The organism is Oceanobacillus indicireducens (assembly GCF_014647195.1).
Lineage (GTDB): Bacteria > Bacillota > Bacilli > Bacillales > Amphibacillaceae > Oceanobacillus > Oceanobacillus indicireducens.
In genome coordinates this window covers 81,057-128,401 of the sequence record NZ_BMOS01000003.1, presented here as the reverse complement: position 1 = coordinate 128,401, position 47,345 = coordinate 81,057, and the positions used below count along the sequence as shown (strand labels likewise).

At 41.5% G+C, this 47,345-nt stretch carries 42 protein-coding genes and 1 pseudogene; 39 read left to right on the top strand and 4 right to left on the bottom strand.

Annotated elements, in window-relative coordinates:
* The 29 genes and pseudogenes from IEX94_RS19605 to IEX94_RS03195 form a co-directional block, all read left to right on the top strand.
* Positions 1-325 (top strand): annotated as a pseudogene (locus IEX94_RS19605) (hypothetical protein); the annotation flags it as partial.
* An 11-nt stretch (positions 326-336) separates the two neighbouring features.
* Positions 337-1,131, top strand: a complete 795-nt coding sequence (gene trpC, locus IEX94_RS03325; protein WP_188856013.1) for an indole-3-glycerol phosphate synthase TrpC — start codon at positions 337-339, stop codon at positions 1,129-1,131.
* The gene (locus IEX94_RS03320; protein ID WP_188856012.1) at positions 1,121-1,735 is read left to right on the top strand and encodes a phosphoribosylanthranilate isomerase; all 615 of its coding nucleotides are present in this window, start codon (positions 1,121-1,123) and stop codon (positions 1,733-1,735) included. Before trpC ends, IEX94_RS03320 begins: the two co-directional genes overlap by 11 nt.
* Positions 1,732-2,904: a tryptophan synthase subunit beta gene (gene trpB, locus IEX94_RS03315; RefSeq protein ID WP_188856011.1), complete on the top strand. Its 1,173-nt coding sequence runs from the start codon at positions 1,732-1,734 to the stop codon at positions 2,902-2,904. The genes IEX94_RS03320 and trpB overlap by 4 nt, the downstream gene beginning before the upstream one ends.
* A gap of 30 nt (positions 2,905-2,934) precedes the next feature.
* Positions 2,935-3,720, top strand: a complete 786-nt coding sequence (gene trpA, locus IEX94_RS03310) for a tryptophan synthase subunit alpha (RefSeq protein WP_188856010.1) — start codon at positions 2,935-2,937, stop codon at positions 3,718-3,720.
* 70 nt (positions 3,721-3,790) lie between these two features.
* The gene (locus IEX94_RS03305) at positions 3,791-4,768 is read left to right on the top strand and encodes a D-2-hydroxyacid dehydrogenase (protein WP_188856009.1); all 978 of its coding nucleotides are present in this window, start codon (positions 3,791-3,793) and stop codon (positions 4,766-4,768) included.
* Between the two features lie 353 nt (positions 4,769-5,121).
* Complete coding sequence (locus IEX94_RS03300; RefSeq protein ID WP_188856008.1) at positions 5,122-6,339, top strand: M20 metallopeptidase family protein; 1,218 nt, start codon at positions 5,122-5,124, stop codon at positions 6,337-6,339.
* A 339-nt stretch (positions 6,340-6,678) separates the two neighbouring features.
* Entirely contained in the window at positions 6,679-6,951 is a 273-nt protein-coding gene (locus IEX94_RS03295; RefSeq protein ID WP_188856007.1) for a YbyB family protein, read from the top strand.
* Between the two features lie 333 nt (positions 6,952-7,284).
* Complete coding sequence (locus IEX94_RS03290) at positions 7,285-8,856, top strand: ABC transporter substrate-binding protein (protein ID WP_188856006.1); 1,572 nt, start codon at positions 7,285-7,287, stop codon at positions 8,854-8,856.
* A gap of 78 nt (positions 8,857-8,934) precedes the next feature.
* The gene (locus tag IEX94_RS03285; protein WP_188856005.1) at positions 8,935-9,849 is read left to right on the top strand and encodes an ABC transporter permease; all 915 of its coding nucleotides are present in this window, start codon (positions 8,935-8,937) and stop codon (positions 9,847-9,849) included.
* A 12-nt stretch (positions 9,850-9,861) separates the two neighbouring features.
* The gene (locus IEX94_RS03280) at positions 9,862-10,758 is read left to right on the top strand and encodes an ABC transporter permease (RefSeq protein ID WP_188856004.1); all 897 of its coding nucleotides are present in this window, start codon (positions 9,862-9,864) and stop codon (positions 10,756-10,758) included.
* Between the two features lie 13 nt (positions 10,759-10,771).
* Complete coding sequence (locus tag IEX94_RS03275) at positions 10,772-11,776, top strand: ABC transporter ATP-binding protein (protein ID WP_188856003.1); 1,005 nt, start codon at positions 10,772-10,774, stop codon at positions 11,774-11,776.
* Positions 11,754-12,758: an ABC transporter ATP-binding protein gene (locus IEX94_RS03270; RefSeq protein WP_188856002.1), complete on the top strand. Its 1,005-nt coding sequence runs from the start codon at positions 11,754-11,756 to the stop codon at positions 12,756-12,758. Before IEX94_RS03275 ends, IEX94_RS03270 begins: the two co-directional genes overlap by 23 nt.
* 9 nt (positions 12,759-12,767) lie before the next feature.
* Positions 12,768-13,943: a M20 family metallopeptidase gene (locus IEX94_RS03265; protein ID WP_229782540.1), complete on the top strand. Its 1,176-nt coding sequence runs from the start codon at positions 12,768-12,770 to the stop codon at positions 13,941-13,943.
* Between the two features lie 139 nt (positions 13,944-14,082).
* Positions 14,083-14,718, top strand: coding sequence for a DUF1232 domain-containing protein (locus tag IEX94_RS03260; RefSeq protein ID WP_194461786.1), 636 nt, complete (start codon positions 14,083-14,085; stop codon positions 14,716-14,718).
* A 25-nt stretch (positions 14,719-14,743) separates the two neighbouring features.
* Entirely contained in the window at positions 14,744-15,895 is a 1,152-nt protein-coding gene (rodA, locus tag IEX94_RS03255) for a rod shape-determining protein RodA (protein ID WP_188856000.1), read from the top strand.
* A gap of 8 nt (positions 15,896-15,903) precedes the next feature.
* Positions 15,904-17,031, top strand: a complete 1,128-nt coding sequence (ftsW, locus tag IEX94_RS03250) for a putative lipid II flippase FtsW (protein WP_188855999.1) — start codon at positions 15,904-15,906, stop codon at positions 17,029-17,031.
* A gap of 484 nt (positions 17,032-17,515) precedes the next feature.
* The gene (locus IEX94_RS03245) at positions 17,516-17,866 is read left to right on the top strand and encodes an SCP2 sterol-binding domain-containing protein (protein ID WP_188855998.1); all 351 of its coding nucleotides are present in this window, start codon (positions 17,516-17,518) and stop codon (positions 17,864-17,866) included.
* Between the two features lie 565 nt (positions 17,867-18,431).
* Positions 18,432-19,301 carry an ATP-binding protein gene (locus tag IEX94_RS03240; protein WP_188855997.1) on the top strand — a complete coding sequence of 290 codons (870 nt, stop codon included), beginning with the start codon at positions 18,432-18,434 and terminating at the stop codon, positions 19,299-19,301.
* Positions 19,302-19,316: 15 nt separating this feature from the next.
* Positions 19,317-21,233 carry a vWA domain-containing protein gene (locus tag IEX94_RS03235; protein WP_188855996.1) on the top strand — a complete coding sequence of 639 codons (1,917 nt, stop codon included), beginning with the start codon at positions 19,317-19,319 and terminating at the stop codon, positions 21,231-21,233.
* Between the two features lie 164 nt (positions 21,234-21,397).
* Positions 21,398-22,612 carry an MFS transporter gene (locus IEX94_RS03230; RefSeq protein WP_188856082.1) on the top strand — a complete coding sequence of 405 codons (1,215 nt, stop codon included), beginning with the start codon at positions 21,398-21,400 and terminating at the stop codon, positions 22,610-22,612.
* Positions 22,599-23,252 carry a YdcF family protein gene (locus tag IEX94_RS03225; RefSeq protein ID WP_229782539.1) on the top strand — a complete coding sequence of 218 codons (654 nt, stop codon included), beginning with the start codon at positions 22,599-22,601 and terminating at the stop codon, positions 23,250-23,252. The genes IEX94_RS03230 and IEX94_RS03225 overlap by 14 nt, the downstream gene beginning before the upstream one ends.
* Before the next feature lie 259 nt (positions 23,253-23,511).
* On the top strand, positions 23,512-23,931 hold the full coding sequence (locus IEX94_RS03220) for a hypothetical protein (protein ID WP_156855023.1): 420 nt from the start codon (positions 23,512-23,514) through the stop codon (positions 23,929-23,931).
* The gene (locus tag IEX94_RS03215) at positions 23,931-25,286 is read left to right on the top strand and encodes a tripartite tricarboxylate transporter permease (protein ID WP_156854884.1); all 1,356 of its coding nucleotides are present in this window, start codon (positions 23,931-23,933) and stop codon (positions 25,284-25,286) included. The genes IEX94_RS03220 and IEX94_RS03215 overlap by 1 nt, the downstream gene beginning before the upstream one ends.
* Before the next feature lie 276 nt (positions 25,287-25,562).
* Positions 25,563-27,806: a formate C-acetyltransferase gene (gene pflB / locus IEX94_RS03210; RefSeq protein ID WP_373290787.1), complete on the top strand. Its 2,244-nt coding sequence runs from the start codon at positions 25,563-25,565 to the stop codon at positions 27,804-27,806.
* Positions 27,807-27,848: 42 nt separating this feature from the next.
* Positions 27,849-28,574 carry a pyruvate formate-lyase-activating protein gene (gene pflA / locus IEX94_RS03205; RefSeq protein WP_188855994.1) on the top strand — a complete coding sequence of 242 codons (726 nt, stop codon included), beginning with the start codon at positions 27,849-27,851 and terminating at the stop codon, positions 28,572-28,574.
* 128 nt (positions 28,575-28,702) lie between these two features.
* Positions 28,703-30,145, top strand: coding sequence for an SLC13 family permease (locus IEX94_RS03200; RefSeq protein ID WP_188855993.1), 1,443 nt, complete (start codon positions 28,703-28,705; stop codon positions 30,143-30,145).
* A 583-nt stretch (positions 30,146-30,728) separates the two neighbouring features.
* Positions 30,729-30,857, top strand: coding sequence for a hypothetical protein (locus tag IEX94_RS19965; protein ID WP_268239573.1), 129 nt, complete (start codon positions 30,729-30,731; stop codon positions 30,855-30,857).
* A gap of 135 nt (positions 30,858-30,992) precedes the next feature.
* Positions 30,993-32,033 carry an SEC-C domain-containing protein gene (locus IEX94_RS03195; protein WP_188855992.1) on the top strand — a complete coding sequence of 347 codons (1,041 nt, stop codon included), beginning with the start codon at positions 30,993-30,995 and terminating at the stop codon, positions 32,031-32,033.
* A gap of 66 nt (positions 32,034-32,099) precedes the next feature.
* Here IEX94_RS03195 and IEX94_RS03190 read toward each other — a convergent pair whose 3' ends face one another.
* Positions 32,100-33,317 carry a dicarboxylate/amino acid:cation symporter gene (locus IEX94_RS03190; protein ID WP_188855991.1) on the bottom strand — a complete coding sequence of 406 codons (1,218 nt, stop codon included), beginning with the start codon at positions 33,315-33,317 and terminating at the stop codon, positions 32,100-32,102.
* A 537-nt stretch (positions 33,318-33,854) separates the two neighbouring features.
* Here IEX94_RS03190 and moaA point away from each other — a divergent pair.
* The 8 genes from moaA (at position 33,855) to IEX94_RS03150 (ending at position 41,746) form a co-directional block, all read left to right on the top strand.
* The gene (moaA, locus tag IEX94_RS03185) at positions 33,855-34,865 is read left to right on the top strand and encodes a GTP 3',8-cyclase MoaA (RefSeq protein WP_188855990.1); all 1,011 of its coding nucleotides are present in this window, start codon (positions 33,855-33,857) and stop codon (positions 34,863-34,865) included.
* A gap of 33 nt (positions 34,866-34,898) precedes the next feature.
* Positions 34,899-35,909: a MoeB/ThiF family adenylyltransferase gene (locus tag IEX94_RS03180; RefSeq protein ID WP_188856080.1), complete on the top strand. Its 1,011-nt coding sequence runs from the start codon at positions 34,899-34,901 to the stop codon at positions 35,907-35,909.
* Positions 35,910-35,920: 11 nt separating this feature from the next.
* On the top strand, positions 35,921-37,198 hold the full coding sequence (locus IEX94_RS03175) for a molybdopterin molybdotransferase MoeA (RefSeq protein ID WP_188855989.1): 1,278 nt from the start codon (positions 35,921-35,923) through the stop codon (positions 37,196-37,198).
* An 8-nt stretch (positions 37,199-37,206) separates the two neighbouring features.
* Complete coding sequence (locus tag IEX94_RS03170; RefSeq protein ID WP_373290791.1) at positions 37,207-37,665, top strand: molybdenum cofactor biosynthesis protein MoaE; 459 nt, start codon at positions 37,207-37,209, stop codon at positions 37,663-37,665.
* Between the two features lie 74 nt (positions 37,666-37,739).
* Positions 37,740-39,134 carry an NAD-dependent succinate-semialdehyde dehydrogenase gene (locus IEX94_RS03165; protein WP_188855987.1) on the top strand — a complete coding sequence of 465 codons (1,395 nt, stop codon included), beginning with the start codon at positions 37,740-37,742 and terminating at the stop codon, positions 39,132-39,134.
* Between the two features lie 93 nt (positions 39,135-39,227).
* The gene (locus tag IEX94_RS03160; RefSeq protein WP_156854864.1) at positions 39,228-39,428 is read left to right on the top strand and encodes a hypothetical protein; all 201 of its coding nucleotides are present in this window, start codon (positions 39,228-39,230) and stop codon (positions 39,426-39,428) included.
* Between the two features lie 116 nt (positions 39,429-39,544).
* A complete protein-coding gene (locus tag IEX94_RS03155; RefSeq protein ID WP_188855986.1) occupies positions 39,545-40,753 on the top strand; it encodes a DUF4317 domain-containing protein in 1,209 nt (402 codons plus the stop codon).
* 36 nt (positions 40,754-40,789) lie between these two features.
* The gene (locus tag IEX94_RS03150; RefSeq protein ID WP_188855985.1) at positions 40,790-41,746 is read left to right on the top strand and encodes an acetamidase/formamidase family protein; all 957 of its coding nucleotides are present in this window, start codon (positions 40,790-40,792) and stop codon (positions 41,744-41,746) included.
* A 135-nt stretch (positions 41,747-41,881) separates the two neighbouring features.
* On the opposite strand, the gene IEX94_RS03145 is transcribed toward IEX94_RS03150, so the two are convergent.
* A complete protein-coding gene (locus IEX94_RS03145) occupies positions 41,882-43,351 on the bottom strand; it encodes a glycine betaine uptake BCCT transporter (protein WP_188855984.1) in 1,470 nt (489 codons plus the stop codon).
* Between the two features lie 168 nt (positions 43,352-43,519).
* Between IEX94_RS03145 and IEX94_RS03140 the strand changes: the two genes are divergently transcribed.
* Positions 43,520-44,251, top strand: a complete 732-nt coding sequence (locus tag IEX94_RS03140; protein ID WP_188856079.1) for an MBL fold metallo-hydrolase — start codon at positions 43,520-43,522, stop codon at positions 44,249-44,251.
* Between the two features lie 365 nt (positions 44,252-44,616).
* Here the strand turns inward: IEX94_RS03140 and IEX94_RS03135 are convergent, their stop codons facing one another.
* Both IEX94_RS03135 and IEX94_RS03130 read right to left on the bottom strand, forming a co-directional pair.
* A complete protein-coding gene (locus IEX94_RS03135) occupies positions 44,617-45,555 on the bottom strand; it encodes a DMT family transporter (RefSeq protein WP_156854856.1) in 939 nt (312 codons plus the stop codon).
* A gap of 62 nt (positions 45,556-45,617) precedes the next feature.
* The gene (locus tag IEX94_RS03130) at positions 45,618-46,142 is read right to left on the bottom strand and encodes a Gmad2 immunoglobulin-like domain-containing protein (protein ID WP_188855983.1); all 525 of its coding nucleotides are present in this window, start codon (positions 46,140-46,142) and stop codon (positions 45,618-45,620) included.
* Positions 46,143-46,338: 196 nt separating this feature from the next.
* Between IEX94_RS03130 and metA the strand changes: the two genes are divergently transcribed.
* Entirely contained in the window at positions 46,339-47,247 is a 909-nt protein-coding gene (metA, locus tag IEX94_RS03125) for a homoserine O-acetyltransferase MetA (RefSeq protein ID WP_188855982.1), read from the top strand.
* Positions 47,248-47,345: the final 98 nt, after the last annotated feature.

The following is a 47,345-nucleotide window of genomic DNA, read 5'->3' as shown; positions in this document are numbered from 1 at the left end:
GTTCACTTGATGAGGCATCCTTAGCTGGTTTGAACAACTTGATTGTTGTTTTTTAGAAGAGGTCGACTTACCAGTCTATTCAAATGAAGCGATTCGTGGAGGCGACTCCAAGCGTAATGCAGAAATTCTTTTGTCCGTTCTAAAGGGTGAGCCTGGTGCTTACTTCGACACAGTGCTTCTCAATGCAGGGATTGGCATTTATACAAGTAGAAAAACGGATTCAATCCAAGCTGGGATTGAATTAGCCCGAGAGAGCATTTTATCCGGGTCAGCATTAGAACGACTGGAACGATTAGTTAGCTTTAGTGAAAAAATTCCTGTGTGAGGTGTATTGAAATGACTATTTTAGATAACATTTTAAAGCAGAAAAGGATTGAACTGACAGAACTGATTCACAAGAAATTAATGGAGCCGGTAGGTAAAGCAAACCCGTCTTTTAAAGAGCGTGCTGCTGCCTCGGAAAGTATGAATATTATTGCAGAAATTAAGCGTGCTTCTCCTTCCAAAGGAGCAATTGACCTTGAAGTGGATCCAATCGAGCAAGCGAAAATGTATGAAAAAAATGGTGCGGCGGCTATCTCCGTGCTGACCGATGAGAAATTCTTTAATGGCTCATTAGAAGACTTACGGGCAGTTCGTGAAGCAGTCGACGTCCCTGTTTTATGTAAGGATTTTATGATCGATACGTTACAGATCGATCACGCGAGAGCTGCCGGAGCAACAATCATTCTATTAATTGTTGCAGCTCTCTCGGATGAGGATTTAAAGAAATTATACGATTATGCAACATCCCTTGAATTGGAAGTGCTCGTCGAAGTACATGACGAGGAAGAAATGAAACGGGCATTAAACTTAAAACCTGAAATAATCGGAATAAACAACCGAAACTTGAAAACTTTTAAAGTCGATTTAGCAACAACGGAAAAACTTGCATCCCTTGTTACGGATCGTGACACATTGCTTATTAGCGAAAGTGGTATGCGGGAAAAAGAAGATGTGCAGCGGGTGAGAGACGTTGGGGCGGAAGCAATTTTAGTCGGAGAAACACTTATGCTAGCAGAAGAGTTACAAAGAACATTTACGGATCTACAAGTTCCACTGAAAGAGGGGAAGAGGCTGCATGTTCGTTAAAATTTGTGGTATCACAACGGAGAAAGCGGCACAAGCAGCGGCCGAGGCGGGAGCCGATTTAATCGGATTTGTTTTTACGAAAAGTAAGCGGGAAATCACGCCAGTTGCAGCAGCAGCGATTGCAAGCCGGCTTCCGGCATCTGTCCAAACAGTCGGTGTCTTTGTTAATGAAGAACCGGCTGTGATGGAGCAAATTGCCAGTAAAGTTGGGCTTGATTTCCATCAACTGCACGGGGAAGAACCGCCAGATGTGGCAAAATCTCTTTCTGCAAAGGTTATTAAAGCATTCCCCGCTGAAAAAACAAGGTTAGAAAATGTCCACACGTACCCATGTGATTATTTTCTAATTGATACACCGAGCATCAATCGTGGTGGGAGCGGCAAGACGTTTGACTGGAGCTTGCTGCAAGAATCAGGCATCGACCGGGAAAGGTTGCTTCTCGCAGGGGGTCTTCATCCAGAAAACGTGCGGGAAGCAGTGGAAGCAGTGAATCCATTCGCAGTTGACGTCTCAAGCGGTGTCGAGACGGCAGGAAAGAAGGATCCAGAAAAAATGAAAGCATTTATCGAACAGGCAAAACATAGGGAGGTTTATAAAAAATGAGTGTATATACCGTACCAGATCAAAGTGGAAAGTATGGCAATTTTGGCGGGAGATTCGTCCCGGAATTATTAATGCCGGCAGTTCTTGAACTTGAAAAAGCGTATGAAGCGGCAAAGCAAGATAAGAGCTTCCTTGGGGAATTGAACTACTATTTAAAGCAATATGTTGGAAGAGAGACCCCATTATATTTCGCGGAACGGCTAACAGATAAAGCGGGTGGGGCGAAAATATATTTGAAGCGAGAAGACCTTAATCATACTGGCGCACATAAGATCAACAACACGATTGGGCAGGCTCTGCTTACGGTTAGGATGGGAAAAAGGAAAGTGGTGGCAGAAACCGGTGCTGGTCAGCATGGGGTAGCAACTGCAACAGTTTGTGCACTGCTTGGTCTTGATTGCATCGTCTTCATGGGGGAAGAAGATATTCGTCGCCAAGCACTGAATGTACAACGGATGGAGCTGCTTGGTGCCGAGGTCAGAAGTGTTGAAGGCGGAAGCGGGACACTGAAAGATGCGGTGAATGAAGCACTCCGTTACTGGGTGAACCATGTGGAAGATACCCATTATATTATCGGTTCTGTCGTTGGTCCGCATCCATTTCCGATGCTTGTCAGGGATTTTCAAGCGGTGATCGGTGAGGAAACGAAAAGGCAAATCTTAGAACAAGATGGAAAGCTTCCAGAAAAGATTATTGCCTGTGTCGGTGGTGGCAGTAATGCGATGGGAATGTTTTATCCCTTTGTTGAGGAGGAAGATGTCTCTTTAATCGGGGTCGAAGCTGGTGGAAGTGGTCTAGAAACGAATAAACACGCAGCAACTTTAACAAAGGGGAAAGTCGGGGTATTACACGGGACATTGACTCATCTATTACAGGATGAAAATGGACAAATAGAAGAAGCTTTTTCGATTTCAGCAGGACTAGATTATCCGGGCGTCGGACCGGAACATAGCTATTTACAAAGTATCGACCGGGTAAATTACACATCTGTAACGGATAAAGAGGCACTGGAGGCTTTCGAACTTTTATCGCGGAAAGAAGGGATCATACCGGCTTTAGAGAGTTCGCACGCAGTAGCTCATGCAATGAAGGTTGCCGGAGAAATGTCTAAAGACCAAACAATTGTTGTCTGCCTTTCGGGCCGGGGAGATAAGGACCTTAGACAATAAGGATTTATTGAAGTGAAGGAGGAGAAATAAATGGGCAAAGTAAAATTAGAAAAAGCATTGCAAGAAAGACTTTCTGCAGGAGAAAAAATTTTCTCGCCATTCATTATGGCTGGTGATGGTGGTTTGGATATTTTGCCGGACAGAATAAAATTTTTCGAGGAAAACGATGCGGCTGTTATAGAACTTGGTATTCCATTTTCTGACCCTGTAGCGGATGGTCCGACAATCCAAGCGGCTGGCAGCCGAGCTTTAGCTAACGGGACAACACTTGCCAAAGTTCTAGATATATTAGAGGTGACAAAATTAGAGCGGGCGATACCTGTCGTCATCATGACGTATATCAATCCAATTATCGCATTTGGTGTCGAAATGTTTGCCAAAATGTGTGCAAAAGCTGGGGTTGATGGGGTGATTATTCCCGATTTGCCGATGGAGGAGGAGCGCCTCGTTGCGGAAGCTTTAAGTAGGAGGGACATCGCTTTTGTAAGGCTTGCTGCGATGACGAGTCCGCAAGAACGCTTACAGGAACTTGCCAAGCGCACAGAAGGTTTTCTTTATGCAGTTGCTGTTACCGGTACAACTGGCGCACGGAGAGAGCATGATGCGTATGTATCAACATTTTTACAAGAATTAAAGACATATACGGAAACTCCAGTACTTGCTGGCTTCGGTGTATCTACAGGAGAACAAGCAAGGGCGCTCAGTGAATATGGTGACGGGGTGATCGTTGGCAGTAAGGTCGTTCAGCTTCTTCATGAAGGGAATTTAGCAGAAATCAGCCAGTTAATAGCGGAGAGTCGTTCGCTCAAAGTATGATTATCCATGCTTGTTTTTACAGATTATTCCCTCTATAATCTTTCATAAGATAGGAACAAGGGGGATACATATGCCAAAAGCAGTAATTCTAGACGGATATACATTAAATCCGGGTGATCTCGACTGGGCACCGCTTGAAAGATTAGCAGATTTCAAAATTTATGATCGGACTACATTCAGTGCGGACGAAGCAGCTCTCATCATTGAAAGAGCGAAGGATGCGGAAATTATTTTAACGAATAAAACACCGCTAACGAAGGAGATTCTTACTGAACTTCCGAAGCTTAAATATATTGGAGTTCTTGCGACAGGATTTAATGTCGTGGACGTGGAAGCGGCAAAAGAAAGAAACATCACGGTGACGAATATTCCGGACTATGGAACAGATACGGTTGCCCAAGCAGCCTTTGCACTCTTGCTCGAACTCTGTCACTTTACGGGAGAACATAGTGATGCAGTGAAAAGGGGGGATTGGACAAACCAAGAGGATTTTTGTTTCTGGAATCATCCGATCATGGAACTTTCCGGGAAAACAATGGGCATTATCGGATACGGAAGAATTGGTCAAGTAACGTCCCGGATAGGAGAAGCGTTCGGAATGAAAATCCTTGCCTATAACCGTACAAAAGAGAAAGTGCCCCATACGGACAACATCCGTTATGCGCCCCTTGATGAACTGTATAAGGAAGCAGATGTCATCATGCTGCATAGTCCATTAACGGAAGAGAATAAAGGTCTCATTAATAAAGAAACAATCGGCAAAATGAAAGACAGTGTCCTCATTATTAATACGGCAAGAGGCGGCTTGATTAATGAGCGAGACTTAGCGGACGCTTTAAATAATGGAAAAGTTGGCGGGGCAGGACTTGATGTTGTTTCAAAAGAACCGATTAGTGCTGATAATCCATTACTCGAAGCAAAAAATTGTATTATCACTCCACATATCGCTTGGGCAAGCTTGGAGGCACGAGAACGATTATTGAATATTGCCGCAGATAATCTGGAGAAGTTTTTGGAAGGTAAGGCAATTAATATTGTAAATGATTAGTTGGTGAGGGAGCTAATCAGGAGAGTGTACTGATTAGCTTCTATTATCATAAAGAGTAGTTTATTACGTATTAACGGTCTGTAATCCCGCCCACTGAATGAGTTCCATTTTATCACGTATTAACGGTCTGTAATACCCCCACCTTTAAGCAAGAGGGAAAACCAAAATGTTAAGGTGGGGGATATACAATCCGTAAATACCTGATTCTGCTCAACTAACATTCAGTGGGGGTAAGGAATTCCCCACTGAATGAAGTTTCACTTTATATTCAATAAAACCCAGTTGACAACTAGGGATAAGATGTATAAACTATCGATTAACACATATGATGAATAAGAGAAGGGGGAATTAAGATGACAACTACAAAACGAAGTGACCAGTTGACTACAATTTTTAAGGGAATAGAAGATAATTTTGAGCAGATGAAAAACTGGAGAAGACATATGCACATGAATCCGGAGCTCTCATTTGAAGAAGTACATACAGCAAAATATATTGAAGAACAGCTAAATAATTTCGGTCTGGAAGTAAAGACACAAATCGGTGGGAAAAATGGATTAATCGGGATTTTGCAAGGAGATAAACCTGGGAAGACAATTGCACTCCGAGCGGATTTTGATGCGCTTCCAATTGATGATGAAAAAGAAGTTCCATATAAATCGACGAAGCCAGGTATCATGCATGCTTGCGGTCACGATGGCCATACTTCGGCATTACTAGGAACAGCTGCAGTATTAAGTGAACATCGAGATAAGTTAAACGGTAATGTCATTTTTGTTTTCCAACCGGCAGAGGAACGGCCACCAGGTGGAGCTAAGTTCATGATTGAAGAAGGGATCCTGGATAACGTGGATTATGTATTTGGCGCACACTTGGCTTCAGAAATTCCATTAGGAAAGGTTGGCGTCGGTCCGGGGTTTCAAATGGCAGCTGTTGATAAATTTGAGATTAACATTCAAGGTCTCGGCGGGCATGGTGCAAGACCCCATGAAAGCATCGATTCCCTTGTGATTGGTACAAGTGTCGTTGAGGCGTTGCAGAAAATTGTAAGCCGGAATATCGACCCGCTGAAATCAGCTGTCGTAACAATTGGCGTGTTTCAAGCAGGAAATGCCTTCAACGTTATTCCCGACAGTGCGAGGATTGAAGGAACAGTACGAACCTTTGATGCGGATGTACGCGATAAAGTTCAAGAGAAAATCAATTCCATTGTTGCAGGAATAACGAGTGCTTTCGATGCGACCTATGAAATTGATTACCTTCGCGGCTACCCGGCACTCTATAACCATGAAAAAGAGACAGCTATCGTTCGGGAAATTTTAAGCGAATCATTCAGTGAGGAAAATGTAACGGAACTTGAGCCAACAATGGGAGCAGAAGATTTTTCTTATTTTCTGGAGAAAAAGCCCGGAACTTATTTCCGAGTCGGTTCACGTAATGAAAATGAAGCGACACATTATCCGCACCACCATCCGAAGTTCGATTTTGATGAGCGGGCATTAGTTAATATCAGTAAATCTTTTGTACGGATTGTTTCCCATTATTTGATCGAGGAAACGGCGAATGAATAGTCTTAGGATTTGGGAACGTACTCACGTATTAACGGTCTGTAACACCCCCACCTCTAAACAAGAGGGAAAACCAAAATGTTAAGGTGGGGGATATACAGTCCGTAAATACCTGATTCTGTTCAACTAACATTCAGTGGGGGGAAGGAATTCCCCACTGAATGAGTTTCACTTTATGAATTGGGTTAATCGGAGGAAATTCTGGTTAACCCTTTGTTCGCTCTAGCTGTTTATATAATCGAAAAAGTGGAAGATTACTTAAGTAACAGAACATTCAGGTGTATTATGATATAATATTAATAGAAGAAGATTCTTCAAAATTTCAGATAAAGGGGTGATAAAATGGGGAAATTGACCAAATCCCTTGGAATTGCTGGAGCAGCTCTTGGAGTTGCCTATTTATCGAAAAGCGAAAATAGGGAAAAGGTGAAGAAATTAATCGGGTTGGATAAAGATTCACAGTCCTATGTAAAAAAGCTAGGAAGACCCGGAGCTGTTGGAGCCGCGGATGATGCGAAAATGGTTGATGAAGGAGCTCTAACAAGCGTACAATACTACAATAAACTCCAGGAAGAAGAGGAAGAAGAGGAAGAAGAGGAAGAGAAAAGTGAATAATAAGAAGTAGAAAACACCAACAAACAGAAAATTGCTTGTTGGTGTTTTTTTTGATTTTCTTTATTAAATCAATCTGATATATAAACAAACCTCGTTTCCCTCGTCTTATCTCCATCAATATTCTCCGCTTCAAACGGGACGACATGGAATTTTTCCTGCAGGCTATCCCTTACTTTACATGACAACTTGCCGCACTTCATCAAAATCTGCTTGGTAAGAAACTCCATCAATAATCACATATAGATTATGGTACTAGGTCTGTTCTTGCTTGTATCCGCATATATATGAAGGAACATGTTGCCTGCGTAACTTGATTAAAAAAGGAGGGGGCCGATGAAAAGAAAGATTTGGATGCTTGGGCTTTTGCTTATGGGGTTATTTTTGCTTGGTGCTTGCAGCAATGATGAAGAAGACGGAGAAAAAGACAAGGACACGGGTGAGACAGCGGATATAGGTGGAGATGAGCGAACACTCACAATCGCGGTTGGTTCCGACATGGTTACGTTTGATGTGCATGATCATATCAATACGTCAACGGAAGCGATTCACGTGAATATGTTCAACTATCTCGTGAAGCGTGATAATGAGACGGGAGAAATATTGCCAGACCTTGCGGAGTCTTTCGAGAATATTGATGACCTCACTTGGGAATTCAAACTGAAAGAAGGCGTCACATTCCATAATGGTGATGAATTGACGTCAGCTGATGTGAAGTATTCGTTGGAACGAGTCGCAACTGGGGAAGAACTGAAGGATTATCCGAATTATAACCAGATTAAAGAAGTAGAGATCTTGGATGATTACCGGTTCCGCATCATCACTCATGAACCAGAGCCCGTGCTGCTCAACCGGATTTCACGGATTGCTTCAGCTATATTACCTTCCAACTATATTGAAGAAAATGGTTTTGATCACTTTTTACAAAATCCAATTGGAACAGGCCCCTTTCAATTTGTTGAGTGGGTAAGAGATGATCGGATTGTATTTGAAGTGTACGATGATTATTTTGATGGAAAAAATGAGGAATGGGATCAACTGGTTTTCCGGGTTATCCCTGAGAACTCGACGAGGGTTTCCGAGTTGCTGACAGGTGGAGCTGATATTGCCGTCAATATTCCGCCGGCAGATTGGGACCGGGTGGCAGATCATGAGAATACGTATTTAGCCCAAGAGACGTCAAATCGGACATTGATGATTTTCTTAAGATCAACAGAAGGCTACCCGACTTCAGATCAGCGGGTACGAGAAGCACTGGACCTTGCAATTGACAACCAAGCGATTATTGATAGTTTGCTAGGGGGAGCAGGGGTGCCGACGATTACACGGGTTGCACCTGGTAACTTTGGGTATGCAGAGCATTTATATGATACGTACAACTATGACTTGGAGCGGGCGAAAGAATTGCTCGCTGAAGCAGGGTTTCCGGATGGTTTTGAAATGACGCTCCACTCTCCAAGGGGCCGTTATTTGCAAGACGCGGAAGTTGCGGAAATGGTTGCCGGTATGTGGGCACAGATTGGTGTGACAGCGAATATCGAGTTCATGGAATGGAGTAATTTTGTCGAACTTCGAAATGCCAATGAGAATGAAGATGCCTATTTACTAGGGTTAGGTAACTCGATGTTTGATGCTGCGAACGCCTTAGATTGGTATAGTGCCGACCGGTTTGAAGGGGAAACAGATTACCGGAATGATGAAGTCGAGGAGCTGCTTGCTGCGGCAATGACAAACATGGATCTTGAGGAAAGAAATGAACAGTATATTAAGGCACAGGAACTGCTGGCAGAGGACGCGGCCCATATTGTTTTGCATATGGAATCAATCAATATTGGCGTAAGTGAGGAACTCGATTATACGCCGACAATGGATGAGATGATTTATGTAGATACGATTACAAGAAAATGATTGGCAAGGGATTTCCCGGAAGCAGACTTCATTCATCCCTGCTTTCGGGAGAACTTTCGATTGGAAGGGGGATGACCGGTGAACTACTTTTTAAAAAGAATCTTGGAAATCATTCCCGTATTGTTGATCATTACCTTCATCGTTTTCACACTCGTCTTTATCGCCGGTGACCCGGTGGCATTGCTGTTACCGGAAGATGCTACGACTGAGGACATCGCAGCACTGCAAGCAGCATTAGGACTTGATGACCCCTTCTATGTACAGTACGGGAGATATGTAATGAATATGCTGCAAGGTGATTTCGGAACCTCCTTCCGTTACGGTGAGGACGCCATGCTGCTTGTCTTTGAAAGGCTTCCTGCTACTCTTGAACTTGCCATCGCTTCTATACTCGTTGCGATTATGATTGCTATACCTTTAGGCATCTGGTCTGCAACGAAAAAGAATTCAAGTATTGATTTAGTAGCAACCGGTGCGGCCGTGCTTGGAAAAGCGATGCCGAATTTCTGGTTAGGAATCATGCTTATCCTCATATTTTCCGTAACCTATTCTATTTTCCCCGTGTCCGGGAGAGGGTCATTCGCCCATTTGATTTTGCCTGCGATTACGCTTGGCACAGGGATTGCGGCGGAAATGACGCGACTTATCCGGTCCAGTATGCTTGAAACGTTGGGGCAGGATTATATCCGGACGGCCAAAAGTAAAGGATTGAGAACTGGAATAGTCGTTTATAAACATGCTTTCCGAAATACGCTCGTCCCTGTCGTTACAATCATCGCACTCCAGACATCGACGCTTATCGGCGGTACATTGATTACGGAAACTGTATTTGCTTGGCCGGGAATCGGACAATTGCTTATTCAGGCAGTGAACAATCGAGATATGGCAATCGTTCAGGCATGTGTGATGGTCATTGCGTTTTTCGTCATTGTGATGAATTTGATTGCTGACTTTTTGTACCAGTTATTAGACCCGCGGATCAGGTATAAGTAGGAGGTGAGTGACATGCCGCAACCTAGTATCATGCAGGGACCAGCAAGGAAAAATTCGAAGCTGAAACGTTGGCTGAAGTTATTATTCCGGAGTAAAACGGGAACAGTCGGGCTTGTCATCGTAATTTCGATTGTGATTATTGCAATCTTTGCACCATGGCTTGCACCACATGAACCGAATGTGATCGATCCGGTAAATACCCATAAGCCTCCAGTTTGGATGGAAGGGGGAGATAGGGAAAATCTACTTGGCACGGATAATTTGGGCCGGGATATATTAAGCCGGATTATTTATGGTTCACAAATTTCCTTATTAGTCGGTATTTCTTCCGTTGTCCTGGCAGGAATCATTGGTATTCTTGTTGGACTTTTCACGGGATATTTCGGCGGATTTCTTGATACTTTTTTCATGCGGCTTGCAGATTCCTTTCTAGCCATCCCAAATATTTTATTAGCTTTAGTGATGTTGGGAGTATTTGGTCCTGGTTTATTTACTTTAATCCTTGTCCTTGGCGTGACAAACTGGGTGCAATATGCGCGGATCATCCGTGGTGAGGTTTTATCGATAAAGGAAAGGGATTTTGTTCGGGCGGCAAAGTCAATCGGTGTGAAACATCGCAATATTATTTTTTCTCACCTTTATCCGAATGTCATTTCTTCTTTTATCGTCGTTGCAACATTAAGTGTAGCAAGCACAATCATTTTAGAATCTTCTTTAAGCTTTCTAGGGCTAGGTATTCAGCCGCCGCAAGTATCCTGGGGAACGATTCTTAGTGATGGGAGAGATTATTTGGCGACAAGCTGGTGGTTAGCGACATTCCCTGGGCTTGCTATCACCATCACTGTGTTAGGAATTATATTCCTTGGTGACTGGTTGCGGGATATTCTTGATCCGCGATCGGTGAAGTGAAGGAGGCGATGGAATGGAGCACGCATTATTAACCGTCAATCGTTTAAAAACATATTTTTATACAGAGGCTGGTGTCGTTCCGGCGGTGGATGATGTCTCTTTCTCTATCCAGAAGGGGGAAATTGTTGCCATCGTCGGGGAATCCGGATCAGGGAAAAGTGTAACCTCTTTATCGGTGATGGGCTTAATTGAAGAGCCGGGAAAAATTGTCGGCGGTGAAATTCTTTTTGCAGGTAAGGATTTAGTTGGTATGTCAATGAAGAAAATGCGTGAGCTGCGCGGGAATCAGCTTGCAATGATCTTCCAGGAACCACTTACGTCCTTAAATCCAGTCTTTTCAATCGGGAACCAGCTTGCTGAATCAATCCGACTCCATCAGAAGAAAAATAAAAGAGAAGCACGAAAAATCGGTATCGAGATGCTGAAGAAGGTTGGTATTGCGCGGCCAGATAAAGTATATGACCAACATCCGCATGCATTAAGCGGTGGAATGCGGCAGCGCGTCATGATTGCGATGGCATTGTCCTGTAACCCGCAACTACTTATCGCCGATGAACCGACAACGGCTCTTGATGTAACCATTCAGGCACAAATTCTCCGGTTGATGAAAGATTTGATTGAAGAATCGGGGACATCGATCCTATTCATTACCCATGATCTTGGTGTCGTCGCCGAAATGGCCGATCAAGTGATTGTCATGTATGGTGGCCAAGTTGTGGAGCAAGCCGATGTGTATACGTTATTCAAAGAACCGAAGCATCCCTATACGAAAGGCTTGATCGATAGCACGCCGAAGATAGATGAATGGAAGGAAGAACTTGTCTCCATTCCCGGCACGGTTCCTGGTCCGTTTGAATTCCCGGAAGGATGTAAATTTGCTGATCGCTGTCCATTTGTAATGGATAAATGTAAGGCGGAGCGTCCAACTGTAACAAAGGTTGGAAAGGGACATGAGGTCCGTTGCTGGTTGCACGGTGAAAAGGTGGTGGATTTGAATGAGCGAGCATCCTTTACTTGAAGTGAGGGGACTTCAAAAGTCGTTCGATGTGACGAAAGGTTTTTTTAAAAAAGAGAAGCAATATCTCCGTGCGGTAAATGATGTCAGTTTTACCGTACAGAATGGGGAAGTACTAGGAGTTGTCGGGGAATCAGGTTGTGGCAAGTCTACCCTCGGTAATTTAATCGTTCATCTGCACGAACCGACAGCCGGAAAAATTGTCTTTGAAGGAATTGACATGTCCGCACTTTCCCGAGAGCAATTGCGGAGACAACGGGCGGACATCCAAATGATTTTCCAAGATCCGTTCTCCTCGCTAAACCCGAGAAAACGCGTATTTGACATTATTGCTGAGCCACTAAGAACGCACCGGGATTTAAATAAGGAAGAATTGCAACAAGAAGTATTGGATTTAATGGATTTAGTCGGGCTGAATCGTTCCTTTCTGAATCGGTATCCTCATGAATTCAGTGGGGGACAGCGTCAGCGGATTGGAATTGCGAGAGCGATTGCACTCCGACCGAAACTGATTATATGTGATGAACCGGTATCTGCTTTGGATGTATCCATTCAATCGCAAATTTTAAATCTCCTGAAAAAGTTGCAGAAGGATCTGCAGCTCACCTATATATTCATTGCCCATGGTCTGCCGGCTGTAAAACATGTAAGCGACCGAATTGCCGTTATGTATTTAGGAAAAATTGTTGAATGGACGACAAAAGAAGAACTTTTTACAAACCCGATGCATCCATATACAGAGGGGTTGCTGTCAGCAATTCCGATTCCAGATCCTACCAAGCGGAAAGAACAGCGTCCTCTATTGGAAGGAGATATCCCAAATCCGGTCAACCCGCCACCCGGTTGTAAATTCCACCCCCGTTGTCCGTATAAGACGGAGATTTGTATGCAAGTCGAGCCGGAGTTTACAGACAAGAGAGCTGGCCATTTTGTAGCTTGTCATCATCCACTTGGCGCAGAGAAACAGGCGGAGAAAAAATTATAGAGAAGGAATGTGAAGGAAATTAGTACACGTGATGTACGCCAATACCTAACGTCTAATAAGGAGAAGTTGAAAGCGGAGTTAATAGAGTTGGTGAGGGCTGAGTCTCCAAGTCATGAAAAGTCAGCATTACTCGCTTGTGAACGAACGATCAAGCGGATATTTTCCGGCCATTTTGGAGACCGATTTACAGTTGAAACGTTCCAGATGGAAGAAACCGGCAATCATTTGAAATATGAAATACCGGAACAACCTGGACCACGGATTTTATTTTTATCCCATTATGATACGGTGTGGGGAAAAGGTGAGTTACCGGTTGTTGAAAAGAAAGGCAAGATTTACGGGCCGGGAATTTTTGATATGAAAGCTGGATTGCTCTGTTCGATTTGGGCGGTAAAGGCCTTGCTTGAAACGAAGGGTGAGCTCACTTTTTCTCCGGTCTTTTTATTTACAGCTGATGAAGAGATTGGTAGTCTTACTTCCAAAGAAATTATCGAAACGACGGCTAAGACTTGTGATGCGGTATTTGTGATGGAGCCACCGACGCCAAGGAGTCATGCGCTGAAACTAGAAAGAAAAGGTGTCGGGGAATATACGATTACGGCGACAGGAAAAAGTGCGCATGCCGGAAATCATCATGAAGATGGGGTCAGTGCTATTTTGGAAATGTCTAAGATTATTCAAAAGCTGGAAGGGCTGACAGATTATAAAAAAGGTACAACTATCAATGTTGGGAAAATAAATGGCGGTTCCGTTAGTAATGTGATTCCGGAAAAGGCTAAGATTGAAGTGGATTTCCGGGTGAAGAACAGCGGGGAAGCGAAACGGATAGAGGCCGCCATTGAATCGCTCTCCGTTAGTCATCCTGAAATTGATCTTGTTATAGAGGGCGGATTGAACCGTCCGCCACTAGAAAAAACAACTGGAAATCTGGCGCTATTTGCACTCGCTAAGCAGGCTGGGAAGAAACTCGGAATTAAAGTGAAGGGGGCAAGCGCAGGCGGTGGCAGTGATGGCAACTTCACGTCTGCCCTTGGAATTCCGACCTTGGATGGGCTTGGAATACCAGGTGGTGGGCCGCATGCAAGGAATGAACATATTAAATTTGAACATTTCCCTGGGAAGTGTGCACTTGTTGCAGTGACTTGTGAACTGCTTAGCAAGAAAAAAGGAGAGGTCATATCATAAGAGGTTGATCTATAAATGATTGACCTCTTTATTCTTGTGTTTAAGAAACGTTGAGATTTCGCCTTTGTGTTGTTGACAAATTGTCACCGGTTTGGTAGATTCGACAGAGTTAAGGCTTTTTGGAGAGGTAGGAAATCAAGTGGCTGAGTATCGATTTGAGACGCTACATAGAGTGTTGTATGATTTGATGGAGGAGAAACAATTTTCCATTAGAAGATTAAGTAGAGAATCGGGAGTAGACCATGCAACGATCTCTAAAATATTGAACGGTAAACGAAGAGCGAACATCCATCATCTTCAGAAACTGTCGAAAGGCCTAGGTACCGATGTCTTACCACTCATGCAAGCTGCAGGTTATATTGAAGAAACAGGTGAAGGAGAGCCAAATGAGCTGCAATCTGTTTTTGAAAAAATGCACCATGTATTAGCTGTAATGGATGAACATGAAAGAAAATTTACAGAGAAAGAATTACAGCAAGAAATTATTATTTACGAGGAACATAGTTTAACAGAGGAAGGGAAACAGACAATTTTGGATAACTTCCAAGCAAAGCTAGCCAAAATCGATGGCCGGGGTCCCTATATTAAACAGCTGCAATCGATGTTTTCTAGATTTATCAATAGAAAAGGATCGGTGAAGGAACTTGGTTTAATGGGAGCAGCACTTCTTTATTTTGTTGTTACGAAGGATTTGCTGCCAGACTTTCTTTTCCCGGTAGGGTTTATGGATGATGCCATCGTTGTGCAAGTCGTTATGAAACAGCTAGAAAAATAAAGAATATGGATAGAGAAGGGTTCCTATGTTTGGAAATAAAAAACAATTAGATACTACTATTTTAATAACTTTACTCGGATTATTCTTGTTCAGCATCGTGGCCGTTTATAGTGGTTCTGGCCAATATGTCGCGGATAATCCGTATCATTTTGTAGTGCGGCAGGTTATTTGGTATGCGGTCGGAATCGGCATCATGTTGGCGATTGCCCGTTTTGATTATGATTTACTAAAGCGCATGGCCCTTATTTTTTACTTAGTCTGTGTCGGCCTATTGCTGCTTGTATACTTGTTTGGAACGGAAAAGAAGGGAGCTCAGCGGTGGTTAAACTTAGGATTCATTGAAATTCAGCCGACTGAATTTATGAAAATAGCGCTTATCGTATATCTTGCTTTTATTTTAAGTAAAATTGGTTCGGAAAAATTATCTTTTAAAGCGAGTATTAAGCTTACGTTTAAGGTTGGCTTGATATCTATTATCCCCTTTGTACTGATTATGTTGCAGCCTGATTTAGGTTCTGCCTTAGTTATCGTTGGAATTACCGCATCGATTCTCGTCGTTTCGAGTATATCGCCTAAGATGATCGGGCTAATTTTTAGTTTAGGGACCGCGTTCATGGGTCTATTAGTTTACTTGTTTTATTTTCATCATGAATTATTTACACGTTTTTTTAAATCCCATCAGTTAGAAAGAATATATGGCTGGCTATACCCGGAGCAATATACTTCAGATTACGGGTATCAATTACAGCAGGCCTTACTAGGGATTGGATCTGGTCAGTTAGGCGGAAAGGGATTAAACCAGGGGGTGCAAGTACAGAGTGGGAATATCCCGGAAGCCCATACCGATTTCATTTTTTCGGTAGTCGGTGAAGAATTCGGCTTTATTGGGAGCAGTATTCTAATATTCATTTACTTTTTACTGATCTATCGTCTCGTGCAAATTGCGAATGAAGCAAATGATTTATTCGGTAGCTATATTTGTATGGGCGCAGTTGGTCTTATTTCCTTGCAGGTGTTCCAAAATATCGGCATGACAATAGGAGTCACCCCAATTACTGGTATAGCTCTTCCTTTTGTCAGCTACGGGGGAAGTGCATTATTAACAAATTTCATCGTCATCGGCCTCGTACTTAGTGTACAATTAAGAACGAGAAAATATTTATTTGCTGATGGATGAAAGGATAAATGACTATGGGTAAAATTATATTAAATAGATTGAAACACATGGATTATAGCATCATCGTGGTGGCATGTCTCTTAGCCGGATTCGGGTTGTTGATGATTTATAGCAGTAGTTATGTACTTGGCTATTTGGAATATGGATCCGCGAACCACTTTTTTATTCGACAGTTGCAGTGGTTTGGACTCAGCGTCTTCTTATTTATTTTTGTGGCGTTATTTCCTTATAAAAATTACCGGAAGCTTGCCCCGATGTTAGTCATTTTTTCAATCATACTATTAATTCTTGTGTTGGTTCCGGGAGTGGGGGTTGTCAGGAACTACTCGCAACGCTGGGTAGGGATAGGTCCCTTCACTTTTCAACCAACAGAAATAATTAAATTATTTATGATTATCTACTTTGCATCCTTTTATTCTAAAAGTGAGGAAAAGCTTGCTTCGTTTAAGACGGGTGTGTTGCCTCCATTAATTATATTATCTGTTATGTTTATACTGATATTGAAGCAACCTGATTTAGGCTCTGCTGCATTAATTTTGTTTGCATGTGGGTTCATTATTGTCTGTTCCGGTGTGAAAGGTCGCCATTTGTTGATGTTAGGCAGTGTCGGAATGGCGATTATCGTGTATTTTATATCATCTACCTCCTACCGAATGGAGCGGGTGACTTCGTTTATGGATCCATTCGCAGATCCGGCAGGAACAGGGTATCAGCTGGTGAATGGCTATATTGCAATTGGAACCGGTGGTCTATGGGGGAGCGGTCTTGGAAATAGTGTGCAAAAGCTCGGATTCCTTCCAGAGGCCCATACGGATTTCATTATGGCGGTCATTATTGAAGAATTAGGGATTTTTGGTCTCATTATTTTAATGGGGGCCTATCTATTTCTCATGTTTCGCGGCGTGCAGATCGCAAAAGGGACGACGGATATGTTCGCAAAATTGCTAGCGATAGGGATTACCTTTCAAATGATGACACAGGTCATTATCAACCTCGGTGCCGTATCGGGGCTTATGCCAATTACCGGAGTTCCACTACCATTAATCAGTTACGGCGGATCATCCATGCTCTTCACGATGATCTCCTTAGGCATCCTAACCAACATCTCCATCAAAAACCAAATGTCAGCAGCTTGAAGTGGGACACGGGGTCAGAGCTAGGCCACTGAAAAACCATAATTCAAAATTATCAGACACCACTTAGATATCCAAAACTAAAGAATTTAGGTTGTTATCCCCCACTTTTATATCTAAAAACAGCTAAAAATTGGGAACTGATTTTTTTATTTTTCTTAATCGGCACTTTTTCAGTGGCCTAGGTCAGAGCCCTTGTCCCACTTTTTTGTTGTCTAGGAAATTACACTAACGTTGCATTAAAACCATTTTTGAAAGTCAATCATCTTGATTAGCTATCTGAACTAATTATGGGGATATTTCGTCATTTATTCCTTCTATAAAAAGAACAATGAGGGTTTAAAGGTAGCCCTACATCATTGTCATATTATTTAATTGGATTGCTGGATCATAATGATAGTTTTCAATATTGTAATTTTATTAGAATACATTTATAATTCGAATGGAAATGCTTTTATAAAGATTATAATACGAAGGAGCTAACCAAATGAGTGAAGAATATGTAAACCTGCATGAAACGATGCAAAAAATAGAAAAGGTAATAAATAAAAATCCAGAACCAATAAAAGATCTTCGTTTAATTTACCAATTTGATATTACAGGAACGAAAGAAGAAAGTTACCAGCTATATTTACAAGGTGGAGAGGCGAAGGTTACACAGGAATCTAATAACCAACCAGACTGTACTTTAAAAATGTCAATTAAAAATTTCTATAAATTTTTAACGGGAAATTTGGGCGGAACAATGGCATTCATGACTGGAAAATTAAAAATAGATGGAGACATTACAAAAGCAATGAAATTAGAAAGTTTATTAAAGCAATATAATTTTGAGTAAAATTAAAAGGGGAAAGAGAGGATACAGGTTGACTTGGACAAGCTTTTCACACGTATAATCGACTTATTTTTGTAATGCAATAAATGGAATTCTAAGCTAAAGGAGATCTGCAATTCTATTAGTATTGCTCCCTTACAAGAAAACATAATATTTAGAAATGGAAGGCAATCGTTTTTGATTGTCTTTTTTTATCGTCACAGGTAGTAAGTGTTCGTTTTCCGATTTATTAAAGTAATTTGGCTCTAATCGCGACACCATTCAAAAGAGATTGTACATGAGTTTGCATGAGAGTTTTCAAAAAAAGAAGCTAGAAAAGTCTTTGTTCTTTAGTGGTTTTGAAATAAACGATTTTCATCGAATAAACTGTATCACTAGTTTCAGAGGAATTGTATAATACAAATCATTTTAATCATACTGCAACTCTAGGTATAATGGAATTGTTGTTCATTGAAACATAATAAGAATAAATATGAAACAGAATATAAATTAGATATGGATATAACAGGTCTGGGGCTGGGACAAATGCTCTGACCCTCTGTCCCACTTTTGAAAGGAGTAATTGTTGATGGATTATGTGTTGCCTGATGTTGTGAGTGATCGGTTGGAGGTTGTGCGAAGGAGGGATCCAGGGGAGTTTGCGTATTTGATTCGTCCGGGTGGGTATGTTCCGCCGCATATGGATTTATTAGTGGATGCGATTGTCGCACTCAGTATGGGAAAGAATGTTTTACTGAAAGGACCGACTGGAGCTGGGAAAACGAAATTTGCGGAAACACTATCAAATTTATTCCAGCAGCCGATGTTCAGTGTGAATTGTTCCGTTGATCTCGATGCGGAAAGTTTACTCGGCTTTAAAACACTTTCATATGAAGAAGGTAAGCAAGTGATTGATTTTGTGCCGGGACCGGTTACGAATGCGATGAAAGAAGGAAGCTTTTTATATATAGATGAGGTTAATATGGCAAAGCCTGAGACGTTACCGCTTATTAACGGTGTTCTCGATTACCGCCGCACGATTACGAACCCGTTCACGAATGAAATTGTAACGGCGAAAGATGGATTTGGTGTTATTGCTGCGATCAACGAGGGGTATATTGGGACGGTTCCACTGAATGAAGCACTGAAAAACCGTTTCATTGTAATTGAAGTTCCTTATATTGAAGGTGAACAACTGAAACGACTCATTACAACTACGACGAATTTAACGGATGAAAGATTAGTCGACTTATTTGTCCGGTTATCGGGAGACTTGATCACTGCGGTCTATCAAGGTAAGTTGCCTGAAGAGGCTGCATCGATTCGTGCATTGCTCGATGCCTGCGATTTAAGTACGCTTATTACGCCGAAACGAGCGATCCTCCGAGCAATTACAGATAAGCTTGAGGAAGAAAGAGAACGTGAATTTGTCAATAATATAGCCGAAACCTTATTTTAAAAAGGAGAATACAAGATGTATCGTTTCCATGACTCACGGGTCAGAACGAATTATTATATGCAGCTGCAGGACTTAACGAGCGTGTTATCCGGCTTTGCAGAATTGAAATTTGAATATGGTTTTGGTGCTGGAGTGAATCTTGTTGATGAAAAAGTGACGGGAAGCAGGTTCTGGGAAAAGCTTGATTTGGAAACACAAGTAGCCGGCTTGAAAAGTGATGTCTATCTTCGCGCAATTGGTACGATGCGATATTCTTATATACCCGATATGCAGGAATATCTGCGGAATATTGAGGAATCGCATCTGTCAAAATTTGCAACCCAGCTATTTGCTCTATTTGAAGATATCCGCCTAGAGGAAATAATTAAAAAAGAGCGTCCGGGGACGGTTGCAATTTTCCAGACACGCAGAAAGTATTTCCAGCATTTCTTCACAAGGCAAGTATCTGCTAATGTCACGCGCAGCCGAGGATTGGATGAATTGTTTTGCCTTATTTATTTACTCATTCAGTCTAATCATCCTGATCCGGATTTCGGACGGGCGACAGAACGAGCAGAGGAAAATCTTGAGATATTGAAACCCATGCTTTATTCCATTTATGAAGCGGAAACGACTAGGGATATTACGGAAATCTGTGAAAAAATTGTATTTCGTCTAGGTGAGCTATATGAGGAAGATTCCATCAATGAGTATTTTATTTTTCCAGTGAGTGAGATTCAGCGGTATGAGAAAAATACGTTATTTGATGAACTGACGCGTACCGATCAACTCGCGAATGATGATGTAGAAGACGTGAATAAGGAAGAGAGCGAGTATTTTGATGAAACATTTTCCACTTGGCACAGGGAGAGTGAGAACGAAGACCGCAAGCAGAACTTCTTGCAGTTCGAGCTTGAGCAAGGGGCGAAATCGAGTATGCTCGGTGGAGGGGTAAGAGAAACCGAAGATGCCGATCAGGCGCTAGCAAGTATTCAAGGTGCGGCCGGGGAAAGTAAGCAGAACGATTATTCGAAAATGGAAGCACTAGATGAACAAAGTGCGCAAGATGCAAAACAAGGTAATGAGTCTGTCTATGGGGAAGAAAATACGGATGCTGTAAAGATTGTGAAGGAAGCTGAAGTGCCGAGTCCAGAAGATCAGGAGCTGTACCGGGAATATGTTGCTTCGATTGAAATGTATCAGCGCAGGCTTGCCAATACCATTCGTAAAACAATCGAGCATAAACAGACGAATCCTCGGAAAGATTTACTTATTGGTCGCTTATCGAATAAGCTGCTATCTGTAGTCCTGGAAGATAATCCGCGGATCTTTTATAAGAAAAATGAAGAATCGAATGAGTTTGATGCAGTGTTTACGTTGCTTGTTGATTGCTCAGCTTCGATGCTTGGGAAAATGGAAGAGACGAAGAAGGGAATAATTCTGTTTCATGAAGTATTGAAAGAATTGAAGATTCCTCATTCTATTATTGGTTTCTGGGAAGATGCGAATGAAGTAAGACCGGGATATTTGCCGAACTATTTCCATATAATCCATTCCCATACGGATTCATTGTACGCAAATAATGGGGCGAAAATCCTGCAATTGGAAGCGGAAGAGGATAATCGGGATGGTTTCAGTATTCGCGTGGCAGTAGAGGCGCTTGAAGCCCGGCGCGAGAAAAATAAATTCTTACTCGTATTCTCTGATGGAGAGCCTGCAGCGAGCGGCTATGACCAGAACGGAATTGTCGATACGCATGTAGCTGTATCGGAAGCTAGGAAAAAAGGAATGGATGTCATCGGAATGTTCCTCGCAGAAGGGGAAATCGAGGAAAAAGACGAATTCACGATGCAAAATATTTACGGCAAAGAACGAATCATGGTACCAACCGTCGCAGAACTACCCGAACACTTCAGCACCCTCTTGAAAAAGCTCCTACTTAAAACCATTTGAGCGGGACATTGGGGTCAGAGTAATTGTCCCACATTTTGGGACAATTACTCTGACCCCAATGTCCCGCTATGTTATAATATGTAAAATAGAATGAATATTATAGAAAGAAGCGATACATATTGGCGAAGCAATCAGCTGTTAAGTTACAGACACAGAACAAAACGATGTACTCGATTTTATTTATTATTGGCCTCACTCATCTGTTGAATGATTCTTTGCAGGCTGTTATTCCGGCAATGTTTCCAATTTTAGAACGGTCACTTGGACTGACGTTCACACAGCTCGGGTTTATTACCTTTACGTTAAACATGGTCGCATCTGTCATGCAGCCGGTTGTCGGGATGTACACAGACCGGCGCCCAATGCCTTATGCCCTGCCATTAGGTTTGCTGTCAAGTATGTTCGGGATGCTTGGTCTTGCATTTGCACCGAACCTTCCTACAATTTTAATCAGTGTTGTCTTAATCGGATTAGGTTCAGCAGTCTTTCACCCAGAAGGTTCGCGCGTTGCCTATCTTGCAGCAGGGAATAAGCGGGGACTTGCACAATCAATTTATCAAGTGGGGGGAAACAGTGGACAAGCGCTTGCACCTATTATTACTGCACTTGTTCTTGTACCGATGGGGCAATTCGGTGCGATTTGGTTTGTACTTGTTGCGTTTATCGCTTCCATGTTCCTTGTCTACATATCTAGGTGGTACGCCGGCCAAATAGAAGTCGTGAAGAAAGCAACGAAAAAGGAAAAGAAATCTACAGAGACAAAACAAAAGCAAAAACTGCCGAAAGTTATTCGCAATGCCGTGATTTTACTCGTATTTGTTGTGTTCGTTCGCTCTTTGTATCATAGTGCGATTTCAAATTATTATGCCTTTTACGCGATTCAAAATTACGGTGTCTCTATCGCCGAATCACAAACCTTTATTTTTGTGTTTCTTCTAACTGGAGCGATTGGTACATTTATCGGTGGTCCTCTCGCTGACCGTTTTGGGAAAAAAGCGGTTATTATGGGTTCCTTACTTGCTCCCGTGCCGTTAACCATCATACTCCCATATGTCGGCCCGCTCGTAGCACTTATTTTGATCGGAATAATTGGAACGCTTATCCTGTCAAGTTTCTCAGTTGCCGTAGTATATGGTCAGGAAATGGTACCAGGGAAAGTTGGCACGATGTCAGGTTTAATTGTCGGACTTGCATTTGGAATGGGAGCAGTCGGTTCTGTATTTTTCGGAAGTTTAATTGACTGGATTGGCTTAAATCCTACAATGATTATTGTGTCATTTTTGCCATTACTTGGTTTATTGACAGTAATGCTTCCGTCCGATGAGAAATTAAGAGAAATCAACCGGGAATTGGGGCACGCAGGATATGTTTCCGAGTAACAGATTGAAAAAGCGATATTTGCTGATTCTATTATTCATATTACTCGTCACGATTGTTCTTTTGTTTTTCCGCTATGGCGGGGAGTTGCTTGTAACGGAAGATGATTTGGAAGATGTTGAGCAAACAGTGTTAGTACTGTTGATGGGAAGTGTCGGCGACCGGGCCCTTGGTGCACTTGAACTTTATGAAAACGAAAAAGCGGATCAAATATGGATGGTGCAGTCTCATCTTGAGGGACGTGAATTATTAGAAGAAAAAAATATTACCATTCCAGGGGATGCTGAATTAAGTAAAAGAATTTTAACAGATTCTGGTGTTCCGGAAGAAAAGATAACGATCATCCCTGGCGATGCAGAAAGTACGAAAGATGAAGCGCTGGCAGTGAGAAAATATGTACAGAATCACACGGAAATCGATCATTTGATTTTGACGACATCCAAATTCCATTCCTACCGCGCGAAGTTAATTTTCAATAAAGCTTTGAATGATAAAGGCATTACAATCTACTCATCCCCAACACCGTACGATCCGTATCAGGCACGAGGATGGTACAAGGACCGAGAAGATATCCAACGCGTCACAACGGAATATATGAAACTAGCACATTACTTCCTATTAGAACAATTCCAAATGAAATAAAGTGGGACACGGGGTCAACCTGTCCCACTTTTTTCTGTCTATCCCATGATCTATTAATATTACTTTACATTTTTCAACAAACCTAGGTATAATCAAATGGTGTGCAGCAAGCTATCTAAAAATATTCTATTCAACAAAGTTTCTTAATATTCAATCTTGTTGAATGGATGATGAAATTTATTTTCACCGACTTGTTTAGTTTATCACAAAACAAGAGCATGGGCATACTGAAAACAGCTAAGAAGAAAGGAGAAATAAAATGGCGCAACAACAGAAGAACAAGGAATCCTATGTTGAGGTAATTGGAGATACTGTTTATGGCAAGCATCTTATTGCGACAATTAGTCTCAGTATTTCCTTAAGTTTAATTGGTTTCTTTATTGGAAAACAAATATTTCCCCATATTGCACCTGAACAAATGGTGAAGTCCTATTCTCTACTGCTCGGAATTGCGGGAAGTTTAATCGCACTTCTAATCAATACATTATTATTCAAACCAAAGCGGATACTGAATGAGACTCCAAATACGAGTGCTGAGCTTACCGCAGTGTATCAAAAACTGCAATTCGATATTGAAGAGGAACGGGAAGCGATATTGAATGATCCCGTAACAGCACAAGAAATGAAAGAGCAAGGAATCTATGACATGTTTATGGAAGAAAAGAGGGAAGAGCATTAATGAATGTATTATTACTTGCGATACTACTCGCAATTGTTGCGGGAGTCATATTTACTTTAATAGGTCTTATTTCAGGATCAGACGAAACGGCGGTTATGGTACCGGCAACGTTAATTGTCGTGTTACTTGGTGCGCCACCTGAAGCAGTGTTTGCATTCTTTATGTCGGCAGTACTTGCAAAGCACTTGACGCATGCAATTCCGACCGCATTAATGGGGGTCCCGGGAGACACGACGGCAGCTCCGATGCTTGAGCACGCGAACTTTATGCGCCGCATTGGTTTACCCCATATCGCCCTTAGAAAAATGATTTCGGGTGGAATTATTGGTGCATTCATTGCCCTTCCCATTGCATTATTATTCGCTGTATTCTTAAGTCAATTCGGGACATTTTTCCAGGATAATGCAGGTATTATATTTACTCTAGCTGCCGTATTGATCGGGTATGTTTCAAAAGGACGTTGGGTTAGTATTCTGCTCATTGTTCCCCTAGCTTTAATTATTCAAGGCTTGAATTTAGTCAGTACATCAATATTAGGGAGCGGCTTGTCCATCAGTTTCTTTCTAGGAATTGCGATTGGGCCGATGTTAACGGATATATTACTCGCGACTTCCCGTAGTGCACGCCCCAACATAGAACGGACGAAAAAGAATGAATATAAGCTTGCCCCTGAGCAGAAGTCTTGGTCCGGATATTTCCCAAACCCGTTTAAAGTATTAACGAAAAAACAGACAGCTGTGGTAGGGGGGACGTCTTTCCTTTCATCATTAACGTTTGCACTTAGCCCAGTTGGAATGACATCACTAATGGGAGAAATTGTTGGTTCGAGGGTGAAAGGGCAATATAAAAAATCGACAACTAGTCTTGCTACGATGAACGCAGTAACGGAATCGACTTATGTTGCGGAAACGCTTATCCCGCTTATTGCGTTTGGAATTCCACTTAGCCCGGTTGCGATTGGGCCGGCTCAAGCGTTATTTAACGCACCACCGGTATACACGACAGAACCGGTACATAATCTGCATACGTTGATGGCACCGATGGATTTCTTCATTTATGGTTTAATCGGATTGATTGTTGCATCCATCATTGCTTATCCATTTTCAATGAATTATGCGCGAAAAGCAACGGTGCTCGTGTTGAAACGAATTAATCAGGAAGCAATTATTGCAATGTTTATAGGGATCGTATGTCTGCTTGCATTTTACGAAGGCGGACTAGTTGCGGTATTCGTCACCTTTGCCATGGCCATGGTCGGCGGAATGCTGAACCGTTTTCTCGGAGTAGGCGTCGGAGTCCAGTTCATGGTATTTTACGGATCCAGCTGGATCATCTCAACATTACTAGGATTATAATAGAAAGCGGGACAAGGGGGTCAGAGCAAATGTCCCAGTCAGGTGGGACATTTGCTCTGACCCTCTGTCCCAATTATCTTAAGTTTAAAAGCCCACTGCACATCTAAATTTACCATTTTGTCACAATTTCACGTATAATACAGTGCAAAATCACCGACCTATGTGATATAATGAACATGTAATTAAATGTGAGGCATTGAACAAATGAGTGGCTGATCATTATAGCTTTACTAAACAATAAGTAATGATGAACACCAATCCAGGAGGTTGATGAAAATGGCAACTGAAACAAAAGAAAAACTTCAATTTACCGGTGGAAAATGGGAAACTGAAATCGATGTGCGTGACTTTATTGTGAACAACTTTACACCTTATGTGGAAGATGAAAGTTTCTTGGCAGGACCAACAAAGTCAACAGTTGAGTTATGGGATCATGTGATGGAATTAACAAGTAAAGAGCGAGAAAATGGCGGAGTATACGATATGGATACGAAAGTTGTATCCACGATAACTTCACATGGTCCAGGATATTTGGATCAATCAAAAGAAAAAGTTGTCGGTGTACAAACTGATGCTCCGTTCAAGCGATCCCTTCAGCCTTTTGGAGGAATCCGGATGGCGGTTGATGCTGCCCAAGCTTATGGATTCGAGGTGGATGAGGAAGTAAAGCACATTTTCACAGAGTATCGTAAAACGCATAACCAAGGTGTATTCGATGCATATACTCCTGAAATCCGTGCAGCAAGAAGAGCTGGTATTATTACAGGACTCCCAGATGCTTACGGACGTGGACGGATTATCGGCGACTATCGCCGGGTTGCGTTGTACGGGGTCGATCGTTTAATCGAGGATAAACAAGAACAGCTTCGTTCAGTTGGTGCAAATGGCATGATGAGTGAAGAAGTCATTAGAGACCGTGAAGAAATTAACGAGCAAATACGTGCATTACATGAATTAAAGCAGCTTGCTGAAAGTTATGGATTCGACATTTCTAAGCCGGCAACCAACGCGCAAGAAGCATTTCAATGGCTATATTTCGGTTATCTTGCAGCGATTAAGGAACAAAACGGCGCCGCTATGAGTTTAGGTAGAGTGTCTACATTTCTAGATATTTATATAAATCGTGATTTGGAAAATGGTATTCTGACAGAAGAGGAAGCACAAGAGTTAGTCGACCATTTCGTAATGAAACTGCGAATCGTCAAATTCTCAAGAACGCCGGATTATAATGAACTGTTCAGTGGTGACCCGACATGGGTGACGGAATCCATCGGCGGGATTGCAAATGACGGAAGACCACTTGTTACAAAAAGTTCTTTCCGTTTCTTGCATACGTTAGATAATCTTGGACCGGCACCTGAGCCGAACTTAACTGTCCTTTGGTCCGAGCAATTACCGGAGAACTTTAAAAAATATTGTGCGAAGATGTCCATTAAATCAAGTGCAATCCAATATGAGAATGACGATATTATGCGTCCAATTTATGGCGATGACTATGGAATTGCCTGCTGTGTGTCTGCGATGGCAATCGGGAAACAAATGCAATTCTTCGGTGCCAGGGCTAACTTAGCGAAAGCACTCCTTTACGCGATAAATGGCGGAAAAGATGAGGTATCCGAAGTACAAGTTGCTCCTGCCTATGCCCCAATCAATGCAGAGTACTTGGATTATGATGAAGTCATGGAGAAATATGACGATATGATGGAATGGCTAGCGAAGATTTATGTGAACACATTAAATATCATTCATTTCATGCACGATAAATACAGCTATGAACGAATTGAAATGGCATTACATGATAAAGAAGTTTTACGTACGATGGCTTGTGGGATTGCAGGTCTATCCGTTGCAGCCGACTCCTTAAGTGCGATTAAACATGCAAAAGTAAAAACAATCCGCAATGAAGCAGGGCTTGTCGTCGATTATGAAATCGAAGGAGATTTCCCGAAATACGGAAATAATGACAACCGTGTGGATGATATTGCAGTTTATCTTGTAAAAACATTTATGGAAAAAATCAAGCATTACAAAACATATCGTGATGCAGTGCCAACCCAATCCGTGCTGACAATTACATCCAACGTCGTCTACGGGAAGAAAACTGGTAATACACCAGATGGCAGAAAAGCAGGAGAAGCCTTTGCCCCAGGTGCGAACCCAATGCACGGCAGAGATAAGAATGGTGCTCTAGCGTCATTACTTTCCGTTGCGAAGTTACCTTATGAAGAATCACTGGACGGCATTAGTAATACATTTTCTATCGTACCGAGAGCATTAGGAAAAGATGAAGATACTCGGGTCATGAACCTTGTTGCAATGTTGGACGGATACGCAAATAAGGAAGGTCACCACTTGAATGTAAACGTATTTGACCGGGAAACATTGCTCGATGCAATGGAACATCCAGAGCAATATCCGCAGCTCACCATCCGCGTATCCGGTTATGCCGTTAACTTTATTAAGCTGACAAGAGAACAGCAAATTGAAGTGATTAACCGAACATTCCATGAAAGCAGATAAAAACAAATGAGAAGGCAAGCGAAATTAAAGGGAGGTAGTAATATGCAAGGAAGAATTCATTCAGTCGAAACGTTCGGAACGGTAGATGGACCAGGACTGCGTTATATTATTTTTACACAGGGCTGTCCGCTCCGTTGCCAGTTCTGTCATAATCCCGATACATGGAAAATGAGTGATGGGAAAATGATGACGGTTCAAGAATTGGTGGATGATATTCTCGACTATCTCCCTTTTTTCCAAGCTTCTGGAGGGGGAGTTACAGTAAGCGGCGGTGAACCCTTGTTACAATGCAAATTTTTGATTCACTTATTTAAGGAATTGAAGAAATATGGAATTCATACAACAATCGATACGTCTGGTGGTTTATTCAGTTCTTCTCCACATTATTTAGAAACATTAGATGAATTACTTGAGTTGACAGATCTTGTTTTACTCGATTTGAAACAAATCAATGCAGAGAAGCATAAAACATTGACCGGGTTATCGAATGAACATATTTTAGCCTTTGCCAATCATTTAAAGGAAAAAGATGTCCCTGTCTGGGTGAGACATGTGCTCGTACCAGAACGAAGCGATTTTGATGAAGATTTACATGCACTAAGAAGCTTCATCGATACATTGCCGAATGTGGAAAAAATAGAAGTGCTGCCTTACCATAAACTTGGAGTTTATAAGTATGAAGCGCTTGGCATGGATTATCCATTAGAAGGAATCGAGCCACCGACGGAAGAACGAGTAAGAAATGCGGAAATGATACTAGGTTGTTAGGAAAATGGGTTAATTGAAGCTTAGGCTTTGATTGACCCTTTTTTTGATGTTTATTTTCATTTTGACGAACGGTTCAAAAGCATTTAAGATGAAGGTGTGTGAAAAAATTCAAAAAAGTAGGATGAATAATGAAACGAAAAACTTCTTGGCTTCAAGCAGTGAAAAAACTTTTATTTACTAAACGAGCGATTACATTTACGATTGCGACATTGCTGTTTCTTGCACTACTTTATTTTATCCCCGGCCATGTCGATTGGAACGCTCGTGTTGCGATTTCTGTCATGGCGTATGGACTTTTACTTTGGGCAATGGAACCAATTCCGCTTGGGATGACTTCCGTTCTTACGCTTGTATTACTGCTTTTCTTAAACGGGACAACGATTGATACAGCTTTAAGCGGATTTGCATCATCCGCTGTTTTTTTAATTATTGCTGGAATGATGATCGCAAAGGCGGTCAATGCCACCTCCTTAATGGAGCGGGTTACTTATGCGATTCTTGCAAAATGGGGTAAGTCGCCAAAAGGGATTTTTGCTGGGATGTTTTTACTTATGCAGGTGCAGGCTTTTTTTATTCCGGCAACAGCGGTAAGAGCCCAGCTCATAACGCCGGTGGTTCTTTCTATATTGCGAGTAGTAGGTGCAGGTAGGGAAAGTAATTTCAGTAAGCTGATGCTTATCGGGACGGCTTTTGCAGGGAATATAAGTGGTACAGCGATTTTAACGGCTGCAATTGGAAATATCCTGACGATTGAAATTTTGCAATCCTATCTTGGAACGTCTTTATCCTATCTAGATTGGTTCATCTATGCATTGCCGATCTGGCTGCTTTTGATTATTACTATTCCGATCATCGTCTGGTTTTGCTATCCACCAGAGGACTATTCGTTTAGTGATTTGCAGAAGGAGATGAAAGAGAAGCAGACGGCGTTAGGTAAGTTTTCCAATAAGGAAATTAAATGTCTGCTCATTCTTACGCTTACAGTGATACTGTGGATGACACAGGCCCTTCATGGTTATCATCCGACAATCCCGGCACTCTTAGCGGTTGTACTCCTAGCATTTCCTAGGATTGGAGTTGTCAAATGGAACAAAATAATTGATGTGAATTTCGATATGGTGCTGCTCATCGGTTCAACATTATCTCTTGGATTCGTCTTGATTGAAACAGGAGCAATTGATTTACTAGCGGGATTGTTTACAGCTGATATTGTGCAACAAGCCTTTAGTAACCCATGGCTTGCCTTATGTTTAGTCGTTATTTTATCGCAAATTTATCATCTTGGGGTAACAAATGTGTCGACAGCTGTTGTTACGCTCATGCCCGTCCTAATCGGCTTATCATTGCAAGTAGGCATTGATCCAATCGTCATTGCATTTGCTTCATCGGTTACGATGCTGTTCGGTTATATATTAGTTGTGGAAACAATGCCAAACGTTGTAATTCATGGAACGGGTTTGATTAAACAACGTGATTTTTATTTGCCGGGAATTATTGCAACAGTTGTAACGACGTTTATTACACTGCTCGTCGCGTTTACATGGTGGCGCTGGCTTGGGTTCTGGCCGTAATAATGAGGGGGAAATTTAACCTAAATAACTTCCTTTTTTCAGTTGACTTTGGATATTGGATACAATGTACTTTTACTTAACGAATTATCGAAATACTTGCTTATAAATGATAGTGAAAAATGAATGATTTCCTGAGGTAGAACTACATGCAAAAACGATCACGCTAGAAGAAATCAACGAAGGCTTTGATTTACTAGCCTCAGGAGTCTACTCCAGAATAATTGTGAAGTTTTAATAAAAGAAAGGGAAAAGGTGTCACACTTGTCCCATTCTTTCATTAAATCATGTCTATGAAGGGGCGTTTATATGTCCTCTCACCTCCCAATTGGCAGCATTTGGACTACCTTTACCCCTGAAAAGGTCATCCAAACTACTACCTCTATTCTGCTTCCTAATTTGTTCGAAATCTCTTCACATTTGTTTCCTTCCACACATAAAGGAACTAGTTGCTTTTCGTTTTCATAAACAACCCCTATAATGTGATTAAAAGATAGGTTAAAATGTTAAGTAAATAAACCGAAATGGCAATTTGTTTTTACGGATGAATATATCCGGTCTCAACAAACAGATGGAGGAGTTAAACATGCAACTAACAAAGGATAATGCAAAAGTAAAGCCGATTGACTGCTCACATTACATTAATGGTGAATTTGTGAAATCCCAACGTGGGAAGAACTTTGAACCACCGCCCACTAAGTATCGGGCGTTATAGTCAATGGCAAGGAGCTGTAGCTATGGCTCGGAGCAAATTGTAAATTTGGAGATTTTCCTTAAAGGTAACGCAAATAATTAGTTATCAAAGAGCAAATTTATGTTCTTGAAATATATAATACGAGGGGTGATGTTCATGGTAAGTGTACATAGAAATGATTTTTGTCCGTGTGGAAGTGGGAAAAAATATAAAATTTGTCACGGGGCGCCCAAATCCAAGGTCATTCAAATGGATACTAGTCGTTATGAATTTGAATTGGAACGATTAGAATCAGATCTTCTAAGCTTTGCCTGGTACGAATATGAAGAGGAATTGTCGGAAATGTCTGCTTCGGAAGCCCGCAAATATAATATAGATGATCAAGAAGTAATAGAGATTTTGAAGTACGGTCTTTTAGAATGGGCGATTTTTTATCAATCTTATCGCAAGGGACAATCCCTATTTGATGAATTTTACCGAAGAGAGAGGTATGCAATAAAGTATGAAAATGTTAGAAAAACATTTGAAAGTTGGAAGGAAGCTGTTCCATCCATCTATGAAATTATTGATATTACAGACACCTCTGTCACGTTTAAAGACCGGAGAAGCAAGGAAACATATACGTTGCTGAATAAAGAGCAAGACCTGGAGATGGAAGAAGTATTTATAGGAATATTAGTTCCTTCCATCCAATCTTATGACTATATGCTTATTCTGACTCCAGTTGTGAATTCGGAAATGTTGTGCAACGACAATCATCCAATCTATCAGCTTACGGACGAAGAATTCATTGAAAACTATCCGGAAATTTTAGTGAAATCAAGAGTGAACGAACACTTGGATGATAATTTTGCTATCGAGTGGGCAGATCCGCTATACGGAGAAGTTATTGAAATTGTGACAGAGCAGATGAAAATGAAAGGGGCAGTTTCCGATCATTTTTTCGATATGGCGATTGTAATATGGAAATTATATACGGAAGCGGTACGTCCGACAATCAGAAAACCTGAAGGATTTGCTGCAGCGATTGAATTCATTGTTTATAACGCTAATTATGAAGAAGATATGTCAAAAACAGAACTTGCAAGAAATTATGAAGTTGCTGTTTCAACCGTCACAAATAATATAAATAAAATGATGCCTGTCATCGTAAAAGAACTAACCAAAATACAAGAAGAAATAAATGAAATCATTTAACAACACGGAGTCAGAGGATTTATCTGGGACAAGGGCTCTGACCCCGTGTCCCAGAAGATTCCTCTCTTATCCAGTTTTTTTACGTTTTTCATTCTCGGAAATAATGTAGGCACATGCCGCGTCACCTGTAATGTTAACTGCTGTCCGTAGCATATCAAGTAGCCGGTCGATTCCAATTATTAGAGCAATCCCTTCAACCGGGAGCCCAATTTGCGAAAGGACCATTGCAAGCATGATTAGTCCGACACCTGGTACACCAGCCGTTCCAATACTAGCCAGTGTTGCTGTAAGAATAATCATAATGATTTCCGAGAATCCAAGATCAATCGCATACACTTGAGCGATAAACACAGCAGCTGTTGCTTGCATAATGGCTGTTCCATCCATATTGATTGTGGCGCCAAGGGGTTGAACAAAGCTGCTTATACTCTTGCTCACTCCAAGGTTTTCCTGAGCTGACTTCATTGAAATTGGTAAGGCTGCATTGGAACTTGACGTACTGAAAGCAACTGACATCGCCGGGAAAAATACTTTATAAAATGTCCAAGGATTTGCTTTTCCAAGCAGCCAGATGGCGAGACTATAAACAACAGCAGCATGGACAAATAACCCAAGGATAACAGTTCCCATATATGCTCCCATTGAGCCGATTGCATCAAGTCCTGCTCCGCCAATCGCCGAGGTAATAAGCGCAAATGCACCATATGGGGCTGCTTTCATAACTAGGTTAACAAGAAACATAAGAATGTCGTTGGCTTGCGTGAACAAACGTTGGATACCTTGTGTTTTATCTTGTAGAAAGGCAAGTGCGATACCGATGAAGATGGCAAATGCGATGATTTGCAACATATCACCAGAAGACATGGCAGACACTGGATTCGTAGGAATAATATTAACGATTGTTTCAACAACTGGCGGGGCTTCAGCCGCTTCGTAATCTGCGGCATCTACATCAAAGACACCTTCCGTCCCTGGCTTGATCATAAAGGCAAGCGCAAGGCTAATACATATAGCAATTGCAGTCGTAATAAGGAAAAAGCTAATCGCCTGAATTCCAATCCTACCTAGCTTAGCCGGCTCACCTAGACCAGCGGTACCGAGCACAATCGAGACAAAGACAATGGGAACAACGAGCATCATAATCAAGTTGATGAACACTTGACCAACCGGGGTTAATAAATACATATCAAGTAGTGAGAAAGCGCTTTCAGGAATAAACGTTAAAATAATACCTGCAATGACACCAAGAACGAGGGCGATTAAAATCTTTTTCGTCAGACTCATCATCCGCCTCCTCATCTTCTATTGGTATGGGTTACAATTATATTCCCTATAGTTTATGCTTTTAAAACATAGTTAGAACAGAAATATTAACCCTGAGGCACCACCAGCCATTCAAATGCTATCCAATTTAATACTTGGAAAAAGAACGGGAACTAAATCAGTACGAGAAAAAAGATTTTAGAAGAAGTATGTATTGAATGTAAAAATTTAAGCGGGTTAATCAAGGAAGTCTCCTTGAAAACCCGTTTTTTTACTTCTCTACGAAACAGCAGCTTTCATTCAGCGGAAATGTTTAGCACGTTCTCTTGGCTAGACCTCTAATCGCCGTTCAGTTGCCCGATGGACTGCAGACCTCCAAAGGTAAGTTGCACCCACTTAAGCTGAATGAAAGTAATAAGCAACTCAATAAAAAAATAACATGTATCACTATTAATCATACAAACTATTCGATATTATCTAGCAAAAGGCTTATAATGAAGGATAAGAGTGAAAAGAACGGCAACTTGAGGAATAATAATTGGAAGGGAGAGAGCGTCTATGGTGAATATTACCGATAAATTCGGGAGACCACTTCAGGATTTACGCATTTCTGTTACAGACCGCTGCAATTTCCGGTGCACATACTGTATGCCACGGGAGATATTTGGTCCGGATTATGCTTTTTTACCAAAGGAGCAATTACTAAGTAATGATGAAATCACAAGACTTGCGACTGCTTTCGTTGAGCTTGGCGTGAATAAAATTAGATTAACCGGCGGTGAGCCGCTATTAAGAAGGGATCTCCCACAACTGATTGAACAACTAAACGGAATTGATGGCCTTGAAGATATTGCCTTAACGACGAATGCCTCCCTGCTTCCGGTTAAGGCGGAAACGATTAAAAATGCAGGTCTGAAACGGATTAATGTAAGCTTGGATGCCCTCGATAATGAAACGTTTCAAGCGATCAATGATAGTGGAGTAAGTACTGAACGAGTGCTTAAAGGAATCGATGAAGCGCTGAAAGTCGGCTTGCATGTGAAAGTTAATATGGTCGTTAAGAAAGGCATGAATGAACAGGAAATTATCCCGATGTCGAAATTTTTTAAAGAAAAAGGAGTTACGTTACGATTTATTGAATTCATGGATGTTGGCACGACGAATGGGTGGGACTTCAGTAAAGTCGTAACGAAAAAAGAAATCCTTGACAACATTACGAAGCATTTTGACGTCGAGCCGGTTGACCCGGATTACCTTGGCGAAGTGGCGAAACGTTACCGCTATAAAGGAACAGATACAGAAGTCGGTTTCATTACATCTGTGTCTGAATCATTCTGTTCGACTTGTACCCGCGCCCGCATTGCGGCAGATGGGAAACTTTATACCTGTCTCTTTGCTTCCAGTGGGTATGACTTAAAGGATCTTGTCCGCTCGGAAACAGATGACGGAAAAATTAAAGAAACAATAGCTTCAATTTGGGGCAAGCGAACAGACCGGTATTCAGATGAACGCACAGAACAAACAGCGAAAAATAAGAAAAAAATCGAAATGTCTTATATCGGTGGTTAAAATGGATTGCGAGAAAAGAAAGGAAATGAAGTGATGAATGAACGATATTCGCGACAAGCTTTATTTAAACCGATTGGAGAATCCGGTCAGGAAAAAATCAATCAAAAACATGTTCTCATTGTTGGCTGCGGGGCCCTAGGAACAGCTAATGCCGCGAATCTCGTCCGGTCTGGAATTGGTAAACTGACAATCATTGATCGCGACTATGTGGAACTTAGTAACCTCCAGCGTCAGCAATTATTCACGGAAAAGGATGCGAAAAATCAAATACCTAAAGTGGTGGCAGCAAAAGAAAGGTTGAAAGCGATTAATCCGGAGGTGGAAATTGCAGAACATATTCTTGATGTTACTGGAGAGGACTTTGCACCACTGCTTGAGGGAGCGGATCTTGTAATTGATGCGACTGATAACTTCGACATTCGCTTCATTATGAATGACCTGATTCATAAATACAAGCTCCCATGGATATTCGGTTCTGTCGTCGGTAGTACAGGGATGAGCTATACGATTTTACCTGGTGAAACACCATGCTTAGCTTGCATTTTAGATACAACGACGATGACTGGCGCGACATGCGATTCAGTTGGAATCATTGCTCCGGCAGTACAAATGGTTGTTGCCCACCAATCTGCAGAAGCATTAAAACTGCTCGTAGAAGATGAAGAGGCTTTAAGAACCGAACTTGTCATGTTTGATCTCTGGTCCAATCAATATCAGACGATTAAGGTTGACCGAGCAAAAAAAGCAGATTGTCCAACATGTGGTACAACTCCGGCGTATCCAGCGTTAAGTTATGATGAAAGAACAAAAACAGAAGTCCTCTGCGGCAGAAATACTGTACAAATTAGGGCGAAGCGTGAAGTTATTTTACCAGATCTTGCAAGGAAGCTGGGAAGGCTTGGTCAAGTTAATGTGAATGACTTTTTACTATCCCTTCAATATGATGATTTACGGATTGTTATTTTTAAAGATGGTCGGACTTTCATTCATGGGACCGATTCAGTTGAACAGGCTAGGAAAATTTATTACCAGCTTGTCGGTTAGGAGGTTATTTAATGGTAGAAATACGTACACCTATTGAGGTGGACGATGCAATTCGAAGGGTCATGCAACACGCGGTAAAAGGGGAGAAGACGTCAATTCCTCTTGAAGAGAGCCACGGTTTTTTTCTCGCGGAAGATTTGATAAGTGATCATGCTGTCCCTCCCTTTGATCGAACTCGATATGACGGATTTGCTGTTCGGGCAAACGATACTGGAAATGGTCTTAGTAAACTGGAAGTGGTTGGTGAAATAGGTGCTGGTAGTATATTCGAAGGGACTGTCCGGGAAAATGAAGCCGTCCGTATTATGACAGGAGCAGAGATTCCAGCCGAATGCGATGCGGTTATTATGCTGGAGCATGTAGAGGAAAAGAGGCAGGATGGAAAGACATTTATCGAGTTTACTAGAAAACTAACATCGTTTGAAAATATTACAAAAACAGGTGAAGATACGAAAAAAGGCGAAGTGCTTGTTCAAAAGGGGACATACATAAATCCAGGAATTATGGCGCTGCTCGCGACCTTTGGTTACAGCGAAGTTCCTGTCGTTAAGCAACCGATAGTAGGAATCATTTCTACTGGTAGTGAGCTTCTATCAGTGAATGCAGCACTAGAACCAGGCAAAATAAGGGACAGTAATTCTTACATGTTAATCGGGCAAATTGAGCGGGCTGGTGGCATCCCCGTTTCCCTCGGCCAGTTTGCGGATGAGCTCGAAGTTTGCTATGACCAAGTTGTTGCTGCGCTGGAAAAGATAGATATATTGCTTACAACGGGCGGTGTATCTGTCGGCGATTATGATTATATCCCGGATATTTTAAAGAGATTAAATGCGAATGTATTGTTTAATAAAATTAAAATGCGTCCCGGCTCTGTTACAACGGTAGCAGAGGTTGATGGCAAACTATTTTTCGGTTTATCAGGCAATCCATCCTCCTGTTATGTCGGCTTTGAAATGTACGCAAGGCCTGTAATCCGGCGCTTTTTGCATATGGAGAAGCCCTATTTGAAAAGGCTAAGGGCAGAGCTTGGTGCCGACTTTCCGAACGCTAATCCATTTCATCGATTCGTCCGGGGGAAGCTCGTATATGAAAATGGGAAAGTAATTGCAGTTCCTGTTGGCCTTGATAAACCGAATATCGTTACTTCCTTAGCTGAAGCAAATATACTTATTGTGCTCCCTGGAAATAAAGAAGGCTATGAAAAAGGTGAACAGAAAACAGTGATTTCCCTGGAGGAGCAGTCTGGAGTTACATGGGGAGATTGGTTGAAAGGGGGAGAACTTGTGTGACAGAGAAAATGTATGAAATTGTAAAAGAGCCAATCGATACGGAGGCTGTAATTCAGAAGGTGATACGCAGAGAAGCTGGGGCAATCACTACCTTTCTCGGGATTGCGAGGGAATGGACTCGGGGCAGGAAAACAATTTATCTTAAATACGATGCTTACGTAGCGATGGCCGAGAAGAAGCTTGCTGAAATAGGAGATGAAGTAAAGGGAAAATGGCCAGAAACAGAAGTCGCAGTCACCCATAGAATCGGGCGTCTGGATATATCGGAGACTGCTGTATGTATCGCTGTCTCATCCCCTCATCGCAAGGCCGCTTATGAAGCAAATGAATATGTTATTGAGCGCATTAAGCAGATTGTCCCGATTTGGAAAAAGGAGCATTGGGAAGATGGGGAGACATGGATTGGTAACCAGTTGGAAACACAAGTCTATCCAACTGGCGCACCAGAGGAGAGTGGGAAGCAGTAGTTTCATATGTTTAATCGGTACGTAGAAGGGGAATTCAATTTTGGATCTATTAATATGGAAGGGGATGATGAAACATGACAGAAAATATAAAAGTATTGAATCCAGCTACAGGTGAATTAGTAGAAGAGGTAACGGTCGACACAGAGGAAGATATTCAGGCGAAACTTGAAAAGGTTGCAGATGGGTTCAATAAGTGGAAGAAAGTGAATGCCCATGAACGTGCGCGTCTGCTGCGGAAATGGTCTGAAAAGGTATTAGAGCAGAAGGAAGAAATTGCCCGCGTGATGACTCTTGAGAGTGGGAAGCCGCTTTCTGAGTCTCTTGGAGAAGTTGAATATGCAACAAGCTATATTGATTGGTTTGCAGAAGAAGCAAAACGGATTTACGGGAGAACCGTTCCAGCGAATACCGAGTCTAAGCGTATCCTCGTGACCCGCCAGCCAATAGGAGTGGTTGCAGCAATTACACCTTGGAACTTCCCTGCAGCAATGATGACGAGAAAAGCTGCACCGGCACTTGCTGCGGGCTGTACATTTATCGTAAAACCGGCAAGTGAAACTCCACTTACAACGATTAAGCTGATTGAACTAGCATATGAAGCAGGAATTCCAGAAGATGTGGTCCAATATGTCAATGGTTCAGGGAGAACGGTCGGTGAGATTTTCACAGATAGTCCACTCGTGAGAAAAATTACATTTACCGGTTCAACTCCAGTTGGAAAACAGTTAATTAAACAAAGTGCCGATTCGGTAAAACACGTATCGATGGAACTTGGTGGGCATGCCCCACTCATCATCACGAAAGATGCCGACCTTGACATCGCAGTTCCACAAACTATTGCATCTAAGTTCCGTAACGCAGGCCAAACTTGTATTTGTGCAAACCGAGTCCTCGTTGCAAAAGAAATTGTAGACGAATTCGCTGACAGACTTGTAAGGGAAGTAGCAAAATTAAAAGTTGGAAACGGACTGGAAGAAGATACTCAAATCGGCCCGGTCATCAATGGGGACGGCTTTAGAAAAGTTGTCAGTCAAATCGATGATGCCGTTCAAAAAGGTGCTGAAGTACTTACAGGGAATGAATTCGATAAAGATGATGATAAAGGCTATTACTTCATCTATCCTACCGTTCTTAAACAAGTAACTGGCGAAATGGATATCATGCAGGAGGAAACTTTTGGCCCCGTGCTTCCAATTACTGTGTTTGATACGGTGGAAGAAGCGATTGATATCGCAAATAACACACCATTCGGTTTAGCTGCATACTTCTTTACAAATGATTACCGGACAGGTACGTATTTACATGAACATCTAACCTTTGGTGTCATTGGTTGGAATGATGGTGCCCCGTCTGCTGCACACGCTCCGTTCGGTGGTTTAAAGGAAAGCGGAATCGGAAAAGAAGGCGGACTTGAAGGAATTGAACCATATTTGGAAACAAAATATTTATCCATTGGTGGTTTAGAGTAAAAGGACAGGGAAAGTGCTCCGTTCCTTTCTTCTAATATGCACACGGACAATCAGAATTCCTGTTGCATATTGTAGAAGAGAAGGAGGGATACCATGGTTGAAAAATTAAGCTGGCTGCTTGCTGCAATTGCTTCCGGATTTGCGTTTATCGGTTTAAGCTACCTCATCCCGGAAGAATATTCAACCTTAGGGACAGTCTTTTTCATTATAGGAGCAATTGCAGTGGTAGTCTTTGCAGCAACGATAATTGTTAATACGTTAACTAGTTTAGTGAGAGGACAGGCAGGTAGCTAAAGAGAAAATATATTATTATATCTAAAAATAAGGACGTTCTGAGGATTCTCCTTGACGTCCTTTTTTGTAGTATAATGAATGAGTTAAGATTAGATTATTAGATAAGGAGTGTTTACGTGAATAAAAAGGATATTGCTAGTTTTCGCAGGCAGTTAAAGCCGGAAAATGATTTATTGAAAATAAATGAAGTATTTAACGTATATATTATGAAAGATTCAAGTGAAATCTATCATCAGGAGAGCACACCATTTGAAATGTTAGAGAGAGAGCAACAAGAATTGTTTATGAACAATTTTAAGAAAGTACTTGCAGGCCAACTCGATCGGAAGCTGTTTGAATTAAGATTCGCTCACGAAGCGGAAAACAGTACCCAGTTGCTTCTCCATCAAGGCGTGCTGACTGAACATAGTGAAACATGGAGAGATCGTATGCTGCAGATTGTAGAGAAGATGTTGGAAGTAAAGCAGTATGAGGAAGATATTATCGTTACATTCACAAAGGGTGAATATTTGAAGACGGTAAAACCGAGCAGTGAAGAAACCGAGGAGAATGAACGAGATAAAGTCTATTCCCATTTCTTTATTATGTGTACGATAAATACGACTCAGGAGCCAAGGAAAGAATTGGCGTTTGATTATGTGGAAAAAGAATTCAAATACAATATTGAAGTCAATCCAATTATTGATTTGAATGCCCCTATAGGTGGGTTTTTGTTCCCATGTTTTACGGATGGCGTTTCAGATGTGAATCATGTCCTTTATTCGACTGGTAAATCAAAGGAATTGGATTTTGCTTTTATTGAAGACGTGCTGAACGCGGAAGAGATGATGACCGCTGAGGAAGATAAGATTGTGTTTGAAGAGATTGTTAAAGACGTTGCTGGAGAACAGTTTACAACAGCGACACTTGCAAATGTGTATGATGAGATCCAGCAGGTGATTGAAGAGACGGACCCGGATGATACACCGAAGCTTGATTACCGAGATATGGAAAGTGTTTTAAGCAGCAGCGGTATAGAAAATGTACAACCGGAAGCTGTAGAGGAAGCCTTTAAAAAGGTAATCAACGATGAGAAGTTCGAATTAAAGGCAACGAATGTTGTACCGAAATATGATTCTAAATCAATTAAAATCAAAACGAAAGCTGCTGATTTGAAGGTGAGCCCAAGTGAATTACGGTACATTCGCCAGATGCGACTTGACGGGAAACTTTGTCTTGTCATTGAACTAGAAGAAAATACGGTGATTGAAGGGTTTGAAATCATCGAGGAAGATTTAGGTAAGAGTGAGCCGGGAAAGGACTCAGATGAATCAATTGTGTTATAGTTTAAATAAATAAAAATATTCCAAGGAGGAGAAAAGATGAGTATACACAGGCACCAACATACACATATGACAATTCATGATTTCCAAACGCATATGCATATTGGCTGGGACAAAGATATACCGCCGATTGCTGAAGTCGATTCTGGACAGACGATTACATTTGAAATTAGTGAAGCTTCCGGCGGACAATTTACGAAGCGTTCGACGAAGGAAGATGTTGCTTCCCTGGACTTTTCCAAAGTAAATCCGGTCGCTGGCCCGATTTATATTAAAGATGCGGAACCGGGGGATACGCTTGAAGTTGAAATGATCAATTTCCAGCAACTCGATTGGGGTTGGACAGCGATTATTCCTGGTTTTGGTCTATTAGCGGATGATTTCGAGGAACCCCATATTAAGACATTCGATCTCACAAAACCGAATACGACCGAATTTCTACATGGAATCGATTTGTTTATCAAACCCTTCCCAGGAACAATCGGTGTAGCCCTGCCGGAAGAAGGGAATTTTGGTGTCGTTCCACCTCGGCAAAATGGCGGGAATATCGACATTCGCCATATGACCCGAGGGACCAAATTATACTTACCGGTGTGGGTGGAAGGTGCCTTGTTCTCCATCGGTGATACACATGCTGCGCAAGGGGATGGCGAAGTTTGCGGTACAGCGATTGAAGCCTCGATGGAAGCGACTGTACGGTTTAAACTACATAAGGGTAAGACAATCGCCGAGCCGCGTTATGAAATTCCTGGACCTCCAACTCCTGAGGCGGACAGCCATGGATACTATGTAACGACCGGATTTGGTCCAGATTTAATGGAAGCATCCAGAAAAGCAATAAAATATATGATTGAACATCTCATGGACACATACGGCATGAAAGCTGAAGAAGCATATATGCTATGCAGTCTAGCAGTTGACTTACGTATAAGTGAAATCGTCAATGCACCGAACATGCTTGTTTCCGCTTTCCTCCCAAATGCTATATTCAAATAATGAACATGAAAAATAAGTCGCCGAGAGAATATCTCTCGTTGACTTATTTCATTAAAATAGCAAAAATCCAAGGGCGATCGGAAATAAAAAAGCCAGTTCAATGGATTATCTCCACTGAACCAGCTTTATTTTTCGCTATACTTCCTTTTTCAACGCTTTATACAATGCGAATATCATTAGGATCATGATGAAGGAGAAGGGCAGTGCCGCGATGATGATTGTATTTTGCAAAGCGGTGAGGCCTCCTACATAAAGGAGAATGACTGCAACTGCAGATTGAGCAATTCCCCAAGCAACTTTAACGGTATTAGGCGGTGTTAGCGATCCTCTCGTTGTCTGCATGCCAAGTACAAACGTAGCTGAATCCGCAGATGTTATAAAGAATGAAGCAATTAAAATAATCGCTATAATAGAAAGAATCGTTGACAACGGCAATTGATCGAACATATTAAATAATACGAGCTCTGTTGCGAAATTGGACAAGTCGAATCCAGAGTCCTGGATACTCCCGGCTGTCGTACCGAATGCTGCATACCAGATCGCGATAAAGAGAGTAGGAGCAATCATCACGCCGACAATAAATTCGCGGATAGTGCGTCCACGGGATACTCGAGCAATAAACATTCCGACAAAGGGTGCCCAGGATAACCACCACGCCCAGTAAAATATTGTCCAGCTATCAAGCCAAGCACGGTTGTCGCCCGAAAGAGGTGCAGTTTTAAAGCTCATTCCAATTAGATTTTGAACATATAATCCGAGAGTTTCCGTAAACATATTCATAATGAGAACGGTCGGTCCAATCGCAATAACAATTATTAACAGAATAACTGCTAACACAATATTTGTATTAGATAAATATTTTATTCCTCGGCTTAGTCCTGACCAAGCAGACATAATAAAGAGTCCAGTCACAACGATAACAATTATTGTTTGCGGGACAAATCCTACTTCAATACCGAATAAATGTGATAATCCACCGTTTATTTGAACAGCACCGAAACCAAGAGAAGTTGCGACTCCGAACACTGTTGCAAATACAGACAACACATCAACAAACGTTCCGAATGGCCCATTCATCTTGTCGCCAAAGAGCGGTTTTAATGTTGATGAAATTAAACCAGGCTCGCCCTTTCTGAACTGGAAAAAGGCAAGGGATAAAGCAACGACTCCATACATCGCCCAGATATGGAGTCCCCAATGGAAATAAGAATAGACAAGGGCATCTTTGAAAGCTGCACTTGACCCTACCTCTGCGTTCGGAGCGTCAACAATATAATGAAATAATGGCTCAGCTGCCCCGTAGAAAACAAGACCGATCCCCATTCCGGCAGAGAATAGCATTCCAATCCATGTAACTGTGGAAAAGTCGGGCTTATCGTGATCTTTTCCAAGGCGAATTTTCCCAAATCGGCTGAAAGCAATCATTATTGCTACTATGACCATGGCGGACATGAGCAACATATAATACCACCCAAAAGTGGTGGAAACAAATACTTTAATCCGACTCGTTAAATTTTCAAATTCAGTAGGGAACACTGCTCCCAAAATAACCATAATAACTACAATTGGTAGTGCTATGTAAAACACTTTTGAAACTTTCTTCATAGGTCCTCCCTTAAAACAAGTATAAAACATACGCGTTCTATTATACCCATAATAAAATAAATTGAAACCCGAATTACGTTTTTTTACATCGTTTAGGGAAAAAAAGTAAAATAACAACTTCAATCCAGAAAGGAAAACAGGGTATAATAAGGTGGGGAGATGATGGAGATGAAGATTACAGTAATTGGAATGTGGGGAGGCTATCCTAAAAAGGATGGGCCGTGCTCAGGCTATCTAGTTGAACAAGATGGTTTTTCAATGCTAATTGATTGCGGAAGTGGAGTACTTGTTAAACTGCAGGAATTCATAGATTTAAATGAGATTAATGACGTTCTATTATCCCATTACCACTATGATCATGCAAGTGATGTCGGTGCTTATCTGTTTTCCCGTCTGGTAAATACTCAGCTTGGTAGGGTTGATGAATCCCTTACAATTTATGGACCTCAAGACGAGATGAAAGAACAGGAGTTTACATCGGTTCCCTATACGGAATTCCAAGCAATTGATGAAGAGAGCGAGCTACATATTGGGCCGTTTCAACTAAATTTCTTAAAAACGATTCACCCGGTAGAAACATATGCGATGAAAATATCGAATGGAAAGAAAAGATTCGTATATACTGCGGATACAAGTTTTACGAAGGGACTTGTAGACTTTGCAAAAGGAGCGGATTTATTAATTGCAGAATGCAGTCTGTATGAAGGAATGGATGGGAAAAACTCAGGCCATATGAATGCGAGGGAAGCTGGGATGCTTGCAAAAAAAGCAGGAGCGCACAAGACATTATTAACCCACTTGCCACATTACGGAAATATTCAGAAGCTGGTAGAGAGTGCAGAAAAAACAGGAGCTGCAGCTGTTGAATTAGCGCAGCCCGGTATGGTAATTACCATTTAGAAAAATATGAATAGCTTTGGGAAAAGTATGAAATTCAATTATTTTCTTGAGGAAAAGTAAAAAAGTGGAGATTTTAAATTTTAAATCGGATTATCGACACACTTCGACGAATTCCGCTAAAAAAATTGAGTTATTTGCAAGTGAATCGACCTTTCTCGACATAAAAACAGAAGAAAAATCAAAAATTGCTTTTTGACGGATTAATGAATATTTATTATCTTTGGACTTAAGAGATTGGTTGAGGGACACTTCCCTCCAATATAAAACGCCATGGAGAGGTTCTATTAATTACGAATGCTCCCTTCCCGAAGAAAGCGATAGACCTCCTCCATGACGACTCGCATTAACCCCTCCATATTGGTTTCTTATTCCCTCGACCATTCCTTTTGATTTTGTGGTCTCATATTTACGATAATGATCCCAAGTGCAACCAAGGCAAGCGCGAATAGTATTGCCGGCGTAATATTTTCTCCTGGAATAAAGAGCGTTGATAAAATAGACCCCGAGACTGGGACAATGAATTTGTACATTGTGATTTCTCCAGCAGGGTTATATTTTAATAGGGAGTACCAGAGAGCAAAAGCAACGGAAGAAAGTAAAGCCGAATAAATAAATAATCCCCAGCCAAATGTGGTGAAAACAATCGCGTTTTCTCCAAGCTGTGGTAAGCCGATGATTAATAGCACGATTGCCCCTAAAGTGAACTGCCAGCCTGTAATCGCAAATGGATGGATCCCTTTAGCAAGTTCCTTCGCCATAATCGTTGCAACCGCACTGGTTACACCAGATAGAATCATAAATCCTTCACCAGTGAATGTGAATTGGTAGGAAAAACCTTGTCCCCAGTTCGCGATAATGATTCCTCCAAATCCTGCGAGGAGTCCGATTGCTTTTTGGATTGTCATCTTGTCGTTTACATAAAAATAATGTGCCAACAGGACGGTGAAGAATGTTCCGCTTGAGTTTAGAATTGCTCCTTGCATACCCGTAACATTGGCTAGTCCATTATAAAAGAAGAAATATTGCAATGCGGTCTGGACAATTCCGAGTACGAGCAAGATCATTAATTGTTTTTTAGTAATGAATAACTGTTTGATGTTACTAATCATTAGAAAGCCAAGTACGATAAGCCCAGCGAGCAGAAATCTCAGTCCAGCAAACACAATTTTTGCAATCACATCTTCTGAACCAATTTGGAATTCTTCATAACTTATTTTAAGTAATGGAAAGGCACTTCCCCATAATAATGAACAAAATACAGCAATGGCCACGACGGACCATTTATTCTTTAACAATCTTTGCATCTATAAAACCTCTAATCCGAAAATTAGGGCCAATTAGACAGTATCTAATTGACCCGTTCTTATTAATCTTCAACTTTTACTGGGATGATCAATTCGTTTTGTCTGGAACCGTCTTTGGCACTCTCTTCAAAAAGAACGATCATTCCAGTGTCATTCGTAACTTCATCGAATGAAATTTTAATTTCAAACTCGCCCCATTCTGGAGCCCCTTGGCTTGCCGTAACAGTTCCCTTATCAAGGATGTTATGGCCGTCTTCAAATTCATAGGAAACAGTTGCCTCGAATACGCGGGCTTCTCCGCGGACAGTAATCTCGTTATCGACAACACTGTCGGGTGCAGGTTCGAAAACTTTAAAAGCATCATTTTCTGCGACGATTTCTTCTCCCATTTCCTCAGTCGTGTCCTCTTCGACCGCTTTTTCATCCTCTGCTGACTCGTCATCTGTTGCTTCCTTTTCTGAGACATCTCCCTGTTCCGGTTCGTCTTGCTGTTCTGTATCCGGATCATTCCCATTTGTTCCACAAGCACTCAGGGAAATCAACCCGGAAAGAATGATTGCAAAGAAAATTATTCTGAACTTTTTCATTGCTTCTACCCTCCGAAGATATGACTTGTTGTATCTTGATTATATAACATTAAACAGCAACCTGAAAGCAAGGCACTTGGAAACCGATTCCATTTAGGCGAATTATGGTTTCAAGAACTTGCTGTTTCATGACTTAATATTTATAATGATTGGTATTATATAAAATGAAACTTTATTCAGAGGGGAGATGCGTGGATTGCCAATTAATATACCGAGAGAATTACCAGCAAGAGAAACATTGAAGAAAGAAAAGATTTTTGTAATGGATGAAGACAGGGCCCGTACACAGGATATCCGTCCATTAAATATTTTGATTTTGAATCTAATGCCCGAAAAGGAAAAGACCGAACTGCAATTATTACGTTTATTGGGAAATACACCATTACAAGTGAATATCAATTTCTTACGGACAGCAACGTACCAATCAAAAAATGTCAGCAATTATCATCTTGATACGTTTTATACAACATTTGATATGGTGAAATCCCGTAAGTTCGATGGCCTTATTATTACTGGTGCGCCGATTGAACATCTGGAGTTTGAAGAAGTGAGTTATTGGCGGGAATTACAGGAGGTTATGGATTGGTCGGTAGAGAATGTAACGTCCAATCTATACATATGCTGGGGAGCTCAAGCAGCACTTTATCATCATTATGGAATCAAGAAGAAATCCTTGCCGGAGAAATACTTTGGCGTTTTTAATCATGATATTTCCCTGCCTACTGAGAAACTCGTTCAGGGTTTTAATGATCATTTTTTAGCACCACATTCAAGACATACAACGGTTAGCGCGGAAGCAATTGAAAAGCACCCGGAACTTACGCTGTTATCGAAGACAGATGAAAACTCTCCATTCATCATTCTTTCAAATGATCGGAAAAATATTATGATTACAGGCCATCTTGAATATGATGCTACGACACTTCGTGATGAATACGAACGGGATGTGAAAAAGGGGCTCGACATCGCGGTTCCCGTGAATTATTTCCCTAATGACGATCCGGAGAAGACTCCGCCTAATTCATGGCGCTCCCACACACATTTATTATTTTCGAATTGGCTGAATTACTATGTGTATCAGGAAACACCGTACCATTGGAATTGACTCCTTAGCTTATAAAAAACAAAGGCGCAAGTATTTATCACGTATCAACGGTCTGTAATACCTCCACCTCTAAACAAGAGGGAAAACCAAAATGCTAA

Excerpts from the sequence above, each read along its gene's own strand:
- IEX94_RS03175 (WP_188855989.1), top strand. The coding sequence starts at position 35,921 with ATGGTAGAAATACGTACACCTATTGAGGTGGACGATGCAATTCGAAGG.
- IEX94_RS03300 (WP_188856008.1), top strand. The coding sequence starts at position 5,122 with ATGACAACTACAAAACGAAGTGACCAGTTGACTACAATTTTTAAGGGA.
- IEX94_RS03135 (WP_156854856.1), bottom strand. The coding sequence starts at position 45,555 with ATGCAAAGATTGTTAAAGAATAAATGGTCCGTCGTGGCCATTGCTGTA.
- IEX94_RS03290 (WP_188856006.1), top strand. The coding sequence starts at position 7,285 with ATGAAAAGAAAGATTTGGATGCTTGGGCTTTTGCTTATGGGGTTATTT.
- IEX94_RS03235 (WP_188855996.1), top strand. The coding sequence starts at position 19,317 with ATGTATCGTTTCCATGACTCACGGGTCAGAACGAATTATTATATGCAG.
- IEX94_RS03320 (WP_188856012.1), top strand. The coding sequence starts at position 1,121 with ATGTTCGTTAAAATTTGTGGTATCACAACGGAGAAAGCGGCACAAGCA.
- IEX94_RS03165 (WP_188855987.1), top strand. The coding sequence starts at position 37,740 with ATGACAGAAAATATAAAAGTATTGAATCCAGCTACAGGTGAATTAGTA.
- IEX94_RS03180 (WP_188856080.1), top strand. The coding sequence starts at position 34,899 with ATGAATGAACGATATTCGCGACAAGCTTTATTTAAACCGATTGGAGAA.
- rodA (WP_188856000.1), top strand. The coding sequence starts at position 14,744 with ATGTTTGGAAATAAAAAACAATTAGATACTACTATTTTAATAACTTTA.
- IEX94_RS03225 (WP_229782539.1), top strand. The coding sequence starts at position 22,599 with ATGTTTCCGAGTAACAGATTGAAAAAGCGATATTTGCTGATTCTATTA.
- IEX94_RS03195 (WP_188855992.1), top strand. The coding sequence starts at position 30,993 with ATGGTAAGTGTACATAGAAATGATTTTTGTCCGTGTGGAAGTGGGAAA.
- trpB (WP_188856011.1), top strand. The coding sequence starts at position 1,732 with ATGAGTGTATATACCGTACCAGATCAAAGTGGAAAGTATGGCAATTTT.
- trpA (WP_188856010.1), top strand. The coding sequence starts at position 2,935 with ATGGGCAAAGTAAAATTAGAAAAAGCATTGCAAGAAAGACTTTCTGCA.
- IEX94_RS03145 (WP_188855984.1), bottom strand. The coding sequence starts at position 43,351 with ATGAAGAAAGTTTCAAAAGTGTTTTACATAGCACTACCAATTGTAGTT.
- moaA (WP_188855990.1), top strand. The coding sequence starts at position 33,855 with ATGGTGAATATTACCGATAAATTCGGGAGACCACTTCAGGATTTACGC.
- IEX94_RS03130 (WP_188855983.1), bottom strand. The coding sequence starts at position 46,142 with ATGAAAAAGTTCAGAATAATTTTCTTTGCAATCATTCTTTCCGGGTTG.
- pflA (WP_188855994.1), top strand. The coding sequence starts at position 27,849 with ATGCAAGGAAGAATTCATTCAGTCGAAACGTTCGGAACGGTAGATGGA.
- IEX94_RS03230 (WP_188856082.1), top strand. The coding sequence starts at position 21,398 with ATGTACTCGATTTTATTTATTATTGGCCTCACTCATCTGTTGAATGAT.
- IEX94_RS03270 (WP_188856002.1), top strand. The coding sequence starts at position 11,754 with ATGAGCGAGCATCCTTTACTTGAAGTGAGGGGACTTCAAAAGTCGTTC.
- IEX94_RS03305 (WP_188856009.1), top strand. The coding sequence starts at position 3,791 with ATGCCAAAAGCAGTAATTCTAGACGGATATACATTAAATCCGGGTGAT.
- IEX94_RS03295 (WP_188856007.1), top strand. The coding sequence starts at position 6,679 with ATGGGGAAATTGACCAAATCCCTTGGAATTGCTGGAGCAGCTCTTGGA.
- IEX94_RS03160 (WP_156854864.1), top strand. The coding sequence starts at position 39,228 with ATGGTTGAAAAATTAAGCTGGCTGCTTGCTGCAATTGCTTCCGGATTT.
- IEX94_RS03150 (WP_188855985.1), top strand. The coding sequence starts at position 40,790 with ATGAGTATACACAGGCACCAACATACACATATGACAATTCATGATTTC.
- IEX94_RS03200 (WP_188855993.1), top strand. The coding sequence starts at position 28,703 with ATGAAACGAAAAACTTCTTGGCTTCAAGCAGTGAAAAAACTTTTATTT.
- IEX94_RS03215 (WP_156854884.1), top strand. The coding sequence starts at position 23,931 with ATGAATGTATTATTACTTGCGATACTACTCGCAATTGTTGCGGGAGTC.
- IEX94_RS03140 (WP_188856079.1), top strand. The coding sequence starts at position 43,520 with ATGAAGATTACAGTAATTGGAATGTGGGGAGGCTATCCTAAAAAGGAT.
- IEX94_RS03220 (WP_156855023.1), top strand. The coding sequence starts at position 23,512 with ATGGCGCAACAACAGAAGAACAAGGAATCCTATGTTGAGGTAATTGGA.
- IEX94_RS03280 (WP_188856004.1), top strand. The coding sequence starts at position 9,862 with ATGCCGCAACCTAGTATCATGCAGGGACCAGCAAGGAAAAATTCGAAG.
- pflB (WP_373290787.1), top strand. The coding sequence starts at position 25,563 with ATGGCAACTGAAACAAAAGAAAAACTTCAATTTACCGGTGGAAAATGG.
- IEX94_RS03240 (WP_188855997.1), top strand. The coding sequence starts at position 18,432 with ATGGATTATGTGTTGCCTGATGTTGTGAGTGATCGGTTGGAGGTTGTG.
- ftsW (WP_188855999.1), top strand. The coding sequence starts at position 15,904 with ATGACTATGGGTAAAATTATATTAAATAGATTGAAACACATGGATTAT.
- IEX94_RS03170 (WP_373290791.1), top strand. The coding sequence starts at position 37,207 with ATGTATGAAATTGTAAAAGAGCCAATCGATACGGAGGCTGTAATTCAG.
- trpC (WP_188856013.1), top strand. The coding sequence starts at position 337 with ATGACTATTTTAGATAACATTTTAAAGCAGAAAAGGATTGAACTGACA.
- IEX94_RS19965 (WP_268239573.1), top strand. The coding sequence starts at position 30,729 with ATGCAACTAACAAAGGATAATGCAAAAGTAAAGCCGATTGACTGCTCA.
- IEX94_RS03190 (WP_188855991.1), bottom strand. The coding sequence starts at position 33,317 with ATGAGTCTGACGAAAAAGATTTTAATCGCCCTCGTTCTTGGTGTCATT.
- IEX94_RS03275 (WP_188856003.1), top strand. The coding sequence starts at position 10,772 with ATGGAGCACGCATTATTAACCGTCAATCGTTTAAAAACATATTTTTAT.
- IEX94_RS03245 (WP_188855998.1), top strand. The coding sequence starts at position 17,516 with ATGAGTGAAGAATATGTAAACCTGCATGAAACGATGCAAAAAATAGAA.